The 57,671-nt window shown below is 60.1% G+C and carries 50 protein-coding genes and 1 pseudogene (2 of these 51 only partly in view); 34 read left to right on the forward strand and 17 right to left on the reverse strand.

Annotated elements, in window-relative coordinates; all coding sequences use genetic code 11:
* Together QO002_RS19995 and QO002_RS20000 are read right to left on the reverse strand one after the other, a co-directional pair.
* Positions 1–107, reverse strand: the 5' end (the start) of a protein-coding gene (locus QO002_RS19995; RefSeq protein WP_307232863.1) for a tellurite resistance TerB family protein. The gene continues 640 nt to the left of window position 1, outside the view; 107 of the gene's 747 nt are visible here — the first part of the coding sequence; its start codon is at positions 105–107; its stop codon lies off the left edge, out of view.
* 138 nt (positions 108–245) lie between these two features.
* Positions 246–884, reverse strand: coding sequence for a 2-dehydro-3-deoxy-phosphogluconate aldolase (locus QO002_RS20000; protein WP_307232865.1), 639 nt, complete (start codon positions 882–884; stop codon positions 246–248).
* A 214-nt stretch (positions 885–1,098) separates the two neighbouring features.
* Here QO002_RS20000 and QO002_RS20005 point away from each other — a divergent pair, with 214 nt between their 5' ends.
* From QO002_RS20005 to QO002_RS20030, 6 genes are all read left to right on the forward strand, one after another.
* Positions 1,099–1,572, forward strand: coding sequence for a CYTH domain-containing protein (locus QO002_RS20005; protein WP_307232867.1), 474 nt, complete (start codon positions 1,099–1,101; stop codon positions 1,570–1,572).
* 66 nt (positions 1,573–1,638) lie between these two features.
* Positions 1,639–2,598: an oxygen-dependent tRNA uridine(34) hydroxylase TrhO gene (trhO, locus tag QO002_RS20010; protein ID WP_307232869.1), complete on the forward strand. Its 960-nt coding sequence runs from the start codon at positions 1,639–1,641 to the stop codon at positions 2,596–2,598.
* A gap of 313 nt (positions 2,599–2,911) precedes the next feature.
* The gene (locus QO002_RS20015; RefSeq protein WP_307232871.1) at positions 2,912–3,976 is read left to right on the forward strand and encodes a LacI family DNA-binding transcriptional regulator; all 1,065 of its coding nucleotides are present in this window, start codon (positions 2,912–2,914) and stop codon (positions 3,974–3,976) included.
* A gap of 9 nt (positions 3,977–3,985) precedes the next feature.
* Positions 3,986–5,437: a xylulokinase gene (gene xylB, locus QO002_RS20020; protein ID WP_307232873.1), complete on the forward strand. Its 1,452-nt coding sequence runs from the start codon at positions 3,986–3,988 to the stop codon at positions 5,435–5,437.
* Positions 5,438–5,469: 32 nt separating this feature from the next.
* Positions 5,470–6,777 (forward strand): xylose isomerase, encoded by a 1,308-nt coding sequence (gene xylA / locus QO002_RS20025; protein ID WP_307232876.1) that lies wholly within the window; start codon positions 5,470–5,472, stop codon positions 6,775–6,777.
* A 310-nt stretch (positions 6,778–7,087) separates the two neighbouring features.
* A complete protein-coding gene (locus tag QO002_RS20030) occupies positions 7,088–8,599 on the forward strand; it encodes a methyl-accepting chemotaxis protein (protein WP_307232878.1) in 1,512 nt (503 codons plus the stop codon).
* Between the two features lie 41 nt (positions 8,600–8,640).
* Here QO002_RS20030 and QO002_RS20035 read toward each other — a convergent pair whose 3' ends face one another.
* Positions 8,641–9,672 carry a LacI family DNA-binding transcriptional regulator gene (locus tag QO002_RS20035; protein WP_307232880.1) on the reverse strand — a complete coding sequence of 344 codons (1,032 nt, stop codon included), beginning with the start codon at positions 9,670–9,672 and terminating at the stop codon, positions 8,641–8,643.
* Between the two features lie 165 nt (positions 9,673–9,837).
* Between QO002_RS20035 and QO002_RS20040 the strand changes: the two genes are divergently transcribed.
* The 9 genes from QO002_RS20040 to QO002_RS20080 all read left to right on the forward strand — a co-directional run bounded on the left by QO002_RS20040 (position 9,838) and on the right by QO002_RS20080 (position 20,691).
* Positions 9,838–11,364: a sugar ABC transporter ATP-binding protein gene (locus QO002_RS20040; protein WP_307232882.1), complete on the forward strand. Its 1,527-nt coding sequence runs from the start codon at positions 9,838–9,840 to the stop codon at positions 11,362–11,364.
* A 161-nt stretch (positions 11,365–11,525) separates the two neighbouring features.
* Positions 11,526–12,530 carry an ABC transporter permease gene (locus QO002_RS20045; protein WP_307232885.1) on the forward strand — a complete coding sequence of 335 codons (1,005 nt, stop codon included), beginning with the start codon at positions 11,526–11,528 and terminating at the stop codon, positions 12,528–12,530.
* Between the two features lie 158 nt (positions 12,531–12,688).
* Positions 12,689–13,639 (forward strand): substrate-binding domain-containing protein, encoded by a 951-nt coding sequence (locus QO002_RS20050; protein ID WP_307232887.1) that lies wholly within the window; start codon positions 12,689–12,691, stop codon positions 13,637–13,639.
* Between the two features lie 242 nt (positions 13,640–13,881).
* Complete coding sequence (locus QO002_RS20055; protein ID WP_307232889.1) at positions 13,882–14,934, forward strand: sugar phosphate isomerase/epimerase family protein; 1,053 nt, start codon at positions 13,882–13,884, stop codon at positions 14,932–14,934.
* 91 nt (positions 14,935–15,025) lie between these two features.
* The gene (locus QO002_RS20060; protein ID WP_307232891.1) at positions 15,026–16,210 is read left to right on the forward strand and encodes a Gfo/Idh/MocA family protein; all 1,185 of its coding nucleotides are present in this window, start codon (positions 15,026–15,028) and stop codon (positions 16,208–16,210) included.
* A gap of 161 nt (positions 16,211–16,371) precedes the next feature.
* Entirely contained in the window at positions 16,372–17,745 is a 1,374-nt protein-coding gene (locus QO002_RS20065) for a GH1 family beta-glucosidase (protein ID WP_370878525.1), read from the forward strand.
* Positions 17,746–18,121: 376 nt separating this feature from the next.
* Positions 18,122–19,186, forward strand: coding sequence for a methionine ABC transporter ATP-binding protein (locus tag QO002_RS20070; RefSeq protein WP_307232894.1), 1,065 nt, complete (start codon positions 18,122–18,124; stop codon positions 19,184–19,186).
* The gene (locus QO002_RS20075; protein ID WP_307232896.1) at positions 19,176–19,841 is read left to right on the forward strand and encodes a methionine ABC transporter permease; all 666 of its coding nucleotides are present in this window, start codon (positions 19,176–19,178) and stop codon (positions 19,839–19,841) included. Before QO002_RS20070 ends, QO002_RS20075 begins: the two co-directional genes overlap by 11 nt.
* Before the next feature lie 70 nt (positions 19,842–19,911).
* Entirely contained in the window at positions 19,912–20,691 is a 780-nt protein-coding gene (locus tag QO002_RS20080) for a MetQ/NlpA family ABC transporter substrate-binding protein (RefSeq protein WP_307232899.1), read from the forward strand.
* A gap of 122 nt (positions 20,692–20,813) precedes the next feature.
* On the opposite strand, the gene QO002_RS20085 is transcribed toward QO002_RS20080, so the two are convergent.
* Positions 20,814–22,400, reverse strand: coding sequence for a DHA2 family efflux MFS transporter permease subunit (locus tag QO002_RS20085; RefSeq protein WP_307232901.1), 1,587 nt, complete (start codon positions 22,398–22,400; stop codon positions 20,814–20,816).
* Positions 22,401–22,558: 158 nt separating this feature from the next.
* A complete protein-coding gene (locus QO002_RS20090; RefSeq protein WP_307232903.1) occupies positions 22,559–23,782 on the reverse strand; it encodes an HlyD family secretion protein in 1,224 nt (407 codons plus the stop codon).
* Between the two features lie 183 nt (positions 23,783–23,965).
* Between QO002_RS20090 and QO002_RS20095 the strand changes: the two genes are divergently transcribed.
* The 3 genes from QO002_RS20095 to QO002_RS20105 all read left to right on the forward strand — a co-directional run bounded on the left by QO002_RS20095 (position 23,966) and on the right by QO002_RS20105 (position 26,042).
* Complete coding sequence (locus QO002_RS20095; RefSeq protein ID WP_307233559.1) at positions 23,966–24,610, forward strand: TetR/AcrR family transcriptional regulator; 645 nt, start codon at positions 23,966–23,968, stop codon at positions 24,608–24,610.
* Positions 24,611–24,657: 47 nt separating this feature from the next.
* A complete protein-coding gene (locus QO002_RS20100) occupies positions 24,658–25,140 on the forward strand; it encodes a GyrI-like domain-containing protein (protein ID WP_307232906.1) in 483 nt (160 codons plus the stop codon).
* A 140-nt stretch (positions 25,141–25,280) separates the two neighbouring features.
* Positions 25,281–26,042: a TerC family protein gene (locus tag QO002_RS20105; RefSeq protein WP_307232908.1), complete on the forward strand. Its 762-nt coding sequence runs from the start codon at positions 25,281–25,283 to the stop codon at positions 26,040–26,042.
* 213 nt (positions 26,043–26,255) lie between these two features.
* On the opposite strand, the gene QO002_RS20110 is transcribed toward QO002_RS20105, so the two are convergent.
* Genes QO002_RS20110 through QO002_RS20120 form a run of 3 tightly spaced genes read right to left on the reverse strand, consistent with a single transcriptional unit; the run spans position 26,256 to position 27,629 of the window.
* Positions 26,256–26,789: an SRPBCC family protein gene (locus tag QO002_RS20110; RefSeq protein ID WP_307232910.1), complete on the reverse strand. Its 534-nt coding sequence runs from the start codon at positions 26,787–26,789 to the stop codon at positions 26,256–26,258.
* Between the two features lie 23 nt (positions 26,790–26,812).
* On the reverse strand, positions 26,813–27,298 hold the full coding sequence (locus tag QO002_RS20115; protein ID WP_307232912.1) for an SRPBCC family protein: 486 nt from the start codon (positions 27,296–27,298) through the stop codon (positions 26,813–26,815).
* The gene (locus QO002_RS20120; protein ID WP_307232914.1) at positions 27,282–27,629 is read right to left on the reverse strand and encodes an ArsR/SmtB family transcription factor; all 348 of its coding nucleotides are present in this window, start codon (positions 27,627–27,629) and stop codon (positions 27,282–27,284) included. Before QO002_RS20120 ends, QO002_RS20115 begins: the two co-directional genes overlap by 17 nt.
* A gap of 268 nt (positions 27,630–27,897) precedes the next feature.
* Here QO002_RS20120 and gltX point away from each other — a divergent pair, with 268 nt between their 5' ends.
* Both gltX and lysS read left to right on the forward strand, forming a co-directional pair.
* On the forward strand, positions 27,898–29,355 hold the full coding sequence (gltX, locus tag QO002_RS20125) for a glutamate--tRNA ligase (protein ID WP_307232916.1): 1,458 nt from the start codon (positions 27,898–27,900) through the stop codon (positions 29,353–29,355).
* An 8-nt stretch (positions 29,356–29,363) separates the two neighbouring features.
* The gene (lysS, locus tag QO002_RS20130; protein WP_307232919.1) at positions 29,364–30,857 is read left to right on the forward strand and encodes a lysine--tRNA ligase; all 1,494 of its coding nucleotides are present in this window, start codon (positions 29,364–29,366) and stop codon (positions 30,855–30,857) included.
* Between the two features lie 37 nt (positions 30,858–30,894).
* Here the strand turns inward: lysS and QO002_RS20135 are convergent, their stop codons facing one another.
* Positions 30,895–32,025 (reverse strand): ICP22 family protein, encoded by a 1,131-nt coding sequence (locus QO002_RS20135; protein WP_307232921.1) that lies wholly within the window; start codon positions 32,023–32,025, stop codon positions 30,895–30,897.
* Positions 32,026–32,284: 259 nt separating this feature from the next.
* On the opposite strand from QO002_RS20135, the gene QO002_RS20140 reads away from it, so the two are divergent.
* The 7 genes and pseudogenes from QO002_RS20140 (at position 32,285) to QO002_RS20170 (ending at position 42,747) form a co-directional block, all read left to right on the forward strand.
* Complete coding sequence (locus QO002_RS20140) at positions 32,285–33,520, forward strand: NAD(P)/FAD-dependent oxidoreductase (RefSeq protein WP_307232923.1); 1,236 nt, start codon at positions 32,285–32,287, stop codon at positions 33,518–33,520.
* Between the two features lie 69 nt (positions 33,521–33,589).
* On the forward strand, positions 33,590–34,549 hold the full coding sequence (locus QO002_RS20145; RefSeq protein ID WP_307232924.1) for a nucleoside hydrolase: 960 nt from the start codon (positions 33,590–33,592) through the stop codon (positions 34,547–34,549).
* Between the two features lie 57 nt (positions 34,550–34,606).
* Complete coding sequence (locus tag QO002_RS20150) at positions 34,607–35,617, forward strand: ligase-associated DNA damage response exonuclease (protein WP_307233561.1); 1,011 nt, start codon at positions 34,607–34,609, stop codon at positions 35,615–35,617.
* 2 nt (positions 35,618–35,619) lie between these two features.
* Positions 35,620–37,245: a cisplatin damage response ATP-dependent DNA ligase gene (locus QO002_RS20155; RefSeq protein ID WP_307232926.1), complete on the forward strand. Its 1,626-nt coding sequence runs from the start codon at positions 35,620–35,622 to the stop codon at positions 37,243–37,245.
* 88 nt (positions 37,246–37,333) lie between these two features.
* A pseudogene (locus QO002_RS20160) lies at positions 37,334–39,987 on the forward strand (bifunctional diguanylate cyclase/phosphodiesterase).
* Positions 39,988–40,498: 511 nt separating this feature from the next.
* Complete coding sequence (locus tag QO002_RS20165; RefSeq protein ID WP_307232929.1) at positions 40,499–40,855, forward strand: hypothetical protein; 357 nt, start codon at positions 40,499–40,501, stop codon at positions 40,853–40,855.
* Between the two features lie 464 nt (positions 40,856–41,319).
* Positions 41,320–42,747, forward strand: a complete 1,428-nt coding sequence (locus tag QO002_RS20170) for an efflux transporter outer membrane subunit (RefSeq protein ID WP_307232932.1) — start codon at positions 41,320–41,322, stop codon at positions 42,745–42,747.
* 149 nt (positions 42,748–42,896) lie between these two features.
* Here the strand turns inward: QO002_RS20170 and QO002_RS20175 are convergent, their stop codons facing one another.
* Together QO002_RS20175 and QO002_RS20180 are read right to left on the reverse strand one after the other, a co-directional pair.
* Positions 42,897–44,150, reverse strand: a complete 1,254-nt coding sequence (locus QO002_RS20175; protein WP_307232935.1) for an ATP-binding protein — start codon at positions 44,148–44,150, stop codon at positions 42,897–42,899.
* 3 nt (positions 44,151–44,153) lie between these two features.
* Positions 44,154–44,867 carry a response regulator gene (locus tag QO002_RS20180; RefSeq protein ID WP_307232937.1) on the reverse strand — a complete coding sequence of 238 codons (714 nt, stop codon included), beginning with the start codon at positions 44,865–44,867 and terminating at the stop codon, positions 44,154–44,156.
* Positions 44,868–45,354: 487 nt separating this feature from the next.
* Here QO002_RS20180 and QO002_RS20185 point away from each other — a divergent pair, with 487 nt between their 5' ends.
* The 6 genes from QO002_RS20185 to mnhG are packed head-to-tail and all read left to right on the forward strand — an operon-like array spanning position 45,355 to position 51,373.
* Complete coding sequence (locus QO002_RS20185) at positions 45,355–48,264, forward strand: monovalent cation/H+ antiporter subunit A (protein ID WP_307232939.1); 2,910 nt, start codon at positions 45,355–45,357, stop codon at positions 48,262–48,264.
* Positions 48,264–48,599: a Na+/H+ antiporter subunit C gene (locus QO002_RS20190; protein ID WP_307232942.1), complete on the forward strand. Its 336-nt coding sequence runs from the start codon at positions 48,264–48,266 to the stop codon at positions 48,597–48,599. Before QO002_RS20185 ends, QO002_RS20190 begins: the two co-directional genes overlap by 1 nt.
* A gap of 4 nt (positions 48,600–48,603) precedes the next feature.
* On the forward strand, positions 48,604–50,217 hold the full coding sequence (locus tag QO002_RS20195) for a monovalent cation/H+ antiporter subunit D (protein WP_307232944.1): 1,614 nt from the start codon (positions 48,604–48,606) through the stop codon (positions 50,215–50,217).
* Positions 50,218–50,220: 3 nt separating this feature from the next.
* The gene (locus QO002_RS20200) at positions 50,221–50,709 is read left to right on the forward strand and encodes a Na+/H+ antiporter subunit E (RefSeq protein ID WP_307232946.1); all 489 of its coding nucleotides are present in this window, start codon (positions 50,221–50,223) and stop codon (positions 50,707–50,709) included.
* The gene (locus QO002_RS20205) at positions 50,706–50,987 is read left to right on the forward strand and encodes a K+/H+ antiporter subunit F (protein ID WP_307232948.1); all 282 of its coding nucleotides are present in this window, start codon (positions 50,706–50,708) and stop codon (positions 50,985–50,987) included. The genes QO002_RS20200 and QO002_RS20205 overlap by 4 nt, the downstream gene beginning before the upstream one ends.
* On the forward strand, positions 50,984–51,373 hold the full coding sequence (gene mnhG, locus QO002_RS20210) for a monovalent cation/H(+) antiporter subunit G (protein ID WP_307232950.1): 390 nt from the start codon (positions 50,984–50,986) through the stop codon (positions 51,371–51,373). Before QO002_RS20205 ends, mnhG begins: the two co-directional genes overlap by 4 nt.
* 99 nt (positions 51,374–51,472) lie before the next feature.
* Here mnhG and cobM read toward each other — a convergent pair whose 3' ends face one another.
* Together cobM and cbiE are read right to left on the reverse strand one after the other, a co-directional pair.
* The gene (gene cobM / locus QO002_RS20215) at positions 51,473–52,237 is read right to left on the reverse strand and encodes a precorrin-4 C(11)-methyltransferase (RefSeq protein ID WP_307232952.1); all 765 of its coding nucleotides are present in this window, start codon (positions 52,235–52,237) and stop codon (positions 51,473–51,475) included.
* Between the two features lie 32 nt (positions 52,238–52,269).
* Positions 52,270–53,508, reverse strand: a complete 1,239-nt coding sequence (cbiE, locus tag QO002_RS20220; protein ID WP_307232953.1) for a precorrin-6y C5,15-methyltransferase (decarboxylating) subunit CbiE — start codon at positions 53,506–53,508, stop codon at positions 52,270–52,272.
* Between cbiE and QO002_RS20225 the strand changes: the two genes are divergently transcribed.
* Positions 53,507–54,271, forward strand: coding sequence for a cobalt-precorrin-6A reductase (locus QO002_RS20225; protein ID WP_307232955.1), 765 nt, complete (start codon positions 53,507–53,509; stop codon positions 54,269–54,271). The two genes, cbiE and QO002_RS20225, sit on opposite strands and share 2 nt — an antisense overlap.
* Here QO002_RS20225 and QO002_RS20230 read toward each other — a convergent pair.
* The 4 genes in view from QO002_RS20230 to cobG are tightly spaced (at most 2 nt apart) and all read right to left on the reverse strand, a layout consistent with a single transcriptional unit that may run on beyond the window.
* Positions 54,235–54,999, reverse strand: coding sequence for a precorrin-3B C(17)-methyltransferase (locus QO002_RS20230; RefSeq protein ID WP_307232956.1), 765 nt, complete (start codon positions 54,997–54,999; stop codon positions 54,235–54,237). The two genes, QO002_RS20225 and QO002_RS20230, sit on opposite strands and share 37 nt — an antisense overlap.
* Entirely contained in the window at positions 54,996–55,727 is a 732-nt protein-coding gene (locus QO002_RS20235; RefSeq protein WP_307232958.1) for a precorrin-2 C(20)-methyltransferase, read from the reverse strand. Before QO002_RS20235 ends, QO002_RS20230 begins: the two co-directional genes overlap by 4 nt.
* Positions 55,724–56,356: a precorrin-8X methylmutase gene (locus QO002_RS20240; RefSeq protein ID WP_307232961.1), complete on the reverse strand. Its 633-nt coding sequence runs from the start codon at positions 56,354–56,356 to the stop codon at positions 55,724–55,726. The genes QO002_RS20235 and QO002_RS20240 overlap by 4 nt, the downstream gene beginning before the upstream one ends.
* Positions 56,357–56,358: 2 nt before the next feature.
* A protein-coding gene (gene cobG / locus QO002_RS20245) for a precorrin-3B synthase (RefSeq protein ID WP_307232963.1) crosses the window boundary here: on the reverse strand, positions 56,359–57,671 show its 3' portion. It continues 34 nt past the right edge of the window; 1,313 of the gene's 1,347 nt are visible here — the last part of the coding sequence; its start codon lies beyond the right edge, outside the window; the stop codon is at positions 56,359–56,361.

A 57,671-nucleotide genomic window follows, 5' to 3' on the forward strand; every position in this document is an offset into this window, starting at 1 on the left:
TCCTTGGCCATCTGGATAGCCTGACCCGCGCGATCCTTCACAGTGCCGCCGGCACCGGGTACCTGGGAGCCCAGAAATTGATCCAGAAGTTTCTTCGCGTCGAACATATGGGTCTCACTCCCTCGCTGGTTGAAGCCGGTCACGACTTTCGTCAGACCGGATTGAGACATAGGAACGTGACGAAGGGAATACAAATAACAGGGCCGCCAAAAGGCGGCCCTGCACGCAAAAAAACTGAAAGAAAATCAACCCTTCAGGGCAAAAGCTTCGGCCGCAAGCCTGGTGATACCGGCCCAGTCGCCCTTGGCAACAAGCTCCTTCGGCGCAACCCACGAGCCGCCGACGCAGACGACGTTCGGCAGCGACAGATAGTCCTTCGCATTCGACAGCGAAATCCCGCCCGTCGGGCAAAACAGCGTGCCGGCGAGCGGCGACGACAGGGACTTGAGGTAAGAGGCGCCACCCGCCTGTTCTGCCGGGAAGAACTTCATGACGTCATAGCCTTCTTCGCGCAGGCCCATGACTTCGCTGGCGGTGGCAGCGCCGGGAAGCAGCGGAATTTCGCTGTCGTTAGCCGCATCGATCAGTTCCTGCGTGGTGCCGGGGCTGACAATGAACTGCGAACCTGCCTTGACTGCCTGCTCATACTGCGCGGCGTTGAGGATGGTGCCGGCACCGGCAACAGCACCTTCAACCTGATCGGCAACCGCGCGGAGCGCGTCCAGTGCTGCCGGCGTGCGCAGCGTGATCTCGATCGCCTTCAGGCCACCGGCAACAAGCGCGCGGGCGAGCGGCACGGCCGTCGCTACATCGTCGATGATGAGAACCGGAACAACCGGCTGCAGTTTGAGAACGGAAAGGAGTTTGTCGGTCTTCGTGCTCATGCCGGGCCTCTCAAATTATTTAAACCGATTGAAGTGATGCCGGAATACTCCCCGATGCCTGCCGTGTCGAGACCCGGGCGGTCATTCCTGCCTTGCAAAAAGATGCAATCTAGGCCGCAACACACGGCTAGAAAACCGGGTTTGCACAATGTGTGCAATTCGCTAATGTTTATGGAGCCTCGACCAACAAGATCAACCATGCAGGGCAGAATTGATGGCGAAGGAAATAGAGCGGAAGTTTCTGGTGTCCAACGACCGTTGGCGGCAACAGGCCGATGCCGGGACGCGCCTGAAGCAGGCCTATATCGTCGCCATGGACAGCCGCTCGGTCAGGGTCCGCATTTCCGGCGGACGGCGAGCGCAGCTCACCACCAAGATTTCCAAGACCGCTCTCGTGCGTGAAGAATTCGAATACGACATCCCCCTGCGCGATGCCGAAGACATGATGCGCCAGGCAATCGGCATCGTCATCGAAAAGACCCGCTACCGCGTGCCGCTTGCAGGCTTCACCTGGGAAGTCGATGTCTACCACGGCAATCTTTCCGGCCTCGTCGTCGCAGAAGTGGAAATGACCCGCGAGGACGACAAGCCGACAATACCGGACTGGATCGGGCGCGAAGTGACCGGAAACTATCGCTACTCCAATCACTATCTGGCTATGGAAGGCCTGCCGCAGCTGACGGCTTAAAGCCCGGCCATCATGCCGCAGCCCCGCCGATTGCACGAAACGGCGGAAAGCTGTATTTGACCGGCCATGACCGACACGCTCAAGACCACCTGCCCGGAGGCCGCCGCTCCGGAATACGACAGCCCGTTTCTCGTGGCTGCGCTTTATCATTTCGTATCATTCCCGCGTTTTGCCGATTTCCGCTTGGCCCTGCAGGCAATCTGCGATGAGCACGGCGTCAAGGGCACGCTGCTGATTGCCCATGAGGGCATCAACGGCACGATTGCCGGAACGGATGCCGGCATTGCCGCCGTTCTCTCCTTCCTGCGCGCCCAGCCGGAATTCGCACGTCTCGAGCATAAGGAAAGCCGCGCCTCCACCATGCCGTTCCTGCGGATGAAGGTACGGCTGAAGAAGGAAATCGTCACCATGGGCGTCGAAGACATCGATCCCAACAAGGTGGTCGGTACCTATGTCGACCCGAAGGATTGGAACGCACTGATCTCCGATCCTGAAACCATCCTCATCGACACTCGCAACGACTACGAGACGGCGATCGGCATCTTCCAGGGCGCGGTCGATCCGCAGACGAAGACCTTCCGCGAGTTCCCGGACTGGGTGAAGAACAACACCGGCCTGCACAACAAGCCGAAGATTGCCATGTACTGCACCGGCGGTATCCGCTGCGAAAAGGCGACCGCCTTCATGAAGGAGCAGGGTTTTGACGAGGTCTATCACCTGAAGGGTGGCATCCTCAAATATCTTGAGCAGGTACCGGAAGAAGAAAGCCTGTGGGAAGGCGCCTGCTTCGTCTTCGACGACCGCGTATCGGTTACTCATGGCCTGAAGGAGGGCGAGCATACCCTCTGCCACGCCTGCCGCCAGCCGCTGACGCTGGAAGACCTGAAGTCGCCGCACCACGAAGAAGGCGTGGCCTGCGTCCACTGTTACGAGGAGCGCACTGAAGAGGATCGTCAGCGCTATCGCCAGCGCCAGCAGCAGATTGAGCTTGCGAAGAAGCGTGGCGAGAAACATCTCGGCAGCTGACTCCATCTCCCGAGGGAAAGGACCCTCGTGAGGATTCGGAGGGATGCCGCGATCTCCCTCTTCTCCCCCGCGGGGAGAAGTGCCGAGCGCATGCGAGGCGATGAGGGGGTCTTCTCGACAAATTCGGTTCCAGCCGCCGCCTTCTCTCTGCTCGGGAGAAGAGAAACCAGCGGCACGCTTTTCACAAGCAACACCACCTGCTTATTCAGAAATATTCCAATTAAAACAATAATTTTCTATCACAAAACCACTCATCGTCGATTTCTGATTTACGTACATCAAAAATTCCTCTAATGCTTCCCGCGGAGAAAAAATGCGCCCAACTGTTCATGATATTGCCGCTGCCGCGGGAGTGAGTCTTGCGACCGTTGACCGGGTTCTGAACCTGCGTCCGGGCGTGCGTAGCGCGACCCGCGAAAAGGTCGAGCAGGCGATCGAGCGCATCGGCTATATCCGGGACGTTGCAGCGGCCAATCTCGCCAAAAGCCGCGTCTACCCCTTCACCTTCATTCTGCCTTCCGGTGACAATTCCTTCATGCGCGGGCTTGAAACCGAGATCCGGGCGGCAATGCGTCGCTCCGCCGTCGAGCGAACCGCCATTTCTCTGGTCACGGTCCCACCTTTTGATGTCGAAGCACTCGAAAGGGCCCTCGACGACGCACGGGCCACCCGTCCCGCCGGCCTAGCAGTCGTTGCCGTGGATTCGCCAATCGTTGCAGCCGCTGTTGGTCGCCTGCACCGCGACGGAATACCCGCCATAACCCTCGTTTCCGACCTTTCCGTTTCAACCCGTGATCATTTTGCCGGCATTGACAACAGCGCCGCCGGACGCACCGCCGGCAGCCTGATGGGCCGTTTTCTTGGCACGCGACCCGGCCCGGTGGTGGTGCTCGCCGGTTCGATGCTGGTGCGCGACCATCGAGATCGCCTCGCCGGTTTCCGTGCCGTGCTGGAAGCCGACTTCCCGGGAAGGACCATTCTGCCGGTGCTGGAAGGGCATGACGATCCTGCCGAGGCAGAACGGCTGGTGACGGGCGCTTTCGTTGGCCATCCGGACATCGCTGGTATCTATTCGCTCGGCGCCGGCAATCGCGGCCTGATCGCCGCATTGAAGATGCGCCGGACCGAGGCACCCGTCTGCGTCATTGCCCATGAACTGACCGCCCACACTCGCAGCGCACTGAAAGACGGCCTGATCGACGCCGTGTTGAACCAGGATGCCGGCCACGAGGTACGATCAGCCATCCGCGTGCTGAAGGCGAAGGCCGATGGCCAGGCCGTCCTCAGCGCGCAGGAACGCATCCGCATCGACATCTTCCTGAAAGACAACCTGCCCTTCGATGACGCCGCACCGGCGCCCGAAGGCGACGATATCTAGGAGAACAGCATGTATCTCGGTCTCGATCTCGGCACATCCGGGGTAAAGGCGCTTCTGATCGATGACGCCCAGCGCATCGTCGGCTCGGCCGCCGGCGCCATGGACGTCTCGCGACCCCATCCCGGCTGGTCGGAGCAGGATCCCGCCGCCTGGATCCGCGCCACGGAAGAGGCCGTCGCAGGCCTGAAGGCATCCCATCCCAAGGAACTTGCAGCCGTGCGCGGCATTGGCCTTTCCGGCCATATGCACGGCGCCACGTTGATCGACGCCGATGATCAGGTGCTGCGCCCCTGCATTCTCTGGAACGACACGCGCAGCTATGCCCAGGCGGCGCGGCTCGATGCCGATCCACAATTCCGCGCGCTGACCGGCAACATCGTCTTCCCCGGCTTTACGGCCCCGAAACTCGTCTGGGTCGCCGAAAACGAGCCGGACATTTTCGCCAAGGTCGCCAAGGTGCTGCTGCCGAAGGATTTCCTGCGGCTCTGGCTCACCGGCGAGCATATCTCCGAAATGTCGGATAGCGCCGGCACCTCCTGGCTCGATACCGGCAAGCGCGCATGGTCGGACGCCTTGCTTGAGGCGACGGGCATGACTGTCAGCCAGATGCCGTCGCTGGTCGAAGGCACCGAGGTCGGCGGCACGCTGAAGGCCGAGATCGCGGCACGCTGGGGTATGGGCGCGGGCGTCGTCATTGCCGGCGGCGCCGGTGACAATGCGGCCTCCGCCTGCGGCATGGGTACGATCGGGGAAGGCCACGCTTTCGTCTCGCTTGGCACATCCGGCGTGCTCTTTGCTGCCAACGCCAGCTACCTGCCAAACCCGGCCAGCGCCGTGCACGCCTTCTGCCACGCGCTCCCCAACACCTGGCACCAGATGGGCGTCATCCTTTCCGCCACCGACGCCCTCAACTGGCACGCCGGCGTCACCGGCAAGAGTGCAGCTGAGCTGACGGGCGAACTGGGCGATACACTGAAAGCACCGACCAGCGTCACCTTCCTGCCCTATCTTTCCGGCGAACGCACGCCGCACAACGACGCCGCTATCCGCGGCGTCTTTGCCGGCCTCGGCCATGAAAGCAGCCGCGTGGTGCTGACCCAGGCCGTGCTCGAAGGCGTATCTTTCGCAATCCGCGACAGCCTCGAAGCCCTGAAATCCGCCGGCACGACCCTTTCCCGTGTCACGGCGATCGGCGGCGGCTCACGCTCGCGCTACTGGCTGCGATCGATTGCAACGGCGCTGAACCTGCCCGTCGATGTTCCAGCCGATGGTGATTTCGGCGCGGCCTTCGGCGCCGCCCGCCTTGGCCTCGTTGCCGCCACCGGCCGCGATTCGCTCACCGTCTTCACCCCGCCGGCAACTGCCGAAACCGTGGAACCCGACGCGGCGCTGCGCGATGCCTATGAGACTGCCTACCAGCGTTACAGGCGGCTCTACCCCGCCATTCGCGACGCTTACTGATCCCCATTCAAAGACCAACACAGGAGACACCCATGAGCACCGGTTTCTTTGGCGATATCACCAAGATCAAATATGAAGGCCCTGATAGCACCAACCCGCTGGCCTTCCGCCACTACAATCCCGATGAAGTGATCCTCGGCAAGCGCATGGAAGATCATCTGCGCTTCGCCGTCGCCTACTGGCACACCTTCGTCTGGCCGGGCGGAGACCCCTTCGGCGGTCAGACCTTCGAGCGTCCGTGGTTCGAAGACAGCATGAAGGCTGCCAAGCTGAAGGCCGACGTCGCCTTCGAATTCTTCCAGCTGCTCGGCACACCCTACTACTGCTTCCACGACGCCGACGTTCGCCCGGAAGGCAAGAATTTCGCCGAAAATACCAAGAACCTCAACGAAATCGTCGATTATTTCGCCAAGAAACAGTCCGAGACCGGCGTCAAGCTGCTCTGGGGCACGGCAAACCTGTTCTCGCATCGCCGCTACATGTCGGGTGCCGCCACCAACCCCGATCCGGACGTCTTCGCCTTTGCCGCAGCGACCGTGAAGACCTGCATGGACGCCACCCAGCGCCTGGGCGGTGAAAACTACGTGCTCTGGGGTGGCCGCGAAGGCTACGAGACCCTCCTGAACACCAACCTGAAGCAGGAACTCGACCAGCTTGGCCGCTTCGTCAACATGGTGGTCGAATACAAGCACAAGATCGGCTTCAAGGGCGCGATCCTGATCGAGCCGAAGCCGCAGGAGCCAACCAAGCACCAGTACGACTACGACGTCGCGACGGTCTATGGCTTCCTCAAGAACTACGGCCTCGAAAACGAAGTGAAGGTCAATATCGAGCAGGGCCACGCCATCCTCGCCGGCCATTCCTTCGAGCACGAGCTGTCGCTTGCCAATGCGCTCGGCATCTTCGGCTCGATCGACATGAACCGCAACGACTACCAGTCGGGCTGGGATACCGACCAGTTCCCGAACAATGTCCCGGAAATGGCGCTTGCCTTCTATCAGGTCCTCGCAGGCGGCGGCTTCACCACCGGCGGCACCAACTTCGACGCCAAGCTGCGCCGTCAGTCGATCGACCCGGCAGACCTGCTGATCGGTCACATCGGCGGCATGGATTGCTGCGCTCGTGGCCTGAAGGCTGCGGCGAAGATGATTGAGGACAAGGCGCTCTCCGGCCCGCTCGACGCCCGCTATGCCGGCTGGAAGACCGCTGAAGGCCAGAAGCGCCTCACCAGCATGTCGCTGGATGATCTTGCCTCTTACGTCGAACAGAACGACCTGAACCCGAAGCCACGCTCGGGCCAGCAGGAACTGCTCGAAAACATCGTAAACCGTTACGTCTGAGGGCGGCTCGACACTTCCAAGGGGCGCTTCGGCGCCCCTTTTGCGTAGAGCACCCTTGAGCCATCTCAGAATTGAGACAATCAGAAGTGCGACATTTTGCCGACGCCGTCACAAGAAGTCATCTACAAGAACTAAAATTCATAATAAAAACAATATTATAAACATCAACGCCCAATATCCGGCCGAAGTTTTATTCAGCCATTCTTAACTATGAAAATCTAACACTGCCTCCAAATCGCGTGCCTTTCCTGCCGACATGACGTCGAAGCTGCAGCCCGCATGTTTCTCTCAGATGTCAAAGGATGGCAGCATGACTGCAAATGGTTCCGTGAGTCGCGATCTTAGCGATCGGCTTGATTTCGTTGGCTTGGGTAAGGCCGAGCGTGAGGCTCTGCGCCAGGCAAAGCCTGTCATTACCGCATCGCTCGATAGCGCACTTGAAACCTTCTACAAGAAGGCGACAGCCCATCCGGTAACGTCCAAGTTCTTTTCCAGCGACGCCCATGTGAAAAGCGCCAAGTCGCGTCAGGCAAAGCATTGGGAAACCATCGCAAGCGCCGATTTCGATGCCGGCTATGTCGAAGCCGTTACGGCTGTCGGCAAGGTTCACGCCCGCCTCGGGCTTGAGCCGCGCTGGTACATCGGCGGTTACGCGATGATCGTTGAATCAATCGTTCGCGCCGTCGTCGAAAAGCATATGGACGGCTTCCTTTACCGGAAGAAAGCGAAAGATATCAGCCTCGACATTACCTCCGTCATGAAGGCCGCCTTCATCGATATGGACTATGGCATCTCCGTCTATCTCGAAGCGCTTCAGGAGGCGCGAGAGAAATCCGAGGCCGAACGTCGCGCGCTCGCCGACCAGCAGGATCACGCGATGCAGGCGATCGAATCCTCACTCTCCCGCCTCGCCAAAGGCGACCTCACCGCCGCGATCCATGAAGAACTGGCGCCGCAATTTGCGACCATGAAAGCGAACTTCAACAGCGCCCTTGCCACACTCGACGGAGCCCTCGGCTCGATTGTACAGGCCGCCGACGAAACCGCAGGTAACGCCAGCGAACTTGTCACCGGCACCGACAACATGGCTCACCGCACAGAACAGCAAGCGGCATCGCTTGAGCAGACCGCAGCAGCACTCGAAGAGATCACCACGATCTCCAAGGAATCGGCAATCCGTACGGAAGAAGCCCGCCGCGTCGTCGGCCATGCTACAAGCGAAGCGCGCAAGTCCGGCGAAGTGGTCGAACAGGCGGTCTCCGCCATGAGCGCAATCGAGGATTCCTCGCGCCGCATCACCCAGATCATCGGCGTGATCGACGAGATCTCGTTCCAGACCAACCTTCTGGCGCTCAATGCCGGCGTCGAGGCTGCCCGCGCCGGAGAAGCCGGCAAAGGTTTCGCCGTCGTTGCCCAGGAAGTGCGCGAACTCGCCCAGAAATCCGCCGACGCCGCCAAGGAAATCAAGGGCCTGATCGACAAGTCTTTCGCCGACGTGCTGCGCGGTGTGACCCTCGTCAACCAGACCGGGGAAGCGCTCAGCAACATCGGCGAGCAGGTTGCGCATATCAACGGCCACATCGACGCGATCACCAGCTCGGCCCGTGAACAGGCGATCGGCATCGGTGAGATCAACAAGGCCATCGGCAGCATGGATCACATGACCCAGCAGAACGCTGCCATGGTCGAGCAGACCAACGCCGCCACCCACAACCTGATGCGCGTCAGCACGACGCTAACGGAACTGGCGGCGCAATTTACGGTTTCGAATGGACAGGCTGGAGCCAGTGTGCAGCGTTCGGCTGCCCGCCGTTACGGCTAAAATATTGGATTGGGAAATTTATCAAGCGTTGCCTCGAAAGATCAACGCTTGATCCACTGACGCGAAGGCGCCGCAACGGAATTGCGCACCACCAAATCCGGCCGCAGCAGGATTTCCGTTTCCGCCGGTTGCCCGTCGGAGAGAAGCTCAAGCAACAGAGCCATGGCATGTTTGCCGATCAGCGTCCGAGGCTGCCGGATCGTCGTCAGTGCCGGTGACATGAAGGATGCTTGCGGCACATCATCAAAACCGGTTACGGAAAAATCACGCGGGATATCATAGCCACGGGCGCCCAGCCCGATCATCACGCCGATGGCCGTCTGGTCGTTGACACACATGAAGGCCGTCGGCAGCGTGTCGCGCATGAAAAGCTGCTCGACGGCAAGCCGCCCGCTCTCGATCGTGCCGTCGCCTTCGAAGATGGTGCGCAGATCGTTCGGAACCCCTGCGGCATCAAGACCGGCATCATAACCCATGCGTCGCCGGCTATAGGCAAGCCGCGTGCGGGAATCTCCGATGAAGGCAATCTTTCGGTGGCCTTCCGCCAGGAGCAGATCGACCACCTTGCGTGCACCTTCGGTATCATCAACGCCGACATAGGGAATACCGCCATTGAAGACCGGCTCGAACACGCCGACGCTCGGCGGCAAACGTGCGGTCATTGTCTGGTGGCCAAACGGCAAAATGCCGGTGAACAGGATCAGGCCTGCCGCCTGATTGGAATTCAGGAACTTCAGATATTCAAGGCCGCGTTGCGCATCGTTCTGCGTATGGCCGATCAGCACGCCATAGCCATGCGATCGCGCCTCGTTCTCAAGGCCCACGAGAATATTGGAAAAATTGGGGTCGCCGATATCGGGCGCCACCACAAGAATCATATTGGAGCGGCCGAGCCTGAGGCTGCGTGCCATGGCGTTGGTCGTATAGCCGGTGATAGCGATAGCCTGGCTGACCTTGAGACGCGTCGAGTTGGCAACCTTTTCCGGCGTGTGGATCGCGCGCGAGACGGTCGCGATCGAAACCTCGGCGATCCGGGCGACGTCTTCAATGGTTGCCGGGTTGGAATTCGACACTGCGCTCTGCCTTGAATTTAGTCTCGGCGGGACACTACACAGAGTTCCCGGGAGGTCAAAGGCCAGCTGGAAATATTCCGTGATATGTCCCGATGTAAACCTTTACATGCCTTATGTAAAGGTTTACATACACCTCAAGCGGATGGGAGCCGCAGGGAGGACGTCATGAATTCGCAGATCGTCGGAGATGGCATTTCCGTGCTGTCCGCGAGGAGAATAAGCAAGTCTTTCAATGGCGTGCAGGTTCTCTTCAGTGTCGATTTCGATTTGCGCGCAGGCGAAATTCACGCCCTGATGGGCGAAAATGGTGCCGGCAAGTCCACTCTCGTCAAAATCCTATCCGGTTTCGAACAACCAACCTCGGGCGAAATCCTGCTCGATGGCAAGCCCGTGAAGCTGCCGCCGAATGGTGCCGCCGAGGCGCTCGGCATCGTCATCATCCACCAGGAATTCAATCTCGCAGAACATCTGACGGTTACCGAAAGCCTGTTTCTGGGCCGTGAAGTGACGCGGTTCGGCATGCTCGATCGCAAATATATGCGGAGTGAGACCCGCCGCGTGCTCGATGTGCTCGGCTCGCATGTCGATGAAAACGCCATGATCAGCAGCCTTGCCATCGCTGACAAGCAGATGGTCGAGATTGCCAAGGCCATCAGCCGCGATGCCCGGATCATCTTCATGGATGAGCCTACCGCCGTGCTGTCCCGCGAAGAAACCAATTATCTCTTCAAGCAGGTGCGCAAGCTGCGCGACAAGGGCACAAGCTTCGTCTTCGTGTCGCATAAGCTCGACGAGGTCATGGAACTGACCGACCGTGTCACCGTGCTGCGCGATGGCCAGTGGATCAAGACATCGCCTACCGCCATCCTCGACGGCGAATCCATCGCCCAGCTGATGGTCGGCCGTGAACTGTCGAAGCTTTTTCCGGCCAAGAGCGAGCCGGATGTCGATGAGGAGATCACGCTCAGCGTCAGCGGCCTTTCGACCGGCTATGTTCATGACGCAAGCTTCGAAGTCCGCAAGGGCGAGATCCTCGGCTTTTCCGGGTTGATCGGCTCGGGCCGGACGGAACTGATGGAGGCCGTCGCGGGGCTACGGTCCCGTCATGCTGGCGACGTCATTATCCGGGGTGAAGCCGTAACCTCTGGCGATCCCCATGCCGCAAATCGCTGCGGCCTTGCTTACATGACCAAGGATCGCAAGTCGAAAGGCCTGCTTCTGAATTCCCGTATGACGGCGAACCTGACGCTGCAGTCGCTCGATAAGCATGGCAAGCTCGGCTATCTGAGCCCCGCCAGCGAGGCCGCCGCATTGGACAAGGCACGCCGTCGGTTCGACATTCGCGTGCGCGACGGTAATGTTGTCGCCGGTCGCATGTCCGGCGGCAACCAGCAGAAGCTGCTACTCGCCAAGGTTATGGAAACCGAGCCGGAGATCATCATCATCGATGAGCCCACACGCGGCATCGATGTCGGCACCAAGCAGCAGATCTATCATTTCATCTCGGCGCTCGCCCGCGACGGCCGCTCGATCATCGTCGTATCCTCGGAAATGCCCGAGGTGATCGGCCTTTGTACCCGTGTCGCAATCATGCGCGAGGGTCGTATCGTCGGGATGCTTGAAGGCGATGAGATCAACGAGCAGGAAATCATGCGCTACGCCGCAGGACTGAAGAAAAAAGCAGCAGCCTGACAAAGCACGAAGATGCTCGCGGGCGAGAGTTTGTCAGGGAAAAGTGGAATCCGGTTTTCCCGAAAGGACAAAAGAAAACCAGACTTCATCCGGTTCCGCCGAACCTGATGAAGTCTGGAAACAAAATTCCCAAAACAATGGGACGGGAGGTTGGTTTGGACATGAGTGCAAATGAGGAAATCCGTGAGATCCGGCGCCGAAGCTGGCGGGACGTCGATCTGAGGGCGGTGGCTCCCTTTGCGGCGCTGATCCTGCTTCTGATCGTCGGGGCCCTCGTCAATCCGAACTTCATCGGCATCACGAACCTCGCCAATGTCGCGACGCGCAGCGCCTTCATAGCGATCATCGCCGTTGGCGCAACCTTCGTCATCTCGTCCGGCGATCTCGATCTTTCGGTCGGCTCGATGGTGGCCTTCGTCGCTAGCATTATGATCCTGTTCATGAATTCCGGCGTGATCGCCGATCCGGCCCTGATGCTGACGGCGGCAGTCGCCTTCACGATCATTGTCGGTGCCGCCTGCGGTCTCTTGAATGGCCTTATCACCACGGTCGGACGGATCGAGCCTTTCATCGCAACGCTTGGAACGATGGGCATCTATCGCGGCCTGACGACATGGCTGTCGCAAGGCGGAGCAATTACCCTGCGCGATCCCGCGCTGCAGGAAATGTATCGCCCGGCCTATTTCGGCTACATCCTCGGCGTGCCGGTTCCGATCGTCGTCATTCTCGCCGTGACCGCTGTTGCCGCCTTCATCCTCTACCGCACGCGCTATGGCCGCCATGTGGTCGCCGTCGGCTCGAACAGCGATGTCGCCCGTTATTCCGGCATTCCGGTCAACCGTGTCCGCACCATCGCCTTCGTCATTCAGGGTCTTTGCGTCGCAATCGCCGTGCTGCTCTATGTACCGCGTCTCGGCTCGACGTCCGCGACAACCGGCATCCTCTGGGAGCTGCAGGCAATCACCGCCGTCGTCGTTGGCGGCACCGCGCTAAAAGGTGGCGCGGGCCGTGTCTGGGGCACGATCTGCGGCGCCTTCATCCTTGAGCTCGTCGGCAACATCATGCTGCTGTCGAACTTCATCAGCGAATATCTGATCGGCGCCATCCAGGGTGCGATCATCATCATTGCGATGCTCGTCCAGCGCTCGCTGGTACGGAAATCGTAACTTCCGGCCATTCCGGCACACGCGTGGAGCGCGTGCGGAATGATTGGGAGACAAGGAGATAAGGCATTCCCGGTTCAGGAGAGAACGGGAGCGCTTGAGCCGGGTTCTTGGGTCGCCCGGCGCTGATTGTAGACCCGAAACACTAGGGAGAGAGAAACATGCGTAAAGGACTATTGGGCGTTGCAGCCATCGCCATCATGGCGTTTGCTGGCGTGGCCCACGCTGAAGACAAGAAGGTCACGATCGGCGTTTCGATCCCGGCCGCCGACCACGGCTGGACCTCGGGTGTGGTCTTCCACGCCGAGCGCGTCGCCAAGCTGCTCATGGAACAGCATCCGGGCCTCAACGTCATCGTCAAGACGTCGCCGGATCCGGCAAGCCAGGCGAATGCCGTGCAGGACCTTGAAACCCAGGGCATCGACGCCCTCGTGATCCTGCCGTCCGACCCGGATCCGCTGGTCAACGCCATCAAGGAAGTCAAGGGCAAGGGCACTTTCGTCGCCATCGTCGACCGCGCACCGTCGGTCAACGACAATACGGTTCGTGACCTCTACGTCGCGGGCAACAACCCGGCGCTCGGCCAGACGGCTGGCGAATACATCAAGGCAACGACGCCGGACGCTGAAGTCGTCATCATCCGCGGCCTGCCGATCCCGATCGACCAGCAGCGCCAGGACGGCTTCGACAAGGGTATCGAAGGCTCCAACGTCAAGGTTCTCGACCGCCAGTTCGGCAACTGGAACCGTGACGATGCCTTCAAGGTCATGCAGGACTACCTGACCAAGTACCAGAAGATCGACGTCGTATGGTGCCAGGACGATGACATGGCTGTCGGCGTTCTCCAGGCCATCGAGCAGGCCGGCCGCACCGACATCCAGTATGTCGTCGCGGGCGCAGGCTCCAAGGACATGATCAAGAAGGTCATGGACGGCGACAAGATGATCCCGGTCGACGTGCTCTATCCGCCGGCAATGGTTGGCACCGCGCTCGAAATGACCGTCGCCAACTTCTACGGCCAGGTTCCGGTTCGCGGCACCTACACGATCGACGCGACGCTGGTCACCAAGGACAACGCGAAGGACTTCTACTTCCCGGACTCCCCGTTCTGATCTGATTTTGAGCTTGGGCTGCCCGCAGCGTAACGTTGCGGGCAGCTTTTCGTTTTGACGGTGACTTTCTGAAATTTCTGGCCCCGGCCGGATTGTCCGCCCGCGCAAACATGCTAGCCTCCCCTCGTTCTGCAACGTTTCAGGTTTAGCAGTTTCTGCCAGAGGTACGTACGGCAGAAGTCATTTGAAGAAGAATTAGGTCGTCTGGGTTCAGTGGCGACCATCGACGGAGGAAACCACAGATGAAGACCATCAAGGGCCCCGCCCTTTTTCTTGCCCAGTTTGCCGGCGATGCCGCACCGTTCAATTCCTGGGATTCCATCACCAAATGGGCTACCGACATCGGCTATAAGGGCGTGCAGGTCCCGAGCTGGGACAGCCGCTTCATTGACCTGAAAAAGGCCGCCGAATCCAAGACCTATTGCGAAGAATTCGCGGGCAAGGCGCGCGAGAACGGCGTCGAGGTCACCGAACTTTCGACCCACCTGCAGGGCCAGCTCGTTGCCGTTCATCCCGCCTATGACGAAGCCTTCGATGGCTTTGCTGCCCCCGAAGTGCGCGGCAATCCCAAAGCCCGTCAGGAATGGGCCGTCGATCAGGTGAAGCTGGCACTGACTGCTTCCAAGAACCTCGGCCTGGATGCGATGGCGAGCTTCTCCGGTGCGCTCGCCTGGCCCTTCGTCTATCCGTGGCCGCAGCGCCCGGCCGGGCTGGTCGAGACCGCCTTCGACGAACTTGCTCGCCGCTGGAAGCCGATCCTCGATCACGCCGAAGATTGCGGTGTCGATGTCTGCTACGAAATCCATCCCGGCGAAGACCTGCATGACGGCATCACCTACGAGATGTTCCTGGAGCGCACCGGCAACCACGCCCGCGCCAACATGCTCTACGATCCGTCGCACTACGTGCTGCAGTGCCTCGACTATCTGGAAAACATCGACATCTACAAGGACCGCATCAAGATGTTCCACGTCAAGGACGCGGAATTCAACCCAACGGGACGCCAGGGCGTCTATGGCGGCTTCCAGGGCTGGGTCAACCGCGCCGGCCGCTTCCGCTCGCTGGGTGACGGTCAGGTCGATTTTGGCGCGATCTTCGCCAAGATGGCGGCCAATGATTTTGCCGGCTGGGCCGTGGTCGAGTGGGAATGCGCGTTGAAGCACCCGGAAGACGGCGCGCGTGAAGGTGCGGAATTCGTCAAGCACCACATCATCCGCGTGACGGAAAAGGCTTTTGACGATTTCGCCGATGCCGGAACGGATGACGCCGCCAACCGTCGCATGCTGGGGCTTTAAGCTTTCCCGGCGCGGAGAGATACCCCCTGTCGGCGTTGCCGACAGGGGGTATCTCTCCGCAAGCACAAAAACCAAATTCAGGAGACACAACATGGCTATCGAAGGCAGCAGCACTGAACCGCGCGAAAAGCGTATACGGCTCGGTATGGTTGGCGGCGGTTCCGGAGCGTTCATCGGCGGCGTGCATCGCATGGCGGCCCGGCTCGACGATCATTTCGAACTCGTCGCCGGCGCCCTCTCCTCGACTCCGGAAAAGGCCAAGGCCTCCGGCCTCGAACTCGGTCTCGATCCATCGCGCACCTATTCCGATTTCAAGGAAATGGCGATCCGCGAAGCCAAGCTGAAGAACGGCATAGAGGCCGTGGCAATCGTCACGCCGAACCACGTGCATTATGAAGCGGCAAAGGAATTCTTGAAGCGCGGCATCCACGTCATTTGCGACAAGCCGCTGACCTCGACATTGCCCAATGCCCGGAAGCTGAAGAAGATCGCCGATGAAAGCGACGCGCTCTTCGTGCTCACCCACAACTACACCGGCTACCCGATGGTGCGTCAGGCCCGCGAGATGGTGCTGAATGGCGATCTCGGCCCGATCCGCCTCGTGCAGATGGAATATCCGCAGGACTGGCTGACGGAAAACATCGAGCAATCCGGCCAGAAGCAGGCCTCCTGGCGCACAGACCCGGCCCGCTCCGGTGCCGGTGGCTCGACCGGCGATATCGGTACCCACGCCTACAACCTCGGCGCCTTCGTTTCCGGCCTCGAGCTGGAAGAGCTCGCTGCCGATCTCGACAGCTTCGTCGAAGGTCGAGCGCTGGATGACAACGCCCATGTGATGATGCGCTTCAAGGCCAAGGACGGCCAGCGCGCCAAGGGTATGCTCTGGTGCAGCCAGGTCGCCCCCGGCAACGAGAATGGCCTGATGGTTCGTGTCTACGGCACCAAGGGCGGCATCGAATGGGTGCAGAAAGATCCGAATTATCTCTGGTACACGCCCTTCGGCGAACCGAAGCGCCTGATCACCCGTGCCGGCGCCGGCGCCAGCGGCGCTGCCGCCCGCGTTTCGCGCATCCCCTCCGGCCACCCTGAGGGTTATCTCGAAGGTTTCGCCAATATCTACAGCGAAGCCGCCCGCGCCATCTACGCCAAGCGCAAGGGCGAAAAGCTCGATCCGGCCGTCATCTATCCGACCATCAATGACGGCTTGAAAGGCATGATGTTTGTCGATGCCTGCGTGCAGTCGTCGAAACGCAATGGCGCCTGGATCAAAGTCTAGGATTACCGTTGGAGACGGCTCTGCCGGAAGCGGCAGGGCTGTCACTTTCCGCTTGATGTCATCATCTTGTTATTGACTTTTGATCGCGTGGCTTTACTGCAACGTTGCAGATTTCAGAGCAGACGCGGCGTTCTCTCCGCCGCCAACCGAAGAGAACCATCGTGATCGATCCCAAGACCCTCGCCCAGCGTTTCCCCGGCGATTTCCTGTTCGGTGTCGCGACCGCCTCCTTCCAGATCGAGGGTGCATCGAAGACCGATGGCCGCAAGCCCTCCATCTGGGATGCATTTTCCAACATGCCGGGCCGCGTCCACAACCGCGATAACGGCGACATCGCCTGCGACCATTACAACCGGCTGGATGACGATCTCGACCTGATCCAGAGCCTCGGTGTGCAGGCCTATCGCTTCTCGATCGCGTGGCCGCGCATCGTGCCGGAGGGCACCGGACCGATCAACGAGAAGGGCCTGGACTTCTACGACCGCCTCGTCGATGGCCTGAAGGCGCGCAACATCAAGGCCTTTGCGACACTCTACCATTGGGATTTGCCACTCGCGCTGATGGGCGACGGCGGCTGGACGGCACACTCGACCACCCATGCCTTCCAGCGCTACGCCAAGACGGTGATCTCTCGTCTCGGCGACCGACTGGACGCTGTTGCGACCTTCAATGAACCCTGGTGCTCCGTCTGGCTCAGCCATCTCTACGGCATCCATGCGCCGGGCGAGCGCAACATGGATGCGGCCCTTCATGCGATGCACTATACCAACCTCGCCCATGGCCTTGGCGTTTCCGCGGTGCGCGACGTACGGTCGGACCTGCCTGTCGGCATCGTCATCAACCCGATGCACGTCTATGCCGGCAGCGACAGCGTCGCGGACCAGGCAGCCGCCGAACGCGCCTTCGACTTTCACAATGGCGCCTTTTTTGGCCCAATCTTCAAGGGCGAATATCCGGAAAGCCTCCTCTCCGCGCTTGGCAACCGAATGCCGAAGGTGGAAGCCGAGGACATGGCCGTTATCTCGCAAAAACTCGACTGGTGGGGTGTCAACTACTACACGCCGATGCGCGTCTCCGACGATCCGACCCCATCAGCGGAATTCCCGGCGACGGTCAACGCCAAACCGGTCAGCGACATCAAGACCGATATCGGCTGGGAGGTCGTTCCGCAGGCGCTGGGCGATCTTATCCGCACACTGAACGAACGCTACAGTCTCCCAGACTGCTACATCACCGAAAACGGCGCCTGCTACAACATGGGCCTTGAGAACGGCATCGTCGACGATCAGCCGCGCCTCGACTATATCGCTGACCATCTCGCCGTCACCGCCGAGCTGATCAAGGAAGGCTATCCGATGAAAGGCTATTTCGCCTGGAGCCTGATGGACAATTTCGAATGGGCGGAAGGTTACACGATGCGCTTCGGCATCGTCCATGTCGATTACGATACCCAGGTCCGCACCATCAAGAAGAGCGGTCACTGGTACAAGGAACTGGCCGAACAGTTCCCGAAGGGCAACCACAAGCCCGGTTGATCCTCAAAGGCCGGTGGCCATGCCACCGGCCTAATCCCGATCCATCTTCCGGTCATTCCACGGCGATTATCTCGGTCCACGCAAGAATTATCCGGCGGTTTACGGTTACTTGGAAAATTTTCGCTGGATCGGCAGCGAAAATGCGCGCATTAGAGAGCCATCTTGAGCGCCGCTACTTACATTCGGCGCGAATTTCATGGCGGGGCAACCGGATGCTGGGCAACTGGCAATGTTGGCGAATGTGCGAGAGCTGCAAGGGCTGATTGCCCTTTCTGCGGCGCCATTGCGCGCATCCACTGCCTTGCCCGTTTCATTGCCCGAGAGTTTCCATGCCCATACCAGTTTCCGTGAATGTTTCCCTGCGGAGGGACGTCCAATGACGACATCCTCCCTGTCCCCCATGGTTTCGTTCACCGGTGTCTCGAAGCACTTCCCGGCCAGCGGCTCGGGTGCTGCCTTCACCGCGCTCGACGGCATCGATTATTCCGTCGCCAAGGGCTCGATCACCGGCATCATCGGCCGCTCCGGCGCCGGCAAGTCGACGCTGATCCGCCTCGTCAACGGACTGGAGCATGCGTCGAACGGCAAGGTGCTGGTCGATGGCGTCGATGTCGGCGCGCTCGATGAAGCGGGCTTGCGCACCCTGCGCCGCTCGATCGGCATGATCTTCCAGCATTTCAACCTGCTGTCTTCGCGCACCGTCTTCGACAATGTCGCGCTGCCGCTCGAAATCGCCGGTGTCGGCAAGGCCGCAATTGAAAAGCGCGTGCGGCCCCTGCTCGATCTCGTCGGCCTTGACGACAAGCATGCGCGTTATCCATCCGAGCTTTCCGGCGGCCAGAAGCAGCGCATCGGCATTGCCCGGGCCCTGGCGACCGAGCCCAAGCTCCTGCTCTCCGACGAGGCAACCTCGGCGCTCGATCCGGAAACCACCCAGTCGATCCTCGATCTCCTGAAGACCATCAACGCCGATCTCGGCCTGACCGTGCTGCTGATCACCCATGAGATGGAAGTGGTCAAAGCCGTGACCTCCGATGTCGCCGTCATCGACCGCGGCCGCATCGTCGAGAGCGGACGCACCTTCGATGTCTTCACCCAACCTTCGCATGAAACGACCCGAGCGCTTCTCTCCGGCCTGCCCGGCTCGAAGCTGCCGGAAGCGCTGGCGCGCAACCTGAAACAGAGCCCGTCGGCAGGCGACCGCGCCGTCGTGCGCCTGACCTTCTTCGGTGCGACAGCCGAACGCCCGCTCGTCTCGCAGCTGATCAGTTCGGTAGGCACCGAGGTCAACATTATCGCCGGCACCATTGATGAGATCGGCGGCGAACCCTATGGCTCGCTGGTCGTCGCCTATGCTGCAACGCCGGAAACCTCCGGCCGCGCAGAACGCTTCTTTGCCGAAAACGGTCTTGTTACGGAGGTGCTCGGCTATGTCGCCTGATCTTCTGCTTCTCATCGGCAAGGCCACGCTCGATACCTTGCGCATGGTCGCCATCGCCGGCCTGATCGGCTCGCTGATCGGCCTGCCGATCGGCGCGTTTCTGGCAACGAGCGGTCGTGGCGAGCTTTTCCCGGCGCCGAATATCAACCGCATCGTTGGCCTGATCATCAACGCCACCCGCTCCACGCCTTTCATCATCCTCGTGGTCGCGATCATCCCGCTCACGCGGCTGATCACCGGCACCTCGATCGGCACCAAGGCCGCGATCGTGCCGCTGACCATCGCAACGATCCCCTTCGTCGCCCGCCTCGTCGAAGCGGCGATCCGGGAGGTCGACAAGGGCCTCATCGAAGCGGCACGTGCCATGGGAGCCACGCCGACGCAGATCGTCTTCAAGGTGTTGCTCGCCGAAGCACGCCCGGCCCTGACGCTGGCGCTCACCATGACGCTTGTCAGCCTGATCGGCTATTCGGCCATGGTCGGCGCCGTCGGCGGCGGGGGCTTAGGCGATCTCGGCATCCGCTACGGCTACCAGCGCTTCATGCCGGATGTGATGCTGGTCGTCGTCATCGTGCTGATCGTGCTGGTGCAGCTCGTGCAGAGCGCCGGCGATGCACTCGCCCGTCGCTTCGACAAGAAAAGCCGCAAATCTTAGATCCAGTTTCTACCCACGGGCCGGGGAGACGAATCCCAGTCTCCGGTCCACCTTCATAAAGGAGTACCCCATGAAGAAATTCATCCTCGCCGCTTCGCTGGCGCTGGCTGTCGCAACCGGCGCTGCCCAGGCAGAATCAATCAAGGTCGGCGTCACGTCGGGCGAGCACGCGCAGATCATGGAAAAGGTCAAGGAAGTCGCGGCAAAGAAGGGTCTCGACATCGAGATCCTCGAGTTCTCCGACTATGTTGTGCCGAACCAGGCACTGGCTGATGGTGACCTCAACGCCAACTCTTTCCAGCACCAGCCCTACCTCGACAATCAGATCGCCGATCGCGGTTTCGATCTGGTCAGCATCGGCAAGACCATCACGACCCCGATGGGCGTCTATTCAAAGAAGGTGAAGAGCCTCGGTGAGCTGGCTGATGGCGCAACCGTCGCCATTCCGAACGACCCGACCAACGGTGGCCGCGCGCTGCTCATTCTCGCCAAGGAAGGCCTGATCAAGGTCAAGCCGGAAGCCGGCCTGAAGGCAGGCCCGGCCGACGTGATCGAAAATCCGAAGAACATCCAGTTCTCCGAACTCGACGCCGCCCAGCTTCCGCGCTCGCTCGATGACGTCGATGCCGCCGTCATCAACACCAACTACGCCATGGAAGCTGGCCTGCATCCGAAGACGGATGCCATCGCCATCGAGAGTGCCGAATCGCCCTATGCAAACGTGATCGTCGTGAAGAGCGCCGACAAGGATGCGCCCTGGGCCAAGACCTTGGTCGAGGCCTATCACGACGACAGCATCAAGGCTTTCATCAATGACGAGTTCAAGGGCGCCCTGATCCCGTCCTGGTAAGATCGACTGGCAGTTCAAAAAGAAAGCCGCGTGGAGCAATCCGCGCGGCCTTTTCTTATGGTTTGTCGAAAGTGTGGGACTGATCGGCATTCGGTTCAGGCCGATTCGAATGGCGGTCTGTCCTAGTGGCCGCCGCCACCGCCGGGTGCTCCCTGCGGTTTCTTGATCAGCAGGGCGCAGAAAACCAATGCGCCAAACAAGCCTGTCAGGATCAGGAACACATCAATGAACGACAGGACCCAGGCCTGTTGTGTCACGATACCCGACATCTTCTGGATGGCGATGGTTGCACCATCCAGACCATGCGAATTGAAGTTGTTTTCCATGCTCTGCAGACGGTCAAGCGCTTCCGGATTGTTCCACTGCACATGCTCGGAAAGCCGGGCATAGTGCTCCTGCTGGCGCTGGGTCAGGATCGTGTTGATCGCAGCCAGGCCCACGGCGCCGCCGAGGTTTCGCGTCAGGTTGAAGAGACCTGAGGCGCCCCGGATACGATCCGGCGTCAGCGTGCCGAGCGCCACGTTGTTGATCGGCACCATGCAGAGCATCAGGCCGACACCGCGCAGGATCTGCGGGACGAGCAACTCGTAGAAATCCCAGTCGGCTGTCAGCTTGCTCATGATATAGGTGCCTGCCGCAAAGCTTGCGAAACCAATCATCATCATGAAACGCGGATCGAGCTTGGTCGACAGCTTGCCGGCGACCGGCGCCGTGCAGAACATCGCAAGGCCCGAGACGAACATCGTCTCGCCGATCATCAGCGAATCGTAGCCGCGGATGCGCCCGAGATAGAGCGGATAGAGGTAGGTCAGGCCGTAGAGGCCGATACCCATCACGAAGGAGAACAGCGAACCGAAGGCGAAGTTTCGATTTGAGAACGCCCTGAGATCGACCACCGGGAAGTCCACGGTGAAGGCCCTGTAGAAAAACACCAGCGCGCCGATCCCCGAGGCAACCGCCCCCATGAGGATATATTCGTCGCTGAACCAGTCGTTGGCATTGCCTTCTTCCAGCACATATTCGAGCGCACCGAGAAACACGCCCATGGAGAGAAGCCCCCACCAGTCGAACTTCTTGAACAGGCTCAGTTCCGGCTTGTCGAAATCGATCAGGTTCCAGGTCACGATCGTCACGATGATGCCGGGGATGATGTTGACCAGGAACAGCCAGTGCCAGGAGAAGGCGTGGCTGAGATAGCCGCCAACCGTCGGGCCGATGGTTGGCGCAAGCGTAGCGACAAGGCCGATGATCGGCGAGACGATGCTGCGCTTGGATGGGGGGAAGATGGTGAAGGCGGCAGCGAAGACGGACGGGATCATGCCGCCGCCGATAAAGCCCTGCAGTGCGCGGTAGATGATCATCTGGTCGATGTTCGTCGCCGTCGCCGCCAGCGCGCTGGCAATGGTGAAGCCGGCAGCCGATACCGAAAACAGGACGCGCGTCGAGACGATGCGCGCCAGCGTGCCCGAGAGCGGGATCATGATGACTTCGGCGATCAGATAGGAGGTCTGTACCCAGCCGATCTCATCCGATCCCGCGCTCAGGCCCGCCTGGATTTCGGCAAGCGACGCCGAAACGATCTGGATGTCGAGGATCGACATGAACATGCCGAACACCATGGCGAAGAAGGCGATAAGCCGCTTCGGGTCCATGCGCTCTGCGGCGGGCGCGGCTGTCGGCATCGCGCCGGCGGTTGCGGTTGCAGCCATTCGATCCACGCTCCTCGAGCGAAAGCGGTCGTTTTCGGACGGAAAACGACCCGGTTATCAAGATAATGAGACCAGCCGGTTCATGCGGCCCATATCCGTGCAGCTCTCCGAGCCCGGCGGACCATGAAAAAGGGCGGCGCCGGAGCGCCGCCTCTTGTTTACTTGGCGACTGCCGTCTCGCCACTTGAAGGTGCCGTGCGAGTATCGACATCGATGACGACGCTGAGGCCTGCCCGAAGACGACCGCTGTCCAGCACTTCCTGCGGGAAGGAGATGCGGACCGGGACGCGCTGGATGACCTTGGTGAAGTTGCCGGTGGCGTTTTCGGCCGGCAGCAGCGAGAAGACCGAACCGGATGCCGGAGCAAGCGACTCAACCGTACCGATGATCGGCTCTTCGTCGAAAGCATCAACATGGATGCGAACCTTGGAGCCCGGAACCATGTGGGCGATCTGCGTTTCCTTGAAGTTGGCGTCGATATAGAGCTGCGTGACCGGCACCAGGGCTGCGAGCCGCTGACCAGCCGAGACGAGGTCACCTTCCTGCACAGCAAGATTACCAACGATGCCGTCATACGGCGCCTTCAGGACGGTGAAGCCGAGGTCACGCTCTGCCTTGTCGCGGGCAAGCTCAAGCGAACGGACCGTGCTTTCGGCTTCCGCGCGCTGGGCTTGGAGAACCGTGATGTTGGCCTTGGCTGCTGCGATATTGGCATCGCCACCGATCAGATTGGCCTTGGCCTGGTCCAGGGCGACATCAGCCGTGTCCTTGGCAGCAACCGTACCAACGGCCTTCGACTGAAGGTCGCTGGCGCGCTTCTGGTTGGTTTCGGCACCACGAACAGCCGCTTCAAGTGCCACCTTTGATGCCTCTGCCTGGGCAAGGCTCGCATTGGCGCCGGCAATCTGGGCATCGAAGCGCTTGAGCGACAGCTTTTCCGTCGTGATCTGGGCTTCGGCCTGTTCAGCCGCTATTCTGTAGTCACCGTTGTCGATTGTGATCAGCGGGTCGCCCGCTTTCACGCGTTGGTTGGCGATGACATCGACCTTCTCAACATAACCGGAAACCTTCGGCGAGATCGACGTGATATCACCTTCGATATAGGCGTCGTCGGTGGAGATCAGGAAGCGACCATCCGTCCACCAGTCGTAACCATACCAGCCGCCACCGGCCAGCAAGGCGAGACCAACGATTGGCAGCAGGAAGGAGCGGCGCTTCGGCTTGACAGGCGCGCCGGTTGCAGCAGGGGTCGTCGCGGCCTCTACCACGGGCGCAGCCGTATCCTTTGCCTCGGGCGCTGCGGTTTCCACCTCGTTCTCCGCGTTGAACTCTTCGTCCACGGGACGAACGTGAGCAGCACCGGTTTTCTTTGATACGGACATATTGCGCGACCAGCCCTTATATGGGAAATTTCGAACCAAACCGTTCGGTTCGATTGACATAGTGCGAATAAACGCACATATCAAGTGAAATCGAACCGAACGGTTCGAAAAGTTAACGACGCGACAACAAAATATAAGCCTGGAGGAAAATACGTGAGCAACACCGCCGAAGTCCAAGACGAGATGGCCGCAGGCTGTCCTGCTGGCCGAAGGGTTGCCGGTGAAGATCCCGCCAAACGCGAACAGATTATAGAAGGCGCCAAGCGCGTCTTCATGCAGGGCGGCTTCGATGCCGTCTCGATGAACGACATCACGAAAGAGGCCGGCGTTTCGAAAGGCACGATCTATGTTTACTTCGAAAACAAGGAAGACCTATTTGCCGCGATGATCCAGCAGGAACGCAGCCGCATCGTTGCAACGGTGAAGCATGTGCTGGACGAAGACAAACCGCTGCGAGAAACCCTGATGGAATTCGGCGTGACGCTCGCAAGCCACATCACCGCCGACCACACCATTCGGGCCATGCGCATCGTGCTCGGCGTCACCGACCGCATGCCGCAGCTTGCCTGCGGCTTCTTCGGCGCCACGCCGGAAAACGGTCACACCGTTCTCCATGCCTTCCTTGAGAGAAAGGTAGAAGCCGGAGAGCTTTCCATCCCGGATACTGATCTCGCCTCACGTCAGTTCATTGAGATGGCGATGGCTGGCATGTTCAAACAGCGACTCTTCGGCGTCATGACGGAGCCGCCAACGCGCGAACTCCTTGAGTACACAGTTTCATCTGCAGCTGATGTTTTCCTGAAGTCCTATCTTCCCGAGCACGGTTGATTTGCCCCACCGCTGAAGGCACAGTCGGCCGTCAGTGGAGGAGCTTGATGGAAACCAACGCACAACTTTCACCGCGCGTGGCCGGATCGCCAGCAATGCTGATGGCCGGCATGGTGCGCGAATACACGATGGGCAAGATCGAGGGCATTCCTGCCCAGTGGCAGGAGTTCAACCGCTCGGCAGATATGATTGCCGATCCCGTCGGCGCTGTGGCCTATGGCATCTGCACCCACGAAGACGGCAAGGAGGGGCACTTCCTCTATCATACGGCGATGGAAGTGTCGGGGCCTTCTCAGCTTCCCGCCGGATTCGAGTTCTTGAGTCTTCCGGCTCGCGTTTACGCGGTCTTCAGCCATGATGGCCACGTTTCCGGCATCGCGCCACTCATTCAGCGCATCTTTTCCGAATGGCTGCCGGCGTCCGATTTTCGGCACGGTTCCTTTCCCGACATGATCGAGCGCTATGACCAACGTTTCGATCCCGCAACCGCCACCGGCGTCACCGAAATCTGGATTCCGATCGAGAGTTAACGGTATATCGCAGCCCTTGCGGTACCTTCCCGCTTGCAAGAGCAGCAATGCTTCATACATAGGCTGCTCCATGCGCGGTTGCTTAAAAGCGGTGCGACACATGTAATTTCGATTGATCCATCGAGGAAGGACCGGCTCTGATGCCAGAAATGCTACAGCTTCTCCAGGACCCCACAGCTTGGGTTGCGCTTGTCACTCTGGTCGTCATGGAGGTGGTGCTGGGGATCGACAACCTGATCTTCATCTCGATCCTCACCAACAAGCTGCCGGCGGGACATCGCGAAAGAGCACGCCGCATCGGCATCAGCCTTGCACTCATCATGCGCCTTGCCCTGCTGGGCACGATCGCCTGGATCGTCAAGCTGACGACGCCGGTCTTCGAACTTTACGGCCATGGCTTCTCCTGGAAAGACATGATCCTGATTGCCGGCGGTCTTTTCCTCGTCTGGAAGGCAACCAAGGAAATCCATCACAACGTCGATCCCGCCGATCATAACGAGGATTTCATCGCAAGTTCTGTGACTGCGACCTTTGGCGCTGCCATCGGCCAGATCCTGCTTCTCGATCTCGTCTTCTCGGTCGACAGCATCATCACCGCCGTCGGCATGACCCCGCATCTGCCGATCATGGTGATCGCCGTCATTGCCGCTGTGACCGTGATGCTTGTGGCCGCCGGTCCGCTGGCCCGTTTCATCGAGCGGAACCCAACAATCGTCATGCTGGCGCTTGCCTTCCTACTGATGATCGGCACCACGCTCATTGCCGAAGGCATGGGGCTGCATGTGCCGAAGGGCTATATCTACGCCGCCATGGCCTTCTCGGCCCTCGTTGAAGTACTCAACATGCTGTCGCGCAACAGGCGGCAAAAAGCCGCCGCAGCGAAAGCAGAACACGGAAAATAATGGAAAGCCCCGGGACCTCAAATCCCGGGGCTTTTAAGTTAGGATTGAAGAGGATGCGAGCCGGAAGGGTAAGGAGCTCGTCTGCCGTTTCGTTGGCCACAGGAAGAAATCGGAAAAATTCCCATGTTCTCCGGCGCCCTCGGGTCCGATTGACACAGCCCGCATTCCTCTGCGGAATTAACGAGCGGGCCATGCCATGGTTCCCGTTTTCGATTATTTTTCAGCGATCGCCTTCAGGTTTTCGAGGCCCGCGGCAAAATCCTTGCCGATCATCTCATCCATGCTGAAGACCAGCCCCATGACCTTGGCGATCAACGGCGCCGGACCATCCATCGCCCAGGTGATCGCCGTTCCCGCGGTCGCGGGGATCAGTGTAAAGGTCGCGATATTGTGGGCTTCGAACGGCTTGGAGAAATCGAGTTTGATCACGATCTTCTCCACTGACGATTCGACGATCTCCATTTGTCCGGCACCTGCCTTGCCGCTGCCGCTCCAGGCATAGGTCGCGCCCTGCCCGGCCGGCGCGCCGCTGATCGTGCGGGTCATAGCCGGATCGAGCTTTTCATAGGGCGACCACGCCTGCCATTGATGGAAGTCGTTGATCAACGGCACTATCTTCTCCGGCGGAGCGGCAATGATGATGCTGCGCTCGACATGGAACGTATCCGGCTTCGTCGAAGCAAAGATAACAAGCGCGATAATGGCAAGCACTATCACCGCGAGGACAATCAGAATAGTCTTCAACATAATATGCTCCGATATAGGATAGATCAGGAAAGATTGGCGATGACGGTGGCCATCTTTTCGAGGCTCTGGCTCCAGCCCTCTTCCATGCCGCCGTCAAGCTCCGGCACCAATTCCCTGGTGATCTTCAACACCTGGGTATGAAGCGTCATCTCCGTCCGGTCGCCGATCGCCTGAAACGTCACCGTGTTGAGCAACTCGATCATCTGCGCGCCCGTATCGTCGTCCCAGGTGGTCGTGAAGGCGAAACGCTCGTTTTCAACCACCTCCCTGACGACGCCGTTGGAAGGATTGCGCACGCCGTCGGCACCTTCCATGTGCAGCCGGATAATGCCACCTGGTCTCAAGTCGACTTCGCAGACCGGCGTTGTGTAGCCATGCGGGCCCCACCATTGCGCGAGGTGATACGGGTCGGTCCAGACCTTGTAGACCAGCGCAACGGGCGCGTCGAAGGTCCGTTTCAAGACAAGATTGGCCTTGTCGGCAGGCACATATTCAGCTCGGGCGTCCATTTCCGTCTCCCTCCTGTAGTTTTCGAAGATAGAGATCGAGCCGATCAAGGCTGTGATCCCAGAATTGCCTGTAATTATCGAGCCAGCCCTGCAGGTCCTTCAGCGGACCCGTCTCCAGACGGCAGGGCCGCCACTGCGCCTCGCGACCGCGGCTGATGAGGCCGGCACGTTCCAGCACTTTCAGGTGTTTCGAAACGGCCGGCAAGCTCATCTCGAAAGGTGCCGCCAGCTCGTTGACGGAGGCATCTCCCTGGGCAAGCCGCGCCAGGATCGCCCGCCGCGTTGGATCGGCCAATGCGGCAAAAGTCGCGGTGAGACATTCCTCGCTCATCAGAACTAAACCATATAGTTAATTAACTGATTAGTTAATTACAAAAATCGACGACTGCTGTCAAGCTGGGTTGATCCACCTTCGAAGCCGGTTTTCCTTGACGCGCCGTTGTGAATATGGTCTCACGCCAGCGAATGGATTTTCCCCACTTTTCAGCCCTTCGCGGCATCATCCGGGGCATTTCCTCCCAGAAAAGCATGGCCTTCAGACCGGACCGAAGCATTCCCCGGACGGAAAGCCGAAAGCACATCAAACACGGGCCAGGATCATGACCGACAGACCAGTCCGGGTGCGCATCGCACCTTCCCCCACCGGCGAACCCCATATCGGCACCGCCTACATCGCGCTCTTCAACTACCTCTTTGCCAAAAAGCACGGTGGCGAGTTCATCCTGCGCATTGAGGACACCGACGCGACCCGTTCGACGCCGGAATTCGAGACGAAGGTGCTGGATGCGCTGAAATGGTGCGGGCTCGAATGGTCGGAAGGCCCTGATATTGGCGGCCCTTACGGTCCTTATCGCCAGAGCGACCGCAAGGACCTCTACCTGCCCTACGTCGAGAAGATCATCGAAAACGGCCATGGCTTCCGTTGCTTCTGCACACCTGAACGCTTGACGGAAATGCGCGAAGCTCAGCGCGCCGCCGGCAAGCCGCCGAAATATGACGGTCTTTGCCTGACGCTTTCGGCCGAAGAGGTAACGACCCGCATGGCCGCCGGCGAACCGACCGTCGTGCGCATGAAGATCCCGACCGAAGGCTCCTGCAAGTTCGTCGATGGTGTTTATGGCCCCGTCGATATTCCGTGGGACGCGGTCGATATGCAGGTCCTGCTCAAGGCCGACGGCATGCCGACCTATCACATGGCCAATGTGGTTGATGACCATCTGATGAAGATCACCCATGTGGCGCGCGGTGAGGAATGGCTGTCCTCAGTGCCCAAACATATCCTGATCTACCAGTATCTCAGCCTCGAGCCGCCGGTGTTCATGCACCTGTCGTTGATGCGCAATGCCGACAAGTCGAAGCTGTCGAAGCGTAAGAACCCGACCTCGATTTCCTACTACTCCGCCCTCGGCTACCTGCCGGAAGCGGTTATGAACTTCCTCGGCCTGTTCTTCATGCAGATCGCCGAAGGCGAAGAGCTGCTGACCATGGACCAGCTCGCCGAAAAGTTCGATCCGGAAAACCTGTCCAAGGCCGGCGCGATCTTCGATATCCAGAAGCTCGATTGGCTAAACGGCCGCTGGCTGCGCGAAGGTCTTTCGGAAGAGGAATTCCGTGGCCGCGTTCTCGCCTGGGCAATGGAAAACGACCGTATCAACCAGGGCCTCAAGCTGTCGCAGTCGCGCATCACCAAACTTGGTGATCTGCCCGACCTCGCGGGCTTCCTGTTCAAATCCGATCTCGGCCTTGATGCGTCTTCCTTCGCCAAGGTGAAATCCTCGCCGGAAGAACTGGTTGCGATCTTCAACGAGGTACAGCCGTCGCTGGAAAAGATCCTCGAATGGAATGTCGAGGCCATCGAAGCCGAACTGCGCGCCGTCGCCGACCGCCTGGAAAAAAAGCTGAAGGTGGTTGTCGCGCCGCTGTTCATCGCCGTTTCCGGCTCGTCGCGTTCGCTGCCGCTGTTTGATTCAATGGCCATTCTCGGCCGTTCTGTCGTGCGCCAGCGCCTGAAGGTCGCCGGCCAGGTCGTGGCCTCCATGGCCGGCAGTGGAAAGTAAGGAAGATCATGACAGACAAGACCGAAACCGCCCTTTCCTCCGACGTCACGGAAGTTCGCGCCCAGAAGCTGAAGATGCTGCGCGAGCAGATCGGCGACGTCTATCCGGCGCATTTCCACCGCACGATCACCAATGGCGAGCTGGCCGAGAAATACGAGAGCCTTGAGCCGGACACCGAGACACAGGACATCGTCACCGTCGCCGGCCGCGTCTATTCCTCGCGCAATTCCGGCATGTTCGTGGACATCCGTGACGCCTCGGGCAAGATCCAGATCTTCAGCCACAAGGACACGACACCGGAAGAAGCCCGCGCGCTTCTGCCGATGATCGATATCGGCGACATAATCGGCGTGACGGGTGTCGTGCGCCGCACCAAGCGCGGCGAGCTGACGATCAACGCACGTGAGATCACCATGCTGACCAAGTCGCTGCTGCCGATGCCGGAAAAGTGGCATGGCCTTTCCGACATCGAGCTGCGCTATCGCAAGCGTCACCTCGACATCATGACCAATGACGATTCGAAGCTCCGGTTCCAGCAACGCTCGAAGATCGTTTCCGGCATTCGCCGGTTCATGGAAAACGACGGCTTCATGGAAGTCGAGACACCGATGCTGCATTCGGTCTATGGCGGGGCCACCGCCGAGCCGTTCAAGACGCATCACAACACGCTGAAGCTCGATATGTACCTGCGCATCGCGCCGGAACTGTTTTTGAAGCGCACTCTGGTTTCGGGTCTCACCGACAAGGTGTTCGAGATCAACCGCAACTTCCGCAACGAAGGCGTCTCCACCCGGCACAATCCCGAATTCACGATGATGGAGTGCTACTGGGCCTATGCCGATTACGAGGACATCATGGACCTCGTCGAACGGCTGTTCTCTGAGCTGGCGATGAAGATCCACGGTTCGACGGAATTTGCCTTCGGCGACAAGGAAATCTCCTTCAAGGGCCCGTTCAAGCGGGTGCCGATGCCGGATGCGGTCAAGGAAGCGACCGGCATCGACTTCCTCGCCATCAAGTCGGATGAGGAAGCCCGCGCTGCCGCCAAGGCCGCCGGCTTTGCCGTCGAGAAGGACTGGACCTGGGGCGAATGCCTAGCCTTCATCTTTGAAGAGAAGGTCGAGCCGACCCTTATCCAGCCGTCGCACGTCACCCATTTCCCGAAGGATATCTCGCCCTTTGCCAAGGAGGTGCCGGGCGAACCGCGTCTCGTCGAACGTTTCGAGACCTATTGCAACACCTGGGAACTCGGCAACGCCTTCTCCGAGCTGAACGACCCTGAAGAGCAGCGCGCCCGCATGGTCGACCAGCTCGAACAGGCCCATGCCCGCGGCGAGAAGGACAAGCAGCTTGACGACGAATTCCTCGACGCGATCGACCAGGGCATGCCACCGGCTGGCGGTCTCGGCATCGGCGTCGATCGCCTGATCATGCTGCTCACCAATTCCCCGTCGATCCGCGATATCATCCTGTTCCCGGCGCGCCGCGCCAAGGCTGATTGATCAACGACCATTTGAAACAAGATGAAGGAGCCTGCCGTCAGTGAACGGTGGGCTCCTTTTTCGTTTCGGCCGCCTCGGCGGTCATGTCATGGGCGTTGGCATTCGAATTCTCGGCAGGCGCCGCGGCGTGTTCGCCCGCAGGCGCTTCACCGCCGCCGAAAATCATGGCTTTGACGGAGTCCAGCATACCCGGCTTTGCTGTTTCCGCATGCTCTTCGGGTTTGACAGCGGAATGTTCCTCAGTCGGAGCCGCCTCACCATGCGTCTGGGCAGCAGGCGCTTCATGCCCTTCCACGGGTGCAGGCTCTGCTGCTTCCGGTTTTTCTTCGCTGGAACCAAAAATCATACCTGTGATCGAAGCGAATACTCCGCCGCTCTTTTCACTATTCTCCGCGCCATGCTCCTCGGCAGCGGCCTTTCCATGATCTTCGGTAGCCTTATCCCCACGGCCCTCTTCGCTGGCCTCGGCGGCGTGACCGTTCTCCTCGCCCTGGCCCGCGGCTTCCGCCGAGCCATGCTCACTTGCCTCGCCATGCGCACCGGCTTCGCTGCCTTCAGCGCCTTCCGGCAGTGGCGGATCCATACACTCGGTCTTCTCGATGATCGATGTCAGCGTATCCTTGATCTGATCCTGCGAAAGGCTGACCTCCTGGCCATAATAGAGGCCGATCATATTCGCCGGCGCGTCACTGTAACGTGCGGAGAAAGCCTCATTCATGCCAGGAACCGCCTTGGGATCGGGTGCAAACAGAACCTGCGCGCCGATTGCGGATCCGCGCCAGTCCGCGCGCTCCTTCGGTCCGGCCGTATCGAGAACGGCAACCTGATAGAGATCCGCCTTCTCGTAATGGACAAGCAGCCCCGCGACGCGAAGCGCCGTGCGCACGCGCTCTTCGCCAGTCCCTTTTTCAACGTTGATATATTTGCGGATCCAGCGCTGACCGTTGCGGCGCATCTTCAGGGTATCGACCGTGGTGCAGGCCAGACCCGAAACGGAAATCTCCGCGTTTTCCCCTTCGCCCTTCCCCTGGACCATGAAAAGGGCATAGGCCCCGGATGCCCCCGACAGCAGAAGCACGCCAGCGACGACGAACATCACCTTGCGTGGAAGACGTATCTTCTTCAGGATCGATTTCACCGCTGCCGCCCCGCCATTTCCAAACCTCAAGCCCTTGAACTCATGGTATTCTAGCGAGGTGACGTTTCGGAAGTTTAAACATTACGGGCAACGATGTGCGCCAAAACGGGGCCGGGGCAATGCCTTCCCTTGGCACCAACCATCACAAAGCTCGGGAAATCATGCTGTTCTGGATGGAACAGCATCGGTTCCCCTCTGAAAATGATTGGAATAAGCCGCAGGGAAGGCTTGATCCGTATCGCCAAGGGCGCGAAGACAAGGTTCCAGAATTCAATTCGGCAGGAACAGCATGGCACGCATAGGAATTACGGGCGCGGGGATCATTGGATGCGCGACAGCCGTTCACCTGATCGAGAAGGGGCATGATGTTACCGTCTTCGAAAAGGATATCGCCGGCCTGCCCGCGTCCGTCGGCAATGCGGGTATTCTCGCCCTCCCAGAGATCGATCCGCTCGCCCGCCCCGATATGATCTTCGCTGCACCGAAATGGCTGGCAGATCCGCTCGGGCCACTGACGCTGCGCTGGCAGGATCTGCTGTCGCTCACGCCGTGGCTCCTCGCCTTCCTGATTGCATCGCGAACGGGGCAGGTCGAACGATCCAAGGCAGCACTCCTCACCTTGATGCGCGATGCACTCGACGCCCATGAAAATCTGGCCGCTTTGGCGGGCATTTCAGGCCACATGAAAAGAAGCGGTGCGCTGACGATCTTCGACAGCCAGAGCGCACTCGATGCCGCCTTTCCGCACGAGCAGAAAAATGCGGCTTTGCTCGGCCACGAAGTCGAGAAACTTGACCTCGCAGCAGCGCGCGCGCAGGTGCCTGCGCTGGAAGGCAATTTTGCCGGCGGGATTTTCTCTTCCGGCTACCAGACTTTTCTCGATCCGCTCGCCTTGCTCCGCACCCTGCAGGCTTTTGTGCGGGAGCGTGGACGCCTTGTCGAAGGTGAAGTGACCGGCATTATCCAGCAGGCGAATGGCATCCGCTTTTCGACGGCCGTCGGCGAGACCGAGGATTTCGACAAGGCCGTGATCGCCTCCGGCGTCTGGTCACGCAATCTGGTGCGCAGCCTTGGCCTCAACGTGCTTCTGGAAACCGAACGCGGTTACAACACGACGTTCACGGACCCCGGCATCACGCTCGAACTGCCGGTCTTCTTCTCCGAACATGGTTTCGTCGCAACACCGCTCAGGAACGCGCTGCGCGTCGGCGGCGCCGTCGAGCTTGCCCGCCCGGAAGCGCCTGCGAATTTTGCGCGCGCGTCCGCGATGCGTCAGAAGATGCGCCGCTATGTACCAAGCTTGCCCGAAAGCGGGGGAGCCGAATGGATGGGCCGGCGTCCTTCAACGCCGGATTCTATCCCGGTGATCAGTCTGCACCCCTCCGACCCACGCATCGCCATGGCCTTCGGCCACGGTCACCTGGGACTGACCCTCTCCGCCATCACCGGGCGCAGCGTCGCCAACCTTCTTGATACTGGCGAGCAGAGCCATCTGGCTCCCTTCAGCATTCGCCGCTTCCAATAATCCATCTGGCGTGCGGCATGGCGTGACGGTGCCCAGCCAGCCTATCCCTGTTTTTTTGAAAGGGCAGACATGCATAAGGTAATTTTCGATACGGATCCCGGCGTCGATGACGCAATGGCGCTTCTGTTTCTGCACCACCATCCTGACATCGACCTGATCGGTATCACCAGTGTTTTCGGTAATGCCTCGATCGAAACCACGACGCGCAATGCCCTTTTCCTGAAGCAGGCCTGGAATATCGATGCCCCCGTCGCCAAGGGCGCCAACGAGACCTACAATCCGAACCGCCCCCATGTGGACTGGCCGGCGTTCATCCACGGAGACGATGGCCTCGGCAATATCGGTGTCCCCGAAACGGTCGATATCCCCTGCGATTCCCGCCCGGCACACCGTTTCATCATCGAGATGGTGCGCGCCAATCCCGGTGAAGTGACCATTGTTGCCGTCGGACGCATGACCAATCTGGCCATTGCACTGCGCGAAGACCCCGAGATTGCCAGCCTCGTCAAGGCTGTCGTCATCATGGGCGGCGCCTTCGACCGGCCGGGCAACATCACGCCCGCTGCCGAAGCCAATATCCATGGCGATCCGGAAGCTGCTGACGTCGTGATGACCGCGCCCTGGCCTGTTACCGTGATCGGGCTCGATGTTACGGTCCAGACCGTAATGACCCGCAGCCTGCTGGCCGACATCGTCGCCGCAGGTGGGCCGCGCGCCAGGCTGCTGTCGGACATCTCCCAGTTCTACATCGATTTCTACGAGAACCACGTCAAGGACGGCATGGTCGTGCATGACAGCTGCGCCTGCGTCTACGTCGTCGCGCCCGAACTTTTCCGCACGAGGAGCGGGCCAATCCGTGTCATCTGCGGCGGCATTGCCGATGGCCAGACGATCCAGAAGCCCGACAGCCAAATCTTCCCGCCGAATGATTGGGACAACTTGCCGAGCCAGCAGGTCTGCATCGCCGTCGATCCCAAGGGCGTTCTAGACCTGATTGCGGGAACCCTCTCGGCTTACCCGAACGCCTGATAAAAAAATGCGTCGCGGATGCTGGCAGGCGCCGTCCTGCCAGCTATCTTGCTTCTGATGAAACCGGAAGCGCTTCTCTACTCCACGCCCAAGGGCCTCTATTGCGAGAGGGGCGATTTCTATATCGATCCGGTCCAGCCGGTCGACCGGGCATTGATCACCCATGGCCACGCCGACCATGCCCGCTCCGGCCACGCCCGCGTGCTCGCGACCCGCGAGACGCTGGATATCATGGGCATCCGCTACGGCGAGAATTTCTGCGGTAGCGCGCAGAGCATTACGCTTGGAGAGAGCCTGTCGCTCGGCGGCGTCGAGGTCAGCTTCCATCCCGCCGGCCATGTGCTCGGCTCGGCGCAGATCCTCGTCGAAGCCGAAGGTACCCGGATCGTTGCCTCCGGTGACTACAAGCGGCGGCGAGACCCGACCTGCCTGCCGTTCGAACCGATCCCTTGCGATGTCTTCATCACTGAAGCGACATTCGCCCTTCCCGTCTTTCATCATCCCGACGACAAAGGCGAGATCATCAAGCTCCTGACGTCGCTTACGCAGTTCCCTGAACGCGCCCATCTGGTCGGCGCCTACGCTCTCGGCAAGGCCCAACGCGTCATCGCGCTGCTCCGCGAAACGGGGTATCACGCGCCCATCTACATCCACGGCGCACTTGCCAAGCTCTGCACCTATTATGAAGAACGTGGTGTTGCGCTGGGTGACCTGCGCCCCGCCACCATCGACAACAGTGACCGCCAATCCTTTGCCGGTGCCGTGGTCATTGGCCCGCCCTCGGCCTTTGCCGACCGCTGGGCGCGGCGTTTTCCCGATCCGGTCGCCATCTTCGCCTCCGGCTGGATGCTGGTGCGCCAGCGGGCCAAGCAGCGCGGTGTCGAACTGCCGATGATCATTTCCGATCATTGCGACTGGCCGGAACTTCTCGCCACCATCAACGAAATCGCACCGTCACAAGTCTGGGTCACCCACGGCCGGGAAGAGGCGCTGGTGCGTTGGTGCGAACTGCAGGGCATTCCCGCCCGCCCGTTGCATCTCATCGGCTATGAAGACGAGGGCGATTGACCATGCGCGCCTTTGCCGAACTCCTCGACCGGCTCGTGCTGACCCCGCAGCGCAACGCCAAGATCAAGCTGATGGCGGACTATTTCCGCTCCGCCCCCGACCCCAACCGCGGTTACGCACTCGCATCACTGTCGGGCACGCTGACGCTCAACACCGTCAAGCCGCAGTTGTTGAAGCAACTCGTTCTGGAACGCATGGACGAGGTTCTCTTCCAGTATTCCTACGACTATGTCGGCGATCTCGCCGAAACCATATCGCTCGTCTGGGAACCGGATACACAAACGACAAATGAAGCCTCTGACCTTTCACCCGGTGCGATCGTCCACAGACTGCAATCGGCAAGCCGCGCCGACGTGCATGGCGTGGTACGTTCCCTGCTCGACCAGCTCGACGGCTCGAGCCGCTTCGCCTTCCTGAAGCTCATCACCGGCGGCATGCGCATCGGCGTCTCCGCCCGATTGGTGAAGCAAGCCCTGGCCGATATGGGCGGTGTCGATGTCGTGGAGATCGAAACGCTATGGCATGGTCTGCAACCACCCTATCTGGATCTTTTCCAATGGCTGGATGGCAAGAGCGAAAAACCGGCTCTCTCCATGCCCGCCGTCTTCCATTCGGTCATGCTGGCAACACCGCTGACCGAAACCGACGTCGCCGCATTAAATCCGAGACACTTCGCCGCCGAATGGAAATGGGATGGCATCCGTGTGCAATTCGCCAATCTCGCCGGCACGCGACGCCTCTATTCCCGCTCCGGCGACGACATTTCCGGCGCCTTTCCGGATATCCTCGAAGCCGCGACCTTCGAGGGCATCATCGACGGCGAGCTTCTGGTCGGCGGAACGATGCGAACCAACCGTGCAACCCGTAGCTTCTCCGATCTGCAGCAACGCCTGAACCGCAAGATGGTCACCCGCAAGATGCTGGAAGAATATCCCGCCTTCATCCGCGGCTACGATCTCCTGTTTTCCGGAGAGCAGGATATTCGAGCTGAAAACTTCATCGACAGGCGCGAAAAACTGGCCGATCTGATCAATGCCGCACCACCCGATCGCTTCGATCTTTCGCCGCTGGTGCCATTTGATACCTGGGAAGAACTCGATGCCCTTCGGCGGGCGCCGCCCGATCCTGTCATCGAAGGCATCATGTTGAAGCGACTGGATTCACCCTATACCGCCGGCCGCACCAAAGGGCCGTGGTTCAAGTGGAAAAGAGACCCCTATAACATCGATGCCGTCCTGATGTATGCCCAGCGCGGCCATGGCAAGCGATCGAGTTACTATTCGGATTTCACCTTCGGCGTCTGGACGGAGAAGGATGGGGCTGACGCACTGGTCCCCGTCGGCAAGGCCTATTTCGGCTTCACCGATGCCGAGCTCGAAGTTCTCGACCGCTACGTTCGCGAAAACACGATCGAGCGTTTCGGCCCCGTGCGTTCGCTGCGGGCCGAACCGGACCACGGCTTCGTCGTCGAGGTCGCCTTCGAAGGCATTAATTTCTCCACCCGCCACAAGTCTGGCGTCGCCATGCGTTTTCCCCGCATCGCCCGACTGAGACAGGACAAGCTGCCAGGGGAAGCCGACCGGCTGGAAACATTGCTGGCCATGATTGCGCCTGCGGACGAGGCGTGAACAACGACCACGTATTGTTAAGACCGGTTTGCGAGAATGCCTGCAAATGCCGAAATCAAGGCAGCAGGGACGGGTTGGTTTGTCAGCGATGCACGAAGCGAAAGAATTCAGGTGGGCGCGGCTTTTCCGACCGAGTTATCTTCCCGCCCTGATCGCGGTAGTCGTGGCCCTCATGGCCGGCATCTTTGCCGAACATCAGAGCCGGCCATCCATGCCGCCAGGCAAAGAGCTGCCGTGATCGCCGAACTCAATCCCATCCGGGCAAGGCTGGAAGCCAGCGTCAACGGCGACATGCAACTCGTGCGCGGCCTGATTGCCACGATGGCAACGGAACCGAACATGACGCAGGAGCGCTTTGCCGCCCTTTCGCGCAACATCTTCAACGAACGCTCCAACCTGCGTAGCATTGCCGCCGCCCCTGATCTCGTCGTCTCGCTTATATACCCCCTGAAGGGCAACGAAAAAGCGCTCGGCCTCGACTACAACAAGAACGAGCAGCAGCGTGCCGCAGCCTTGAGGGTGCGCGACAGCGGCAAACTGGTACTGGCCGGCCCGCTGACTCTGGTTCAGGGCGGCCACGGTCTGATCGGACGCTTTCCAGTCTATAATGACGGCAACGGCGCCGAAAAACACTTCTGGGGCATCGTCTCCGCCGTCATCGACGTCGATAAGCTCTATCGGACAAGCGGCCTCCAGGCGCGGCATCTCAAGATAGACGTTGCAATTTCCGGCAAGGACGGTCTCGGGGAAGACGGCGCGCTCTTTTATGGCAACGGAACCGTTCGAAACGACGATCCCGTGCTGATGAGCGTATTTCTCCCTGGCGGCTCCTGGCAGGTCGGCGCGGTACCGAAAGGTGGCTGGCTGGCGGACCCGCCCAATCTCTGGTCGATGCGGTTACTGCTGACACTGGGAGGCATGATCATCCTCGTTCCGATGCTGATAACCGGACGGCTGATGGAGGAAAGACAGGCCAATATTCATGCCCTTCAGCTGAACAGACATCAGTTGCAGGAACTCTCCCACCGGCTCAACATCGCCCTCGACACATCCGAAATCGGCATCTGGGAACTGGATATCACGTCAAACGTCCTCCTTTGGGACGAGCGAATGAAGGAACTCTATGGTTTCAAGGGCGAAGGCGGGCAGGTCTATGAAACTTGGCGCAACACTCTGCATCCGGACGACCTCCAGCAAGCGGAAGCGGAGTTTGCACAAGCGCTTGTCGCCGAGGGTCAGTCCTATCGATCCCAGTTTCGCCTGAGACTGGCGGACGGCAAGGTTCGCCATATCCGAACCATCGGCTCCTGTTACACCGATGGTGAAGGTCGCCGGAAGATTGTCGGCGTCAACTGGGACGTCACCTCGGATGTCGAGCGCAACGAGAGCCTTGAGGACGCACGTCGTCAGGCGGAAGCGCACAGCGTCGAGCTGGAGACCGCTCGCCACCGCATGGAGTTCAATGCCCTCCACGATCCTCTGACCGGCCTTCCAAACAGGCGTTATCTCGACCAGATTCTAGCGACGGTACCCGATCCTGAAGAGCCGCGCATGCCGTTCGCGAAGATTTTCCATATGGACCTCGATCGGTTCAAGGAAATCAATGATACGCTCGGGCATGCCGCCGGTGACGAAATCCTGCGGCACGCTTCCCGGATTCTAAGGGACAATACCGGCGTAGATGATTTCGTCGCTCGCATCGGTGGGGATGAGTTCGTCATCATTTCACGCACGAAGGGCACCGACACCGCGCTTGCCCGCCACATCATCGAGGCGATGAGCGTGCCCATCCTGTATAACGGCCAGGAGTGCCGCATCGGCGTAAGCATCGGCATTGCGGAGCAGGGCAGCGCGACGGAGGAATTGACTCAGGTTCTCGTCAACGCGGATATTGCCCTCTACGAGGCCAAGCGGCGCGGGCGCGGACGCTACGAGATTTTTGCCCATTCCCTGAAAACGGCCGTCTTCAAGAACAAGCAGACGGCTGACGAAATCCTGCGTGGCCTGGAGCAGAACGAATTCATCGCCTATTTCCAACCGCAATTCTGCCCTGTCACCCTCGATATCATTGGTGTCGAGGCATTGGCGCGATGGGATCATCCCCAGAAAGGCATTCTGGCGCCGCACGCCTTCCTGAAAACCGCTGAGGAAATCAATGTCCTGGCGGAGATCGACCAGCGCATTCTCGAACAGGCCCTCTTCCAGTCGCGACGCTGGGAGGCAAGCGAAATCAACATCCCAAAGGTTTCGGTCAATCTCTCTTATCACCGGCTGCACGACGAAAACCTTATCGAACGTCTGAACCAGCTTTCTATTCCAGAGGGACGCGTTGCTTTCGAGCTGCTGGAGTCCATCTCGTTCGACGAGAGCGACATGACCGTCCTTTCGAATATCGAACAGATCAAAAACCTCGGCATAGACATCGAGATCGACGATTTTGGTACCGGTTATGCTTCGATCGTCAGCCTGCTGAAGCTGACGCCGCGCCGCCTGAAGATCGACCGCCAGCTCGTCATCCCGATCCTGACATCCCCCAGCCAGCGGCAGCTCGTCTCGTCGATCATCGACATCGGCACCTCCCTGGGCATCGAGGTCATAGCCGAAGGTGTCGAAACGCTGGAACACGCAAAGATTCTCAAGGATCTCGGCTGCCACGGGCTGCAGGGCTACGCATTCGCCCGTCCCATGAGCCCGAATGAGCTTGCCAACTTCGCCCGCGAGCGGCGCTGGATGGCAGCCTGAACAGGGTTCAATCCTGCGGTTCGCCGTCACCATTCGAGAGACTGGTGACGATCTGCCTTTGAAATCGCGCTGATAATGCGAGAAGTGACTTCTCCGCACGCAGAGAAGGCCCAACCTTCCCAGGTTTTTTGTATCGACTTGTTTCCCGATGCCGTTTCTGAATGTCAGAATATTTCCTGCATATGTCGTCATGATGCCAGCGGTGGACGTGGAAACAACGGCAACCAGACAGTTGACACAATCACATGCCCGCTAATTTCCTTGGTAATCCGAAATATCGGTGAAATCGGGATTAGTTTTCTCCGACGGCCGTAATATCCATGCAGAACGAGTATTCAGTACCCGTTTTTCGCATTTGAGCGTTAGCTCCGACCGGAGCGTGAAATGTTTCTGAGAGCGCATTCTCCCTGAAAAAACAGTGATGATTTCTGCGGGATTGCCGGCAGATTTCGTTTAGCTTTGGCTGCTTTAAGCAAAGACGCATCACACTTCATCAGAGAAAGGAACGAGGATGGTTGGCGCCATTTCAAGCACCTCACTGCTCTCAACGCTCAGCAGTACATCGTCGAGCAGTAGCAGCAGTGCATCGCAGACAGCAGCCATACAGGCACAGATCGAAGCCAGGCAGGCCGAGCTCGAAGATGCCAAGACTGACGAAGACAAGGCCACGATCAATGAAGAGATCGCCGAACTGCAGGCCAAGCTGAAAGCTGCGGAAGCAGCCGAAGCACGCAAGGCAAACGTGCAAGAGGGCGCTAGTGCCAACAAGGCCCAGCAGCAGGAACCGACGACTGAGGCGGCCTCAATGATCGGCACACGCAATTTCAATGAAGGCGATGGCTTCGGCGATCGCGAAATGTGGGTCTAGCCAAAATTTCGTTCATCAACGCTTGTGGAGGCGACTGATGGACATGCGCCAGACCGGTCGCATGAGGCGAACCGTGCATCACCGATATGGGCGCCGCGCGCCCTCCGACAATGATGTGTCGGACACGCGCTGCCCATCATTCCTGCCAAGCTGTGGCAGAATCACCGCACACCCAAAGAATCGTGTGGGCCCTCATCATCAGAAACAAATAGATACTCGCGTGACGTATGGCCGTTACCTACAAGGGGTATTTGGTCGTCTGCGTAACTCCAGCTGTCTAATTGCGGACATATGGCGTTTGCGAAGCAGCCGTTTCCAGGCGTGGCGCATTGGGAACACCAATCTGTGGAAATTTTGTTTTACAGCCTTGTTCGCAATTGCCCACTCGCTTGCGGCGCGGAAAATGCTAAAGACAAAAAGTGAATCGTTAGTTACCGGCGCGATTGCGTCGGATGGGGAACCCGATGAAAACTATCAAAGTGCTCCTTCCCTTGAGCCTTCTTCTGCTTTCCGGCTGCACTGTCGGACCCGACTACCAGAAGCCGGATGCAAGCGTTCCAGGCAAGTTTTCGCAAGGCAGCCAGGCAAGCGCTGATAACGTGACCCTTTCGCCCTGGTGGCAAGCCTTTCGCGATGCAAAGCTGAATTCGCTCATAACCCAGGGCATGAACGAAAACCTTGACGTCCAGCAGGCGCTGGAGCGGATTATCGAGGCTCGCGCCAATGTCGTCGTAGCAGCCTCCGGCGGCTTGCCGCAGATCAATGCGGGCGCCGCGGCGACGGCTCAGGGCTCCGACGGCTCCTACCTTCGCAAGAGCACGGGCCGCGACCATAACGAAACCAAGACCCTCACGGCAGGCGGCGATGCATCCTGGCTGATCGATCTCTTCGGACAGTATCGTCGCGCAACGGAGAGCGCCGAAGCCTCTCTCGATGCGTCCTACGATGACGTCAACGTGGCACGGGTGGCCTATCTGTCCGACCTGACGACGTCCTACATCGAGGCGCGATACAATCAGGAAGCCCTGGCGCTGCAGCGCAAGAACCTCGAATCCCGCCGCGAAACCCTCAAGCTGACCAACGACATCAAGGCCGCAGGCGCTGCGTCGAGCCTCGACGTTGTTCAGGCCGAAGGCCTCGTCAACACCACGTTGGCTGAAATTCCGGGTTATGAGGCTGGCTTCCATCAGGCTGCCAATCATATCGCGACGTTGCTCGGCCTGCCCGCAACCTCGGTGACATCAGGGCTGATCAAGGGTGCGTCGCAGCCTTGGCCGCGTTACAACACCAAGATCGGCGTCCCGGCGGACCTCATTCGCAATCGACCCGACATTCGCCGCGCTGAACGCCTTCTCGCCGCACAAACAGCTGCGATCGGCGTTGCCGAAGCACAGCTCTATCCGAGCCTGTCGCTCGGCGGCACGATCGATGCAACCCGGACGATCTCAACCATTGTGGGCGGCGTCGGCGCCTGGTCGTTTGGTCCAAGCCTCTCCATCCCGATCTTTAGCGGCGGCCGCCTGAAGGCGAATGTCGATATCGAAAAGTCGGGTGCCCAGCAGCAGTATCTCGCCTGGAAGCAGACGGTTCTGAACGCTGTCGAAGAGGTCGAGAACTCCTTGATCGGCCTGCAGAAGAACTACGAAACCGTTGCAGCCCTGCGCAAGGTGGTCGATTCCTACGAAGAGGCCCTCAACCTCGCACGCGAAAGCTATAAGGGCGGCGCCACCTCGCTGCTCGACGTTCTCGACGCCGAACGCAACCTCGCTCTCTCGCGCGTTTCGCTGGCTGCAAGCATCCGCAATCTGGCCAACAACTACGTTGCCCTCAACGTGGCGATCGGCGGCGGTTCTTCGGTTGACACGCCAACCAAGGAAGTTGCTTCTCAGTAATGAGATAACTGATCGGGGCCAGCGTCGGATCGTCTGCGCTGGCTTTTGTTCATAGGTCGCTGAGCCAGAGAATCAGCGATGCTAACAAATAAAAATGCCGCCCCAACTTCACTGTTGGTGGCGGCATTTCTCATTTGGGGGGGACGTCTTCAGGATACCAGCAGCGGAAGTCGTACCGTCTGCTGTAGACCGCCTCCGGGGCGGTTGACGATCTCGATCGCACCCCCGTGATTCTCGATGATCTCGCGGGCGATGGCGAGGCCCAGACCAGCGCCGGGAATAAGCTTGCGACGCGCCTGATCGACCCTGAAAAAGGGCTCGAACACACGGTCCAGCAGATCGGTTGGAATACCCGGTCCTTGATCGGCGATCTTGAGGATGGCGCTTTCATCTCCATCCAGAGACAGCGAAACCTCCACACCCTGCCCATGCGTCGCCGCATTCACCACAAGGTTACGCAAGGCGCGTTTCAGCGCAAACGAAGCACCGGAAACGATAGCCGTCGTTATCTCCCCTTTCTGGACCGGTAATCCCATCTCGGAAATTTCCGTCACGACTTCCTGAACAAGGCCATCCAGGGAAACCGGCTCGTGCATATGGGGGCTCACTTCTTCGCGCACCAGACGAATGGCGCTGTCGGCGATCTGATCAAGTTCGTCGAGATCCTTCAGCCAAGCGGCACGATCGTCCTGTTCCGTGACGAACTCGGCGCGCAAACGCATCCGCGTCATCGGCGTGCGCATGTCGTGCCCGGCAGCAGCGACAAGACGCATGCGGCTTGCCATCGCCGCATTCAGGCGAGAGGCGAGCTTGTTGATGGTGCGAACTGTCGTCCGCACTTCCATCGGCCCTTCTTCCGTCATTTCGGGAATGACGCCATCCGGTCTGATCTTGGCGATGGCCTCGTCGAGAACTCTGAGCGGCCGCATCATCACCTCGCTTGCATAGACCGCGACAGCGACTACACCTGCGGCAACGAGCGTGAGATAGGCCACGAGCGGCCAGAGCGGGAAAGGTCCGGGTCCGGGAAAAACGAGATAGGCCCAACGACCATCAGGAAGACGAACTGCAAGGCCTCTTGCTTCATTTTCGGGGCGGGACAGCATGGCCATTTCGGCCTCATAACCGTTTTGCCGTGCAGCGGCAGCGAGCCCCTCGGTCCTTTTCCGATCGATCCAGGCTGGCAGAGGTGCTTCGCCGATAACGATATGAAGGCGCTCAGCTGCGGTTGGATCCTCGTCGAGCAGCATCAAGGCGAGTTGGGCTTTTTCGGCAAGCGCCTGTTCGAACAGGGCATCAGAGGGCCGTCTCAGAAGTTGCGTGGTGACAAAGGTTGCAATGACCAGAACCAGGAGCACCGCGACGACGAGAAGAATGGTGAACCGTGTGCGCAGCGACCCCATCGCTCAGGCGCCGCGTTCGACCGGGACGGCGAGCTGATACCCCTTGTTGCGAACCGTCTTCAGCATGTTGAAGACGCTTGCATCCCCCAGCTTGCGGCGCAACCGGCTGACAAGGATATCGATCGATCGATCGAAGGGATCGGCTGCGCGCCCCTGGGTCAAATCCAGAAGCGAATCGCGCGACAATATCCGTCCCGGGCGCTGCAGGAAGACCATCAGAAGCTCGAATTCGCCGCCGGTCAAATCGACAGGCGAACCGTTCGGAGCCGTCAGCGTCCGGCTTTCAATGTTCGCCACGTAGTTTGCAAAGATATAACGACGCTCCACGGCCGGCCGGGGCTCCTGCCTCCCCCGGCGAAGAACAGCACGGATCCGTGCCGCAAGCTCGCGGGGATTGAAGGGTTTTCCGAGATAATCGTCGGCGCCGAACTCCAAACCGATAATGCGATCGACATCTTCCTTCAGCGCTGTCAGCAGGATAACGGAAAGCCCGGGCATACGATCGCGCAGCGACCGGCAGAGATCCAGCCCCGAACCGTCTGGCAGCATGACGTCGAGAACCAGCAGGTCGATCTTGAGTTCCGACAACTTGGCCTCGCATTCAGCGCGGCTGCCGGCAAGGCTCACGCGGAAGCCCTGGCCATCGAGATACTTTCCGAGAAGCCGGCGAATTTCTGGGTCGTCGTCTACGACGAGAATATGTGAAGGATTGTCCATGGCCCGTTATAGCATCCGCTTGTAAAAGCGCATCCTTGGCCGCACGCCGCAGAGGCGCGATCGCTTGTCAAAACGTTTCCATCCGCCCCCCAATGCACATTTCGTTACAAAAAACTTTTCTTCGACACGTGACGCGGTGTTTGACCCGGTGTGTTGGAAATCAATCACGAACGAATTGCCGCAGGGGTTGGATTTTATTGCGCTTACGGGTTGGCATGAAGCACGAAAGCAGCCATAAAACACAAGCCCCCTTACGGAAGCATTCGCCCCTTGTTCAGCCAGGTGGCGATGGGACGGCACCTTTTCTAGGCCGTCCTGAAGCGAGCCTGCACGGCTTCCTTCGAATCTGTTTTGGTTCGAAGATTGTTCCTGCTTCGGTTGTGGCAACAGGCGGCTTGCTCCTTTTGGCGTGGGCAGCACGCAGATCCGCCCCGGATCGTCCCCAGTTCTAACGATTGAGGAAAGAACGATAGAGATCACGAAAACATTGCTTTTAGGCCTGGTTCTTGCGCCGTTTGCAGGAAGCCTCGTTGCAATCTGTATTCCGAGTAGCAAGGGTGCTGCGGCGGCATGGTTCGCAGGTGCAATTGCGCTGTTCTGCCTTGTGACCTCCGTCGGTCTGTATCCGATGATCTCCAACGGCACACCGCTACGCTATGATCTCGCATGGCTGCCTGAACTCGGTCTCAACTTCACCCTGCGCATGGACGGTTTCGCCTGGATGTTTGCGAGCCTCGTGACCGCAATCGGTCTGCTGGTCGTCGTCTACGCACGCTATTACATGTCCACGAGCGATCCCGTTCCGCGCTTTTTCTCGCTGTTCCTCGCCTTCATGGGCGCCATGCTCGGTGTCGTGCTTTCGGGCAACCTGATCCTGCTTGCGATCTTCTGGGAACTGACAAGCATCATCTCCTTCCTGCTGATCGGCTATTGGCATCACAATGCGGCGGCGCGCGATGGTGCGAGAATGGCTTTGACCATCACCGGCACCGGCGGCCTCTGCATGTTCGTCGGACTGATGCTGATTGGCCATGTGGTCGGCAGCTACGATCTCGACACGGTTCTCGCCTCCGGCAACGTCATTCGCGACCATCCGCTTTATACGACGATCCTCGTCCTGATCCTCATGGGCGCCTTGACGAAGAGCGCTCAGTTTCCCTTTCACTTCTGGCTGCCTCACGCCATGGCGGCGCCCACACCGGTTTCCGCCTACCTCCATTCCGCAACGCTGGTGAAGGCTGGCGTCTTCCTGCTGATCCGCCTCTGGCCGGTGATGGCCGGCACCGACGCCTGGTTCTGGATCGTCGGCCTTGCCGGCCTCAGCACGCTGCTGCTCGGCGCGTATTTTGCCATTTTCCAGCAGGACCTGAAGGGGCTGCTTGCCTATTCGACCATCAGCCATCTTGGTCTGATCACCGTGCTCCTCAGCCTCGGAAGCCCCTTGGCAGCAGTCGCGGCGATCTTCCATACGATGAACCACGCGACCTTCAAGGCCTCGCTGTTCATGGCGGCGGGCATCATCGACCACGAAACCGGCACGCGCGACATGCGGCGTCTGAGCGGCCTGTTCAAATACATGCCGTTCACGGCGACGCTGGCCATGGTCGCCAGCGCCTCCATGGCGGGAGTGCCGCTGCTCAACGGCTTCCTGTCCAAGGAAATGTTCTTCGCCGAAGCGATCGAGACCCACAAGTACAACCTGCTCGACACGCTGACACCTTACGTGGCGACGCTTGCCAGCATGTTTTCGGTCACCTATTCGCTGCGCTTCATTCACAGTGTCTTCTTCGGCCCACCGCCGACCGACCTGCCGAAGGCCCCGCACGAGCCGCCGCACTGGATGCGCGCGCCGATCGAGTTCCTGGTGCTTGCCTGCCTCGTTGTCGGCATCGTTCCCAGCTATACGATCGGCCCGTTCCTGCACACCGCTGTGCAGTCGGTCCTCGGCGCCGCAACGCCCAACTACAGCCTCGCCGTCTGGCATGGCTGGAACCTGCCGCTGTTCATGAGCCTGATCGCCCTTGCGGGCGGTGTCGCCCTTTTCCTGATGATGAAGAGCTATCTCGCCACCAGCATCGAAGGACCGCCGCTGTTTCGCCGGCTGGAGGGCCAGCGCATCTTCGAGCGCGTGCTCGTGACGCTGTCCTGGAAATGGGCGCGCTGGATCGAAATGCGGGCTGGCACCCGACGCTTGCAGCCGCAGATGCGCGTTCTTGTTTTCGTGGCGCTGGCCGCCGGCACGACACCGCTCCTTCTGAAAGGCTTCTCGCCCGCAACCATCGTTCTGCGATCAATTGACCCGATCCTCGCTCTACTCTGGCTGATCGGCATAATCTGCGCCGTAGGTGCAGCCTACCAGGCGAAATTCCATCGCCTTGCCGCCCTTGTGCTGCTTGGAGGCGCAGGGCTCGTGACCTGCCTGACCTTCGTCTGGCTGTCCGCACCGGATCTGGCCGTCACCCAACTGCTCGTCGAGATCGTCACCACGGTCCTCATCCTGCTCGGCCTGCGCTGGCTGCCGAAACGCATCGAACAGCATGACGAGCAGGAACTCATGACCTTCCCGGTGAGGATGCGGCGTCTGCGCGACTTCGCGCTCGCCATCCTCTGCGGCATCGGCATGATGCTGATCTCCTACACGGTAATGACGAGGTCCCTGCCCGAGACAATATCGAGCTACTTCCTCGAACGCGCCTATAGCGAAGGCGGCGGCACCAACGTCGTCAACGTTATTCTCGTGGATTTCCGAGGCTTCGATACGCTCGGCGAGATCGCGGTTCTCTGCATTGTCGCGCTGACAGTCTTCGCACTTCTCCTGCGCTTCCGCCCCGCGACCGAGAGCCTCGAGACGCCGGAACAGCAGCGCGTGCAAAACGCCTTCGATGACAAGCATCCGGATCGCGCCAAGGGCGACAGCATCGCCGAATACCTGTTCATCCCCTCCGTCATCATGCGCTGGATGTTCCCGGCGATCGGCATGTTTGCGGCTTTCCTGTTCTTCCGTGGTCACGACCTGCCGGGCGGCGGCTTTGCGGCCGGCATCACAATGTCGATCGCCTTCATCCTGCAATATATGGCCGGCGGCACGCGCTGGGTCGAAGAACGACTGCGGATCCACCCCTTGCGCTGGATGAGCATCGGTCTGATCGTTGCGACCGCAACCGGTCTTGGCTCGTGGCTGTTCGACTACCCGTTCCTGACGTCCCATGCGCAATATGTGGACTTGCCGCTGATCGGAAAGATACCGCTCGCCAGCGCAATCCTTTTCGATCTCGGCGTGTTTTCGCTCGTGCTGGGTGCAACCGTCCTGATCCTGATTGCCCTCGCCCACCAGTCCTTGCGTGCGCCGCGTGCGCAAATGCGGGCTGCTCGCTCTGCCGGAAAGGAGATCGTCTGATGGAACTCGTTCTTTCCGTCGCCATCGGCGTTCTGACAGCGTCCGGCGTGTGGCTCCTGTTCCGGCCCCGTACCTATCAGGTCGTCATCGGCCTTTCGCTGCTGTCCTATGCGGTCAATCTCTTCATCTTCGGCATGGGTCGTCTGCGCACCAATGCACCGCCAGTTCTCGAAAAAGGCGGGGTCGGCGGGTTGCTGACCCATACCGATCCCATCCCCCAGGCGCTGGTTCTGACCGCAATCGTCATCGGTTTTGCCATGACCGCACTGTTTCTCGTTGTTCTCCTGGCATCGCGCGGCCTGACGGGCACCGACCATGTGGACGGCCGGGAGTGATGGCATGAGCTGGGCCCAACATCTGATTATCCTGCCCATATTACTGCCGCTGATGACCGGCGCAGCGATCATACCGATCGACGAACGCCGACGCATGATCAAGGGCGTTATCGGCTTCTGCTCGACCGCGGTCGTCTTTGCAGGGTCGGTGTATCTCCTGCGCTGTGCGAGCGACTTCGGCGTGAATGCGCCCGGCGCCGGTATCTATCTGCTCGGCAACTGGCCCGCCCCGTTCGGTATCGTGTTGGTTCTCGATCGGCTATCGGCGCTGATGCTGGTGCTCACCAGCTTCCTGGCGCTCGCCGCCCAGGTTTTCGCCATGGCGCGCTGGCACAGTGCGGGCTCGCACTTCCATTCGCTTTTCCAGCTGATGCTTGCCGGCCTGAACGGCGCGTTCCTCACCGGCGATCTTTTCAATCTCTTCGTCTTCTTCGAGATGATGCTCGCGGCATCCTACGGTCTGCTGCTGCATGGTTCGGGGCAACTGCGCGTCAAGGCCGGACTGCATTATATCGCCATCAATCTGGTCGCCTCTTCGCTGTTCCTGATCGGGGTCAGCTTGATCTACGGCGCGACGGGTACGCTCAACATGGCAGACCTTGCCATGCGAATTACGGGACTGAGCGGCGAAAGCCGCATGCTGATGGAAGCTGGCGTCGCGGTTCTCGGTGTCGCCTTCCTGGTCAAGGCCGGCATGTGGCCGCTCGGCTTCTGGCTTCCGAGTACCTATTCGGCAGCAACCCCTCCGGTTGCGGCAATCTTCGCCATTCTCACCAAGGTCGGTGTCTATGTTCTCCTGCGCCTTTCGCTGTTGTTCTTCAGCAGTGAAGCCGGCAATTCGACGGGTTTCGGCCAAGCGGTTCTTCTTTACGGCGGAATGCTCACCATCGCATTCGGTGCGATCGGGGTGCTCGCTTCGCAAGCAATGGGACGGCTTGCAGGTTACTGTGTACTCGTCTCTTCTGGTACGTTGCTTGCAGCTATCGGCATTGGTGGCGTTGATGTCATCGGCGGCGCATTGCTTTACCTCGTCAGCTCGACGATCACGATCTGCGCCTTCTTCCTGCTGATCGAACTCGTCGAACGCGCCCGCGACGCTGGCGCCGACGTTCTCGCGGTCACGATGGAAGCCTATGGCGACACCGACGAGGACGAGGTGGAGAAGCAGGAAGGCGTCGCCGTTCCCGGCACCGTTGCTGTGCTTGGCCTCTGCTTTTGCGTCTGCGCCGTGTTGCTGGCCGGCCTGCCACCGCTTTCCGGCTTTCTTGCCAAGTTCGCGATCCTGCACGGCCTCTTCGATCCTGAAAGCGGGGATGCAAGCCAGATATCCGGTGCGCAGTGGACCTATGTCGCCCTGCTGATCCTTTCCGGCCTGGCCGCCATGATTGCCATGAACCGTATCGGCGTACGAACCTTCTGGAATTCCATCGAAGGCACCATTCCCCGCGTCTACCTGATCGAGATCACGCCTGTGCTGATCCTGCTCGCAGCCTGCGTCTTCCTGAGTATACAGGCAGGTCCCGCCATGCACTTCATGGACGCCACGGCGAAATACCTTGTGGAGCCGCAGAATTATACGGGGCGTGTCATGTCCGCCCTACAGATTGGAAGGGAATAGCCGATGCGCGTCTGGCTTCCCTATCCGCTGCTCTTCTTCGGTCTGCTGATTGTCTGGCTGCTGATCAACCAATCAATCTCCCTCGGCCAGCTGATCCTGGGTTCGATCCTCTCGGCCTCGCTGGTCTGGATCATGGCCAATCTGCAGCCGCACAAATCGATGTTGCGTCGCGTCGGTCTGCTATTTCCCTTGACCGGACGTATCGCCGTCGATGTCTTCCGGTCCAATATCGCGGTCATGCGGGTTATCCTCATGTCGGGTCGCCGTCCCGTCAATTCGGGCTTCGTGACCATGAAGATCGAGCTTGAGGACGAAAATGCGCTGGCGATGCTTGCTTGCATCCTCACGACGACGCCAGGTACGGCCTGGCTGGAGCACGACCGGCAGACGAAACTTCTGACGATCCACGTGCTCGACCTCGAAAACGAGCAATACTGGATCGACCTGATCACGACGCGCTACGTTGTGCCGCTGAAGGAGATTTTTGGATGAGCGAACTTCTGATCATCTGGGCCATCCTCGTGTCACAGATCCTTTTGACGCTCGCCATGGGTTGTGCGCTTTATCGCATGGCGCGCGGGCCGCGCGCGCAGGATCGTATCCTGGGGCTCGATGCGCTGTATATCATCGCGATGCTGCTGCTTGTAACCTTCGGCATCCGTACGGCAAACACGATCTACTTCGAAGCGGCCTTGATCATTGCCCTTCTCGGCTTCGTCTCGTCCATCGCCTTTGCGAAATTCCTTATGCGCGGCGAGGTGATCGAATGAGCCATGTCACCGATCTCCCCGTCTGGGTGGCCGCTATCGTCTGCGTGCTGCTTCTGGCAGGCTCGGCGCTGACGCTGATCGGCGCCATCGGCCTCTTGAGGCTCGACACTATCTACCGGCGACTGCACGCACCGACGCTAGGCGCCAGCGGTGGTGCGCTTCTCATCAGCCTCGCCTCGATGATCTGTTTTGCGGTGCTGCAAAGCCGCTGGATATTCCACGAAGTCCTGATCGTATCGTTCGTGGTACTGACGACGCCGGTCACTATGATGATGCTCGGCCAATCGGCGCTCTATCGCGATCGCGTCGAGAACAGGAAAGACGTGCCTTCCAAGGCCAATGGTGAGCCGATCGATCCCGAGCTCAACAAAGGGGCAGATGTCTAGAGCACGTCGCGCAAAAGTGCGCAGCGGTTTTGCGAAAACGACATGCGCAACGACAAAGAGTTAAAGCCTGGGAGCGAATCCGAAAGATCGCGACACGCTTTAAAGACCGTCGCGGCCTCTGAAGCGGCGCTGATAGGCGGCATCGTAAAGCGAGCTCTCGCGGAAATCGCTGGCTTCGAGTGATCGGCCAACGAAGATCAGCGCTGTACGCTCTATGGGATCGGCAGCCACCTTTGCCGTGATATCGCCGAGCGTACCGCGCAGGATGCGCTCGTCCGGCCACGACGCCTTGACCACGATCGCCACCGGGCAATCCTCACCGTAAAGCGGCGTCAGCTCTTCCACGACCTGATCCAGAGCGTGGATCGCAAGATGAATGGCAAGTGTGGCACCCGTTGAACCGAACCCCGCAAGGGTCTCGGCATTCGGCATCGGCGAAGCGCGGCCCGAGACGCGGGTCAACACGAGGCTTTGGGCGACAGCCGGAATGGTCAGCTCCCGCCCGAGCGCGCTTGCCGCCGCAGCAAAGGCCGGCACACCGGGCGTCATCGTATAATCGATGTCGTACGCTTCCAGCCGCCTGATCTGTTCGGCCACAGCACTCCAGACAGAAAGATCACCGGAATGCAGCCGTGCGACATCCTCACCGGCTTCGGCGGCACGGACGTATTCGGCCTCGATCTCATCCAGCGACATCGGCGCCGTATCGACGATGCGGGCGCCTTCCGGGCAGTATTGCAGAAGCTCCGGCGAGACAATCGAGCCCGCGTAGAGGCAGACCGGGCAGCGCGCGATGAGATTGCGGCCGCGCACCGTGATGAGGTCGGCAGCACCTGGGCCTGCACCGATGAAATGCACTGTCATGGTCTTTCCTCTCCGCCGGAGCGGTCCTTTTCCTAAAGGGGTTTTACCCAGCTCCACTGCGTCACCGGCATCGCCGGTTTCCATCCCGTCATGCTGCCAACAGGGCTCGCACGAGCAATGTCGATACGGGTCAGCGTACCACCGAGCTTCGACTGATGGGCAAGCAGCACCGCCTCCATCTCCGTCGTCACCGCGTTCGCCACCAGCCGCCCGCCGGAACGAAGGGCAGCAACTGTGGCGTCCATCACCCCATCCTCGCTACCGCCGCCACCGATGAAAATCGCATCCGGTACCGGCAAACCAGCGAGCGCCTCAGGCGCCGTTCCCTCGACAACCCGAAGATAGGGAACGCCGAAGCGGACGGCATTACGCGCGATCCGCGCAGCCCTTTCAGCCGAAGCCTCGATGGCGATGGCGTGCATCGCCGGGTCGCACAACATCCATTCGATAGAGATCGAGCCGGAGCCGCCGCCGATATCCCAGAGCAGCTCACCTCGACGCGGAGCCAAGGCAGAGAGCGTCAACGCCCGGACTTCACGCTTGGTAAGCTGTCCGTCATGTTCGAAGAGGGCATCATCCAATCCGGATGCCAGCGTCAACACCCGTGCATCCTTGTCAGCCTGAACCTCGATCGCGCAGACATTCAACGGGTCGATGCCACTGATCGCAAAGGCGGAGGCTTCCACGCTGGTAACTCGCTCCCGCTCCCCGCCCAGTGCCTCCAGCACGATCAGCCGCGACGCCCCAAAACCGGTTTCCGTCAGCAATTGCGCAAGAGTTTCCGGACCTTTCTCATCGGATGTCAGTGCGATTACGCGCACGCCCGGCTGCAGATGTGGGCGAATGAGATCGAGCGGACGCCCATGCAGCGAAACGGTGATCGTATCCTGCAGCGCCCAGCCCATGCGCGAAGCCGCAAGGCTGAAAGCGGACGGGGCGGGAATGACCCGCATCTCTTCCAGGCCGATCCGTCGGGCGAGTGTCACGCCCACGCCGAAGAGGAACGGATCGCCAGAGGCGAGAACGACGACAGGCCTGCCGCGCAAGCGCACGACGTCTTCCACCGAGCGTTCAAACGGACTGAGCCAGGAGCGGCTCTTACCGATGATCGCAGCTTTGGCCAGCGCGATATGCCGCGTGCCGCCAAAGACGACTGCAGCAGACGAAATCGCCCGCTTGGCCTCGTCACCGAGACCGGCTAGACCATCTTCACCAATACCGATAATCGTCAACCAGCGCCCGATCTTGTCCGAGGATGTCGTTTCAACCATGCCCCGTATCCTGATCCTTGGCGGCACAACGGAATCCCGTCGATTGGCCGAGCGCCTTGTCGAAAGAGGCGACTGCGAGTTGATTCTGTCGCTTGCCGGACGAACCGCAGCGCCAATAGCGCAGCCCGTGCCGGTCCACAGCGGCGGCTTCGGCGGCGCTGAAGGATTGGCCGCTTATGTCAGTGAATACAAGATCGATCTGATGATCGATGCCACCCACCCTTTTGCCGCTCGCATCTCGGAAAACGCCTCGAAAGCGTCCCATCTCACGGACACGCCGCTCCTTGCCCTTCGCCGCCCCGCCTGGGAAAGGCACGAAGGAGACTGCTGGACAAGTGTCGCCACCATGCCCGAGGCCGTTATGGCTCTTGGCGAAGCGCCGAAGTGGGTCTTCCTTACCATCGGTCGGCAGGAAGCCTTTCACTTTGAAAGGGCTCCCCAGCACCGCTATCTCGTGCGCAGCGTCGATGCCATCACGCCACCGCTCGTTCTGCCCGAAGTCAACTATATCCTCTCCGCTGGTCCCTTCACCGAAACGGACGAGATCAATCTGCTCATCGAAAACCACATCGATGTGATCGTCGCCAAGAACAGCGGCGGGGATGCGACCTATGCAAAGATTTCTGCTGCGCGCAGCCTCGGCCTGCCCGTGATCATGGTCGAGCGTCAACCGACACCCGATGTGCAGGCGGTCGGCACCGTGGCGGAAGCGCTGGCACTTGTCGATCACATCTTGTCCCCGCTGATGAAACGCGGCGTATAGACCAGCGACGACTGGCCGAGGCGCTCGATGGTCCGCGTCTCGGGCGAGCCGATGATGACGCAGGTCGCCATGTCAGCTTTCCCGGCATCCGCATCTTTCAGCGGCATGACCAGCATGCGCTCATCGGGCCGACCGGCGGCGCGGCCGAAGATCACCGGCGTCTCTCCATGCAGCATTTCGCGCAGCAGCGAGAACGCTTCGCCGAGCTGCCAGGGGCGCCCCTTGCTGATCGGGTTGTAAAGCGCGATCACCATGCCGGCATCGGCCATCAGCCGCAGGCGTCGGGTAATGACATCCCAGGGCTTCAGATTGTCGGAGAGCGAGATCGCGCAGAAATCATGCCCCAGCGGTGCGCCGACACGGGCAGCGACAGCAAGCATCGCCGTCACCCCCGGCAGGATTGTGAGATCGATGGCGCGCCAGGCCTCCGGCCCCGCATCGATTGCCTCGCAGACCGCGGCCGCCATGGCGAACACGCCGGGATCACCGCCGGAAACGACACAAACCTTGCGGCCCGATGCTGCAAGCTCCAGCGCGGCGCGGGCACGCTCCAGTTCTTCGCGGTTGTCGGACGCGATACGCTGTTGATCCGGCCGCAGTGACAACCGATCGAGATAGGGCCCGTAACCGAAGAAATCCTCAGCGTGCTCGATCGCATTCCGGGTTTCCAGCGTCATCTGCTGCGCGCCGCCCGGTCCGGTACCGATAACATAAAGCTTGCCGCTCATGGCTTGTCCTTCCAGCCGGGTACGAGCACCAGCGAGAAATAGGGTGCCTCATCATCACCCTTCTCGGCAAGCCGCGTCATGGCGGAATTGGTCATGGTTCCACGCTCGACATAAAGCGCCTGTTCCAGTCGCCCTGCTGCCTCCAGCGCCCGGCGAATTTTGGGCAGGTTGCGCCCCACCTTCATGATGACCGCCGCTTCAGTATCGGCAAGCCTGCGACCAAGCTCGGCTTCCGCCATCGTGCCAGGCAGAACGGAGAGGACATCATCCCCCTGCACGATCGGCACGCCCGCAAGCGACCAGCAGCCGGACATCGCGGTGATACCCGGAATGACATCGGCAGAAAATCGCCCGGCAAGCCGCACATGCAGATGCATGTAGGAGCCGTAGAACAACGGATCGCCTTCACTAAGCACGGCAACAGTGCGCCCCGCTTCCAGATGTTCCGCAACCGCACGCGCAGAGGCGTCGTAGAAGCCGGTGATACTCGATTTATAGTCGTCACGATCCTTATCAATCTCGGTTGTCACCGGATAATAAAGCGGCAACTCAACGATCCCAGGCTTTACCAGTCCATCGACGATCGCCCGGCCATTGCCCCGGCGTCCTTCCTTGGCGAAATAGGCAAGAACGTCAGCGCGCTCCAGTGCCTTCACCGCCTTCACCGTCAGAAGCTCCGGATCGCCCGGCCCCGTTCCGACTCCGATCAACCGTCCCGCCGCGCTCACAGGCCGGGCCTCGCGAGCGAGTTCAGGGCCGCCGCCGTCATGGCGCTGCCACCGAGGCGGCCGCGGACGATGGCATAGGGCACGCCATAGGAATTCTCAGCCAGCGCTTCCTTGGATTCGGCGGCACCGACGAAGCCGACGGGCATGCCGATGATCGCTGCCGGCTTCGGTGCGTCGTCACGCAGAAGTTCCAGCAGGTAGAAAAGTGCGGTCGGCGCATTGCCGATCGCCACGACCGAACCGGCGAGCTTTGGCAGCCAGAGCTTCATCGCCGCAGCCGATCGGGTATTGCCGATCTCGCGGGCAATCTCCGGCACTTCCGGCTCGCGCAGGGTGCAGATCACCTCGTTGTCGGCCGGAAGCCGAGCGCGCGTGACACCTTGCGCCACCATGAAGGCATCGCAGAAAATCGGAGCACCTGCTTTCAGCGCATTACGTGCGGCTCCAACAAAGCCCTCGGAGAACTCGAAATGCTCGGCAGCCTGCACCAGTCCACAGGCATGCACCATGCGTACCGCCAGATCCGCTTCTTCTTCGGAAAAGCGCGAAAGGTCGGCCTCGCTGCGAATGATGGCAAAGGAACGTTCGTAGATGGCGGTGCCATCCCGGATATAATCGTATTCAGGCATCTCTATCCCTGTTGGACCGCAGCGATGACACGGACCGCGCCGAGCCGTGTTAGGCAGGCGCGCGCCGATTCGCCAGCGTGTTTCTCGCCGCGCACCAGCGCATCGAGATGCGAAAGGGCGAGCCCGAGTTTTTTTTCGTCGATGTAGACACTTGCCGCCGCTGAGGCAGGGCCATTTACGACAAGCCCATAGCCTGTTGGCGCACCGACCAGCGTAAGAAGTGCAGCCGAGGGGTGAGCGCAGCCCTTGGCACAGCCTGAAACATGCAGCGCGAGCGACCCATCGAGAAGCTCCGGCGCATCGGCGATCACCTGTCGGGCCACCTGCTTCGTATCGATGGTCGCGGATCCGCAGGCACCTTTGCCGGCACAGACGGCGATGTGATTGCCCTTGTCGTGCGGATCCGGTCTGAGACCAAGGCGCGTTGCACATCGCGAAAAGGCGGCGGCAGCGTCCGATCTCAGTCCCAGCACCAGCAGGGCATGATCAGGAGCAAGGCGGAATTCTTTTGCCCCCAGCGCCTCCGTCTCCCGGATGAAAGTAATAAGCGTTTCCGCATCGATCTGCCCAAAAGCAAGAGCTGCACCGAACACAATCCGATCCTGAGCAAGCACATGAATTCCCGCCGGATGGCGTGTCGACGTCGTTCCGGCTTCACTGGAACCCGCGGCCGGCCTGAAGGTCATTCCATCCGCAACCAGATCGCGCCCACGCGCCATCGGTCCAAGCGCCGAAAGGCGGCGCAGCAGATCGAGCACGACATCAATGGCTGCATCCTCCGAAAGCGACGATAGCTGGGTTGCGCTTTTTCCGTCTCCTGCCAGCGCAAGCCGCCACGAAACATCTCCGCCCTGCACTTCCGCCGTCAACCGGATATCGGCGACGACGCCGCTGAGGTCGAGCTTTCCGCCGCCATCGATGGTCACGGAGAGTTTTGGCGCCAGCACAAACGGTGGCTGCGCATTTTCGACGGCAGCCCGCAATGCCGCAGAAAGCGGCAGGGGATTGCAGATTTCCGTTGGATCATACCCAGCAAGCGGCGGCGTCTCTATGGCCAACCCCTGGACTGGGACGATACCGGCATCATCGATATCGCGCGCCAGGCCACCGACGGTTTGGGGCGAAAGCCCTCTGATCTGCAGGTTTCCCCGCGTGGTGATATCGAGAATGCCATTGCCATGCGTGCGCGCAGCATTTGCCAGCGCGATCAGTTGATCCGAAGAAAGCCCGGGCATCGACGGCCGCAGGCGCACAAGCAGGCCATCTCCGGTCTGCATGGGTCGTGACAACGTGGGACAGGCGCCGCGGCGGCGAT

It is taken from the genome of Pararhizobium capsulatum DSM 1112, assembly GCF_030814475.1.
Classification (GTDB): domain Bacteria; phylum Pseudomonadota; class Alphaproteobacteria; order Rhizobiales; family Rhizobiaceae; genus Pararhizobium; species Pararhizobium capsulatum.

Bases quoted from the DNA above. Each gene is read 5' to 3' on its own strand.
- QO002_RS20000 (WP_307232865.1), bottom strand. From the start codon at position 884: ATGAGCACGAAGACCGACAAACTCCTTTCCGTTCTCAAACTGCAGCCG.
- QO002_RS20005 (WP_307232867.1), top strand. From the start codon at position 1,099: ATGGCGAAGGAAATAGAGCGGAAGTTTCTGGTGTCCAACGACCGTTGG.
- trhO (WP_307232869.1), top strand. From the start codon at position 1,639: ATGACCGACACGCTCAAGACCACCTGCCCGGAGGCCGCCGCTCCGGAA.
- QO002_RS20015 (WP_307232871.1), top strand. From the start codon at position 2,912: ATGCGCCCAACTGTTCATGATATTGCCGCTGCCGCGGGAGTGAGTCTT.
- xylB (WP_307232873.1), top strand. From the start codon at position 3,986: ATGTATCTCGGTCTCGATCTCGGCACATCCGGGGTAAAGGCGCTTCTG.
- xylA (WP_307232876.1), top strand. From the start codon at position 5,470: ATGAGCACCGGTTTCTTTGGCGATATCACCAAGATCAAATATGAAGGC.
- QO002_RS20030 (WP_307232878.1), top strand. From the start codon at position 7,088: ATGACTGCAAATGGTTCCGTGAGTCGCGATCTTAGCGATCGGCTTGAT.
- QO002_RS20040 (WP_307232882.1), top strand. From the start codon at position 9,838: ATGAATTCGCAGATCGTCGGAGATGGCATTTCCGTGCTGTCCGCGAGG.
- QO002_RS20045 (WP_307232885.1), top strand. From the start codon at position 11,526: ATGAGTGCAAATGAGGAAATCCGTGAGATCCGGCGCCGAAGCTGGCGG.
- QO002_RS20050 (WP_307232887.1), top strand. From the start codon at position 12,689: ATGCGTAAAGGACTATTGGGCGTTGCAGCCATCGCCATCATGGCGTTT.
- QO002_RS20055 (WP_307232889.1), top strand. From the start codon at position 13,882: ATGAAGACCATCAAGGGCCCCGCCCTTTTTCTTGCCCAGTTTGCCGGC.
- QO002_RS20060 (WP_307232891.1), top strand. From the start codon at position 15,026: ATGGCTATCGAAGGCAGCAGCACTGAACCGCGCGAAAAGCGTATACGG.
- QO002_RS20070 (WP_307232894.1), top strand. From the start codon at position 18,122: ATGACGACATCCTCCCTGTCCCCCATGGTTTCGTTCACCGGTGTCTCG.
- QO002_RS20075 (WP_307232896.1), top strand. From the start codon at position 19,176: ATGTCGCCTGATCTTCTGCTTCTCATCGGCAAGGCCACGCTCGATACC.
- QO002_RS20080 (WP_307232899.1), top strand. From the start codon at position 19,912: ATGAAGAAATTCATCCTCGCCGCTTCGCTGGCGCTGGCTGTCGCAACC.
- QO002_RS20085 (WP_307232901.1), bottom strand. From the start codon at position 22,400: ATGGCTGCAACCGCAACCGCCGGCGCGATGCCGACAGCCGCGCCCGCC.
- QO002_RS20090 (WP_307232903.1), bottom strand. From the start codon at position 23,782: ATGTCCGTATCAAAGAAAACCGGTGCTGCTCACGTTCGTCCCGTGGAC.
- QO002_RS20095 (WP_307233559.1), top strand. From the start codon at position 23,966: ATGGCCGCAGGCTGTCCTGCTGGCCGAAGGGTTGCCGGTGAAGATCCC.
- QO002_RS20100 (WP_307232906.1), top strand. From the start codon at position 24,658: ATGGAAACCAACGCACAACTTTCACCGCGCGTGGCCGGATCGCCAGCA.
- QO002_RS20105 (WP_307232908.1), top strand. From the start codon at position 25,281: ATGCCAGAAATGCTACAGCTTCTCCAGGACCCCACAGCTTGGGTTGCG.
- QO002_RS20110 (WP_307232910.1), bottom strand. From the start codon at position 26,789: ATGTTGAAGACTATTCTGATTGTCCTCGCGGTGATAGTGCTTGCCATT.
- QO002_RS20115 (WP_307232912.1), bottom strand. From the start codon at position 27,298: ATGGACGCCCGAGCTGAATATGTGCCTGCCGACAAGGCCAATCTTGTC.
- QO002_RS20120 (WP_307232914.1), bottom strand. From the start codon at position 27,629: ATGAGCGAGGAATGTCTCACCGCGACTTTTGCCGCATTGGCCGATCCA.
- gltX (WP_307232916.1), top strand. From the start codon at position 27,898: ATGACCGACAGACCAGTCCGGGTGCGCATCGCACCTTCCCCCACCGGC.
- lysS (WP_307232919.1), top strand. From the start codon at position 29,364: ATGACAGACAAGACCGAAACCGCCCTTTCCTCCGACGTCACGGAAGTT.
- QO002_RS20140 (WP_307232923.1), top strand. From the start codon at position 32,285: ATGGCACGCATAGGAATTACGGGCGCGGGGATCATTGGATGCGCGACA.
- QO002_RS20145 (WP_307232924.1), top strand. From the start codon at position 33,590: ATGCATAAGGTAATTTTCGATACGGATCCCGGCGTCGATGACGCAATG.
- QO002_RS20150 (WP_307233561.1), top strand. From the start codon at position 34,607: ATGAAACCGGAAGCGCTTCTCTACTCCACGCCCAAGGGCCTCTATTGC.
- QO002_RS20155 (WP_307232926.1), top strand. From the start codon at position 35,620: ATGCGCGCCTTTGCCGAACTCCTCGACCGGCTCGTGCTGACCCCGCAG.
- QO002_RS20165 (WP_307232929.1), top strand. From the start codon at position 40,499: ATGGTTGGCGCCATTTCAAGCACCTCACTGCTCTCAACGCTCAGCAGT.
- QO002_RS20170 (WP_307232932.1), top strand. From the start codon at position 41,320: ATGAAAACTATCAAAGTGCTCCTTCCCTTGAGCCTTCTTCTGCTTTCC.
- QO002_RS20175 (WP_307232935.1), bottom strand. From the start codon at position 44,150: ATGGGGTCGCTGCGCACACGGTTCACCATTCTTCTCGTCGTCGCGGTG.
- QO002_RS20180 (WP_307232937.1), bottom strand. From the start codon at position 44,867: ATGGACAATCCTTCACATATTCTCGTCGTAGACGACGACCCAGAAATT.
- QO002_RS20190 (WP_307232942.1), top strand. From the start codon at position 48,264: ATGGAACTCGTTCTTTCCGTCGCCATCGGCGTTCTGACAGCGTCCGGC.
- QO002_RS20195 (WP_307232944.1), top strand. From the start codon at position 48,604: ATGAGCTGGGCCCAACATCTGATTATCCTGCCCATATTACTGCCGCTG.
- QO002_RS20200 (WP_307232946.1), top strand. From the start codon at position 50,221: ATGCGCGTCTGGCTTCCCTATCCGCTGCTCTTCTTCGGTCTGCTGATT.
- QO002_RS20205 (WP_307232948.1), top strand. From the start codon at position 50,706: ATGAGCGAACTTCTGATCATCTGGGCCATCCTCGTGTCACAGATCCTT.
- mnhG (WP_307232950.1), top strand. From the start codon at position 50,984: ATGAGCCATGTCACCGATCTCCCCGTCTGGGTGGCCGCTATCGTCTGC.
- cobM (WP_307232952.1), bottom strand. From the start codon at position 52,237: ATGACAGTGCATTTCATCGGTGCAGGCCCAGGTGCTGCCGACCTCATC.
- QO002_RS20225 (WP_307232955.1), top strand. From the start codon at position 53,507: ATGCCCCGTATCCTGATCCTTGGCGGCACAACGGAATCCCGTCGATTG.
- cbiE (WP_307232953.1), bottom strand. From the start codon at position 53,508: ATGGTTGAAACGACATCCTCGGACAAGATCGGGCGCTGGTTGACGATT.
- QO002_RS20230 (WP_307232956.1), bottom strand. From the start codon at position 54,999: ATGAGCGGCAAGCTTTATGTTATCGGTACCGGACCGGGCGGCGCGCAG.
- QO002_RS20240 (WP_307232961.1), bottom strand. From the start codon at position 56,356: ATGCCTGAATACGATTATATCCGGGATGGCACCGCCATCTACGAACGT.